Origin of the sequence: Acinetobacter sp. YH12255 (assembly GCF_013417355.1) — a bacterium.
Classification (GTDB): domain Bacteria; phylum Pseudomonadota; class Gammaproteobacteria; order Pseudomonadales; family Moraxellaceae; genus Acinetobacter; species Acinetobacter pseudolwoffii.
In genome coordinates, this window is sequence record NZ_VPEC01000022.1 from 1 (window position 1) to 57,671 (window position 57,671).

Sequence of the window (57,671 nt, forward strand, 5' to 3'; positions counted from 1 at the left end):
AGGTCTTGCTCTACTTTCTTTAAGCTTTCAGTCAAGTATTTCATTGCAAGTTTTTTTAAAATTTAATACCTAAATTGTATATGTTTGACTATATTTGTCAATATAATTATTTACTATCAATCACTCTGCTGATTTAAACAGATTGGTGAATCTGGATTAGCGGAAATCTGAAACCCTTGCATGAATGCTCACTTTGCCAGGCCACGGTGAGCATACATCCTGCCATATTATAATTTTGATAGGCATAGACGCCGATCTCTGGATGTTCACATCTTCCACCATTCTGATCTGGATGAATCTGGGTATTTAACTCATTCAGGTTGATGCGTATGCCCAGTCCTGAGGCCTTTAATACAGCTTCCTTGGTGGTCCAGACCTTAAACCAGTATTCGGAATCATAGTCCAGTGCCTGCCACTGTTTAAGCTCTTCAGGATGAAAGGTATGTTGTGCCATGGCTTCAAATCGAACCTTACGGCTCAGCTCTTCAATATCAATTCCCAAATTTTGGACATTATTGCTCGTTGCCAGAGCATAGAAATTTTGACTATGGCTATGGTTAAAGTTGAAGTCTGGATGAGTGTGGAGATAGGGTTTGCCGAATGTAGTCCGCACAACATCCTGATTGAAGACAGCGGATTCCAAATGACTGGATAAAAACTGATTTCTTAACGCGGCTATCTCAATCTTACGCGCTTGAATCTGTGCCTTACGTTCCAGGAGTTGGTTGCTTTGACTCGCGTCAGACAACGCATGCAGATCAATTCGAATAAGTGAAGTCACAATGGTTTTTCAATCTATATTTACTTTAAATCTATTGTAAGAGAGTTCATCAATCTTTGACCATGAGAATTGCCTTACATTTGAGAATCTAAGAGGGAAAAAAGCCTGCATCAGCAGGCTTTTTATCGAAAACTTAACACAAAAAATTAACGCTTAAATTTCTTTTCGGCTTTCTTGAACTTCTGTACATAACGACGTTTACGCGCTGCAATACGCTCATCCATCACCGTCTTACGCCCTTCAAACGGGTTTTCAGAGGTTTTAAACTCGATTTTAATCGGCGTACCTTCAAGCTTGTATACTTTACGGAACACGTTTTCAAGATAACGACGGTAATCCGCAGGGGTTTTATCGACCTTGTTACCATGGATCACGATGGTTGGTGGATTCTGTCCGCCCATATGCGCATAACGCATTTTAATACGACGACCCTGAACCATAGGCGGTTGGTGGGCATCTGTTGCATCATTTAAAATCTGGGTGATTTTTGCCGGTGATACTTTCAAACGAGATGAATCATAGGCACGGTGAATCGAAGGATAAAGCTCACCCACACCCGTTCCATGCAATGCAGAAATCAAATGCACTTTTGCCCATGGAATGAAATCGAAGCGACGCTCTACATCTAGCTTACATTGCTTGCGATCATATTCAGTCATGTTATCCCATTTGTTGACAGCAATGACCATGGCACGACCGGCTTCAAGCGCATAGCCAATCAGATGCAAATCTTGCTCAACGATACCATCACGTGCATCGACCACAACCACAATCACGTTGGCATCTTTCATCGCCTGTAAAGTTTTAACAATCGAGAATTTCTCAATCATTTCATCCACTTTACCTTTACGACGCACCCCTGCAGTATCAATCAGGGTATATTGACGGCCATCACGCTCGAATGGAATATAAATCGAGTCACGTGTTGTACCCGGCTGGTCAAATGCCACCACACGCTCTTCGCCGAGCAAACGGTTCACCAGCGTAGATTTACCCACGTTTGGACGACCAATAATCGCTAAACGCAGACCAGTGTTTTTATCATGTTCTTCCGGGTTTTCATCTTCCGGTACATCGGCAAGCACGTCTTCCAGCATTTGCTGAACACCACGACCATGGCTAGCAGCAACTTGTAGCGGCTCGCCCATGCCCAGTTTGTAGAATTCAACCAGGGCAGCTTCAGCATGTACGCCATCGACTTTATTGGCCGCCAGAAAGACCTTTTTACCTAAAGTACGCAGTTCACGCGCAATCTGCTCATCGGAAGCCAGCAGTCCGGCACGCGCGTCGACCACAAAAATGATAATATCGGCTTCATGAATGGCAGTTTTAGATTGCTCTGCCATATACGAGTCAATACCGCCTTCATTTTCACCAATACCACCGGTATCAACCACAATGAAAGATTTATTTTGATAGGTTGCATCGCCATATTTACGGTCGCGTGTCAGACCAGCAAAGTCTGCCACCAATGCGTCACGGCTCTTGGTAATCTGATTGAACAGAGTTGATTTTCCGACGTTCGGACGACCAATGAGCGCAATTACGGGTTTCATAGAGTAACCTTTATTCAATAATCAGGCAGTCAAAGTGGCCTGAACATCAGAAAGTATAGGAAGATATAAGGGGAAAAATACCCTAAATAAAAACACGGGGCATTGATTTTTCAATCACCCCGCGTTCACAAAAATACGGTTGCGGCTAGTTTAACATAAGGCTCGTTAAAATTAACGGTTCTGCCAAATGCTTAATGCGCCCTTGCGTGTAGAAACATAAAGCTGGTTGTCGATCACGCGTAAGTTACGCACTTCACCAGAGGTTTTCGAACGACCAGTAATTTGTCCGGTACGCGGGTCAATCAGGTGCAACACACCATCCAGATCACCGACCACCAAATCCGTGCCTAACATCACTGGATTACTGAGCTGACGATTCAGCAATTGATCATTTTCCCAAAGCGGTTGACCCGAGCTAATCTCAAAAGCTTTAATTTTGCCATCAGTTTGCGCCACGAATACGCCATTTCCGACAACTTCTGGACGCTGGATGCTGCTGGCATCTTCACTCCAGATCACTTGCTGTGAAGCCAAGTCCAGCACAGTCACCTGACCTTGATAACTGGTCGTCACCACAAACTGACCTGCAACGACCGGCTCACCGTCGATATCGACCAGACGCTGAATATCAGAACGGCCATCCGACACGGCGACACGACGCTGTAACTTTGGTACGCCACTTAAGGCATCCAGTGCATAAATATACGCATTTGAAGATGCAATCAGCACATTACGCGCATCTAATGGCACAGGAGCCGCCATACCACGCAGGCTGAATTGTACATTAGGCAGGTTATAAGTCCAAACTTGTGCACCGCTTGCCACTTCATGCGCATAGACCATACCGTCATTGCTCACACTAATCACACGACCTGCATGAATCAGTGAAGGCGCCAGTAAAGCACCCGTCAATTGTGCAGTCCATTTTTGCTCACCGGTTTGCTGATCGAGTGCAAACAGTTGGCCCTTCTGGCTACCGACAACAACCAGACCCTCGGCCGCTTCAACGCCAGAACTTAGATTATCTTTGCTGACTTTTTTCTGCCAAAGACGCTGTTTGCCCTTAAATGCAGACACCTCACCTTTTGGATCAATCGCAAAAACCACACCATTGTCTGCATCCAGACGTAAACGCAATGGATCGGCAGCATCTGTCGCAGATACACTGGTGGAAAATACAGGAACCAGTGTTTTGGCTTGGGTCAGTTTTGGAAGTGGGTTCGGTTTTACTTCTGGAACTTTATTTGTTTTACCTGCACAGCCAGCCAGTGCAAGCGTTAAAACAGTCAAGGCACAGGTAATTTTGTATTTTCTATTCATGCAGCTTCTTCCGCTTGTGTTTCTATAATTGGGCGTTCGATTTCTGGATCATCGACCAACACGCCTACGCTTTCGAGCTTAATTTGTAAAATCTGACGTTCTTCTTTACGTTCAATCAAGGCATCCCATGCACTTTGATATACTTTTTTCGCATTTTCAATATCATTTTTGGCAACATAGATATCGCCACGTGCTTCATCGGCAGTTGCTTTAAACGCAGGTTCAGTCACTGCTTCTAAAGTTTTCAATGCAGCATCATATTTTTTCTGTGCCAGTTGCGCATAAGCCAGACGAAGTTTGACCACCTGAACCAGGCCTTTATCATCTACTTTCGAATTTTCAACTTTCTGTAGCGCTTTCTCGGCCGCAGCATAATCTTCTTTGTCATAAGCCAGTTTCGCCATCATCAGCTGGGTCTGAATCGCCTGTGCTGAATCTGGTGCTTCCTTGACAATCTTGTCCGCAGCTTCAGATAACTTGGCAAAACCATCACCTTTCGATGCCTGCGCATCATCCATCAACTGCTGAACCTTGGCAGTGTGCATTTGCGACTCTGCCAGGTTTTTCTTCTGCCAATATTCCCATCCAAAAAAGGCAATCAGCGCAATTAAAATCCCAGTAATCATCGAAGAACCATATTTCTTCGTAAAGGATTTTAAGCTTTCAAACTGTTCATCACCACTCATTGCGCTCATGAGATTACCCTTTTCCTAATGTTTTATCGATTATTTTGAAGAAATTTTAGTACTAAAAAATGCAACGAAGTCCGTAAATGGTACATTCGATTGCTCTGCGGTTGCCAGCTCTTTCACAGTAAACGCCTTAGCTTCTAGTTCACGTTCCCCTAAAATCGCTGCATATAAAGCACCCGCCTGATCGGCCTTTTTCATTTGCGATTTCATTGAACCCTGGGAGCCTACTTTCAGACGAACCTGACTGCCTACTGCTTCAAGCTGATCACGAATCTGTTCAGCAATGACTAAAGCTTCCCCTTGAGCAGCCGGTTCAGCCACCAGGAAGACTTCACAATCACGTGTCGGGGTATTGTCTTCAACCTGTTCAAGCAGAAGCAATAAACGTTCGATACCCATGGCAAAACCAACCGCAGGTACAGACTGATCAGGCTTGCCCTTCAATTGACCAACAAGACCGTCATAACGGCCACCGGCACACACGGTTCCTTGTGAACCTAAATGTGTTGTGGTCCATTCAAACACAGTTTTGTTGTAGTAGTCTAAGCCACGTACCAGTTTTTGGTTGATCACAAAACTCACGCCGGCATCAGTCAGGTACTGTTGTAACTGGGCAAAATGCGCCAGAGTTTCTTCACCCATAAAGTCATGCAGTTTCGGTGCATTTTCTAGGATGCTTTGGGTTTTGGCATCTTTAGAATCCAGAATACGCAGTGGATTTGTGGTCAGACGGCGCTGAGAATCTTCGTCCAGATCGGCTTTATGTGACTCTAAAAATTCAACCAAGGCTGCACGATAGGCTGCACGTTCATCCGATTCGCCTAAAGTATTTAATTCAAGTTGAACCTTGTCCGCTACGCCCATACGTTTCCACAGACGTGCAGTCATCAAAATCAGCTCTGCATCCATGTCCGGAGTCGCCACACCAAAGGTTTCTACACCAAACTGGTGGAACTGACGGTAACGACCTTTCTGTGGTTTTTCATAACGGAACATTGGCCCGATATACCAGACGCGAGGAGTTGCACCACGAAGCAGATTATGCTCCAGCATGGCACGTACACAGCCTGCAGTTCCTTCAGGGCGTAGTGTCAGAGACTCAGGCGGATTACCTTTGTCCAGAAAGGTATACATTTCTTTTTCAACGATATCGGTGGCATCACCGATCGAACGTTTGAACAGATTGGTCTGTTCAACGATAGGCAAACGGATTTGTTGATAGCCATAAGCATCCATCAAACCCGACAGATGCTGTTCAAGACGTCTCCAAGCTGGGCTTTGCGTTGGGAGAATGTCATTAAAACCTTTGATTGCGACGATTGAACTCATGATCTACTCAGAAAAACTTGTACGAATAATTTCTTTAGATTTAGCTTCTTCAAGCTCGGTAACGCGTTGACGAACCATATTTTCGATTTCATCAACCAGTTGATTGGTATCAATTAGATGGCTTTTTTCACCATTACGATACACCAGTGAACGTGGCGCTGCACCTACGACACCGATATCGGCTTCTTTAGCCTCGCCCGGCCCATTTACTTTACAGCCAATCACCGACACATCCATTGGAGTACGAATATCTTCCAGACGTTCTTCAAGCTGCTGCATCACGGAAATCACATTAAATTCCTGACGTGAACAGCTTGGGCAGGCAATAAAATTAATGCCGTTAGAACGCAGACCCAGCGATTTTAGAATATCAAAACCGATTTTAATTTCTTCTTCAGGCTCGGCAGCAAGCGAAATACGCATGGTATCGCCAATGCCTTCCATCAGCAAACCACCCAAGGCGATTGCAGATTTAACCGAACCTGTACGGTAAATACCGGCTTCGGTTACACCCAAATGCAGCGGATTATCAATTTGCTGAGACAGCAAACGATACGCATCCATGGTCAGGAACACATTGGATGCTTTAACTGAAATTTTAAATTCCTGAAAATCCAGACGGTCTAAAATGTCGATATGACGCATCGCAGATTCAAGCAATGCTGCGCCTGTCGGCTCGCCATATTTCTTTTGAATGTCTTTTTCGAGTGAACCGGCATTGACACCAATCCGCATTGAAATATCATTATGACGTGCTGCTGCCACCACTTCACGAATCTTTGCTTCTGAGCCGATATTGCCCGGGTTAATCCGCAAACAGTCTGCACCGAAGTCCGCAACTGCCAAAGCAATTTTATAGTCGAAGTGAATATCCGCCACCAAAGGCACATTCACCTGCTTACGAATTTCACCAAAGGCTGCCGCCGCTTCCATCGTAGGCACAGAAACCCGCATGATGTCTGCACCGGCATCGACACAGCGCTGGATCTGTGCAACCGTGGCTGCCACATCACAGGTTTCAGTATTGGTCATAGACTGGATACTGATTGGTGCATCACCACCCACATAAACTGAACCGACACGAATTTTACGTGTTGGACGACGTTTAATTGGATTTACGATCATGGTTTTGCTCTACTCTTGATCTGTTAAGGTGACAAACGGAATTCTGCTTTTCCGTTTACGGTATAAGGTGACAATGAAATATTTTCATTATTCAGGCTGAGTGATACAGCTGCCGCATCATCAAGACGAATCTGGAATGGCGCTTCACCATTGAGTTGCAAACTCGATGCCTGACGGCCAGTCGCTAAAACGTTACCGGCTGAATCGACGATATGCACAGAGGTCGGACGGTTAAAATCGAGTTTTAGCTGGTCGCCAGACAGTGCGGCGCCTGCATCCAGATTCAGAATCTCGATATTGGAAGCACCGACTCCAGAAACTTCACTGCTATTTTGCGAACTACTGCTCGACCAGTTCTGAACCATGGCAAACAGTGCGCCCAAAATTAGCAGCAAGACCAGCGTAATAAAAATGCGCTTTAACCATTTACGGTTACGGTCACGCTTGGAACCTGGCAATTTCCCCATAATTTTGATGGGGGAATTATTCAGCGCATGATTGGGCAACAAACCCGTATCATTGGTATAAATTTCATCAAAACGCTGAATAATAGTCGACGCATCTACACCCAAAAGTTTGGCATAGATCCGGTAATAGCCTTTGATAAAAGTCGCCTCAGGCAAAGACTTATATTCATCCTGCTCAAGTGCAGTCAGGGTTTTGACCGGAATATTCAGCTCTTTGGCCACATTTTCCAGATCACGTTGCTGATTGAGACGAATCTGGCGCAAGTACTCGCCCGGACGTTGAATATTTCCTAACGCATTTGGAGCTACGCTCGAATGATTCGAAGGTGAATTAGGATTTACTTCCATACGGCCTCAGTACTGTACTGTAATTGCAAATAACGTTGGTATTCCTGGCTTTCAGGAAACAATGCACGTAACTGGTTCACCAATACCTGCATCCCCAACTGATCACCACTGGCACGCGCAGTGCGAATGCCAACCCAGAGCGCACGGGCACCCTGATTTTTCTGTCCCACACCACGCGCAAACTGTTGATACAGTTGTGTCGCTGCCGGGAACTGCTGGTTTAAATAAAAAATTTCTGACAACTCTAACATTGATATATATGAATCGCGATTCGCCTGAAGCGCCTGTTTGAATGATTTTTCAGCATTCACCACATCGCCCATTTTCAGGTAAATACGTCCCATATTTTCCAGCGCACGGAAACGCTGATCATAACCTAAAGTTGCACCGGCAATGTTAAACTGCTCGATCGCATCATTATAGCGTTCTAGCTGATATAAATACGTGCCATAGTTGTTGCGTGCCTGTGCATTTTTCGGATCTGCCGAAATTGCACGCTTGAAATAAGCATCTGCTTTCTCAAGATTGAGCTGACTACCTTCCTGTTGCAATAGCACGCCCATCATCATATTCGCTTGCGAATCACGCGGAGTCGTTTCGAGTGCCTGATCCAGCGCACGTTTGGCTGCATCTAGGTCACCTGTTCTTAAATATTCTGCCGCCAATTGGGTACGGACTTTGGTGGCTTTTTCAGGATCTTTCTGACCCAAATCTGGCGTTTGACATGCAACCAAAGCTAAAGACACACATACTGTTGAAATCAAAGCAATTTTAGATGTTAGATTTCTCAACTGGCGACCTCTTATTATCCTTGTGAACGCATAATCTCATTTGACTGCGCAATTTTCTTTTTCCACTGTTCCGCACGACGGGTACGATCAGCCACTTGACCTACAAGCTGTCCACACGCCGCATCAATATCATCACCGCGTGTCTGACGAATCGTACACACAAAACCGGCATCAGACAAAGTTTTTTGGAAAGAAATAATGCGGTTACGGCTTGAACGCCCATAAGGCGCGTGCGGGAAAGGGTTGAATGGAATCAAATTAATCTTGCTCGGCAAGTTCTTCAGCAGCTTAATCATTTGCTGTGCATGTTCAGGATGATCATTCACACCATCCAGCATCACATATTCAATGGTGACGTGTTTACGTGAACTTTCATTACCATCTTTGGCAATATAACGCTGACACGCCGCAATCAGTTGTTCTAACGGATATTTCTTGTTGATTGGCACCAGTTCATTACGCAGTTCGTCATTTGGTGCGTGCAATGAAATTGCCAGTGCCACATCAATGTCTTTGACCATTTGATCGATTTTCGGCACCACACCTGATGTCGATAAGGTCACACGACGTTTCGACATGCCATAAGCAAAGTCGTCCAGCATAATGCGCATGGAATTAAGTACGGCATCGTAGTTAAGCAGTGGTTCGCCCATGCCCATCATGACCACATTCGTGACTGAACGTTCACGATCTGCCACAGGCACATCTTCCATATAGGAATAGTTCGCCACCCACAACTGACCAATGATTTCTGACTGATCTAAATCGCGCTGAAAACCCTGTTTACCGGTTGAACAGAATGAACAGTCCAGTGCGCAGCCCACTTGAGACGAAATACACAAGGTACGACGTAGGCCGCTACGATGTTCAGCAGGAATCAATACAGTTTCGACAAGAGAGCCGTCACCATCACCGACACGGAAGACCCATTTCCGGGTACCGTCTTTAGAATAATTTTTATGCACCACTTCGGGCGCTTTAATTTCACAAATACGTTCCAGTTTTTCACGCAGTTTGCCCGAGATATTGGTCATCTCGGCAAAATCGGTCACGAAAAATTGGTGAATCCATTTCATTACCTGCCCGGCACGAAACTTCTTCTCCCCCATATCCTCAAAGAATTTCTCCATTTGCGGACGAGACATGCCGAGTAGGTTCACTTTTTCCACAGCATTCTGCTGTGTGGGAGTGGACGGAGATGGTTGCTGTGCAGCTGAAACTGCAGATACAGCGACGACTTCAGTACTCATGTGTATTACCTAAACCATGTCTAAAGATCAAAGGAGAAGCTCAATATGTGAGCAAAGAATTATTCAAAGAATAAAAAAACCAGATAAGTATAATAACACTTATCTGGTTTGAATACTGCGAATTAACGAGTACGTGGAGCAATCTCAGTTTGAGCGAAGAAGTAGTTAACTTCACGGTCAGCTGATGCTACAGAGTCAGAACCGTGAGCAGCATTTTCGTCGATGCTTACAGCGAAATCTGCACGGATTGTACCAGGAGCAGCTTCTTTAGGATTCGTCGCGCCAAGGATGTCACGGTGAGCAAGAACAGCGTTTTCACCTTCAAGAACTGAAACAACCACTGGACCAGAAGTCATGAAAGCAACAAGATCAGCAAAGAAACCACGTTCTTTGTGCTCAGCGTAGAAGCCTTCAGCTTCAGCTTGAGTCAAGTGTTTCATTTTAGTTGCAACGATTTGAAGACCAGCTTTCTCAAAACGAGCAAAGATGTCGCCGATGTGGTTTTTAGCAACTGCGTCTGGTTTTACGATAGATAAAGTACGTTCGATAGCCATGATAGGCTCCTTAAGTCAATTGTTGACATGAAAATTTGGCGCATTATACCGAGATAATGCGCATTTTTCTGCTTTTACACTGTAAAAATATGCTTTTTTCAATCGGGCACTTAACGCGCTTCGTCAATCCATGCCATTTGAATCGCTTCCAGCAGACCTTCTGTGGATTTAGTCGGGTCATCCGTAAACTCAGGCAAGGCACATACCCAGGCGTGTAAATCAGTAAAACGAATCCACTGCGGGTCCACATCTGGATGCGCTTCGTAGAGTTCAATCGCGATATCCAGGGTATCAGTCCAACGTAAACCCATCTCTATTTCTCACCATATTTGCTTTAATGCTGTACTTTAGCAAATTTATAAAAATCTGCGAGCTTTCGCCCCAGTTTTCACTTACTTTTACAACATAATATTGAGATAAGGTGCGCTCAGCACAATGACCACGGCCATCATGCCTCCGATCATTGCCCCAACCGCGACATCACTTGGATAATGCAATCCCAGAATCATGCGCGATAAAGCCACCAGCAGCGTAAAAGGGAGCATCAACAGCAATAATAGCGGTGCAACATAACCCAAGACTGTGGTTGCCATTACCGCATGCAAGGTATGTCCAGACGGAAAACTAAAATGATCAAGCGGCCGCTCACCCAGTCGAATCACCTGGTGCACCTGATAAGGTCTTGGACGTACAGTTTTTGTTTTGAGAATTTTATAAATCAGCGTACCGAACGTTCCACCCAAAATGATATAGAGCATCTGTAGCCCATACTCCAAGCCACGAAGTCCCCATGCAGCAAAACACATCACATACCAAAACACGCCATCCCCCAAACGGCTAATGATTTTAAAAAAAGCAGCGATTCGATTTGAGTGGGAGAGATGATTGAGGTAGACACAGCCTTTTAAATCTATTTCTAAAAATTTGAGTTTGGCATTGTGGATTTTCATCATGTTGCTCCCGCTCTTGTTTTAATTAGGTCATTTATTTTGCCTTGTGATTGAGTACAGAACCTGTTCAAACTGCTCTACAGGATGTTGCCATCCGACCTTCTGTGCACAGTGTGAAGCATACACACCCATTCTTCTAAGTGTGTGATAATCTGGTAACTTTAAGATATTGGCTGTTAAATCTTCTTGCAGACCCAGTGAGCTGAGCCAGCCTGTTCGGTCGTGTTGTACATGTAGATGTGCACAAGCATAATCATAAGCAATAACCGGCAGTCCACTGGCCATCGCCTCCAATACCACATTGCCAAAGGTTTCAACCTGACTCGCAAAGCAAAACACATCGGCACTGGCATAGGCTTCAGCAAGCTGTTGACCACGCAAACTCCCGGTAAACACAATCGAAGCATCATGATTCAACTGCTCTAAGCGCTGTCGGTCTGGACCATCTCCGACCACCACCAGACGCACATCCTGACAATACATATGACGCAATGTGAAATATGCCTGAATCACCACTGGTATTTCTTTTTCAGGCGATAAACGCCCGACATACAACATGACACGGGTCTCTTTGGAAGCTCCCCAGTTCTGGCGTAGGGAATCAGAACGCCATTTAGGTGAAAAGGCTTGTGTATCTACCCCTCGCCCCACCACAACCAGTGGACACGTCACTCCAAATTTGTGGAGTGCTTCGGCAGTTTCACGACTCGGTACACAGGTAATTGCGGTATGGTTATGAAACCATTTGAGATAATGCTGAATAGGTTTAACCAAGAATGCCAAATCAAAAAAACGGCTAAATTCCTGAAATGGAGAGTGAAAGCCGCTTGATACAGGAATTTCAAGGAATCTTGCAGTTTGCTGCGCGGCAAGCCCTAATGGGCCTTCTGTGACGATATGCACTACATCGGGTGCAAAGACTTCTACCGCATGGCGAACTTTTAGAAACTGCGGCCAACCGAACTGTAAGCCTGAATATTTGGGAATACGCTGTGCTTTAACCAAACATTCCCGATAGGGTTGAAATTCAGCACAGATGCCTTTTTGCTCGGGTCGAATCAATAAAATTTTATGCCCCTGTTTTTTCAGCCCTTTGCAGAGTTGTAACAGTGAATGGGCTACACCATTAATTTCAGGTGGCCATGTTTCGGTCACTATGGCAATTTTTAAGCGGGGGCGTACCAAATCTGCAAGCGCAGATGATTTTTGAGGACTTTTCAGACGTTGCTGTTTTAAGTCAAATTGAAAGCCATCAAGGAATGCTTGTTGTTTTGTTAAGGCTTGGCTGTAGGGCTGATTCATGTCGCACCTATCTTACTTATTTATGTTTTAAGCAAAGCATAGGTGTTCTGTGTGACTGTTTGATGAAGTAGCAAAAACTTAATAATGGGTGCTATGCAACCCAAAATAAGCCTTCTGAATTGAATATCATTTTGGCTGTAGAAGCTTTTTGATCTTTAATAGTTAGAATTAATCCTTTGTAGTAATTAGGGTCATTACAATCAATAAATACATCACGCTTAAAAATATCTTTTATCTCAAAAACTAAATTGCTCTCAATAAAATCATTAATATTTATTAGATTATTTTCTGTACTAATCTCAAATCCTAAGCATTTAACTTTCATGCATTTTCCAATAAAAACCCCATAATAACGAGGTCTTTATAGCATAAAATTCAACCAAAAGGAGTATTAATTCTTTTACTTATCAACGATTTTGTCTACTTGAATCCAAGGTACGAAAAAAATAAAGCACTGCTTTATTCTTCTTGAGGCACGTAACACCAAAAATAAAAAACCCACTCAAAATGAGTGGGTCTTCGCATTCAAATCAATTGATTCGAGAAATTAGTTTTTCTCTTTATCAACAATTTTATTTGCTTGAATCCAAGGCATCATCGCGCGAAGTTTGTTACCCGTTACTTCGATACCGTGAGCAGCGTTTTGACGACGACGAGCAGTCATAGATGGGTAGTTCAACGCACCTTCTTGAATGAACATCTTCGCGTATTCACCAGACTGAATACGTTTAAGTGCATTACGCATCGCTTCACGAGACTGCTCGTTAATTACTTCAGTACCCGTTACATATTCGCCATATTCAGCATTGTTCGATACAGAGTAGTTCATGTCCGCGATACCGCCTTCGAACATCAAGTCAACGATCAATTTAAGTTCATGTAGACATTCGAAGTACGCCATTTCAGGCGCATAACCAGCTTCAACCAAAGTTTCGAAGCCCATTTTAACCAGCTCAACTGCACCACCACAAAGAACTGCTTGCTCACCGAAAAGGTCAGTTTCAGTTTCTTCACGGAATGAAGTTTCGATAATACCAGTACGGCCGCCACCTACGCCTGAAGCATAAGAAAGTGCAACGTTACGCGCGTTACCAGATGCATCCTGGTGAATTGCGATTAAGTCAGGAACACCTGAACCACGCTGGTATTCAGAACGTACTGTGTGACCAGGTGCTTTAGGCGCAACCATGATTACGTCAAGGTCAGCACGTGGAACAACTTGGTTGTAAAGAATCGAGAAACCGTGAGCAAACGCTAAAGTAGCACCTTGCTTGATGTTTGGCTCAATCTCGTCACGATAAAGTTGAGATTGGAATTCGTCAGGCGTCAAGATCATGACTACATCCGCTTGCGCTACAGCAGCAGCAACTTCAGCAACTTTAAGACCTGAATTTTCAGCTTTTTTCCAAGAAGTAGAGTTCGCACGTAAACCTACAGTGACATCAACGCCAGAATCTTTCAGGTTAAGCGCATGCGCGTGACCTTGTGAACCGTAACCAATGATCGCTACTTTCTTAGATTGGATGATAGATAAGTCAGTGTCTTTATCGTAAAAAATTTGCATTGCTGTCTCCGCTTAATGCTTGTTTGTCCGTTAAATCAGGCAATGACCCTTGTATTTACATTGCCTGATACCCCCTTCTTATTAGGATGAGGAAATATTTAAATTAGATGGTTAAAACTTTTTCGCCGCGCGCAATACCTGAAACGCCTGAACGCACCACTTCTAAAATGGTGTGTTCTGCAAGTGCATCAATAAACGCATCAACTTTTTCAGTCGTACCTGCGATTTGAATGGTATAAGTCGTTGGTGTTACATCGACAATCTGACCACGGAAAATATCTGCGGTACGCTTAATTTCGTCGCGAGATGAACCCAATGCTTTGACTTTGATCAGCATCAGTTCACGCTCAATGTGCGCACCTTCAGACAGGTCAACCACTTTCACCACTTCAACAAGCTTGTTGAGTTGCTTGGTGATTTGCTCAATCTTGTGATCATCGCCATAAGTGGTCAAAGTCAAACGAGAAAGTGTTGGATCTTCAGTTGGCGCAACGTTTAATGTTTCGATGTTGTAGCCACGCTGTGAGAATAAGCCCACTAAACGGGAAAGCGCACCTGCTTCGTTTTCAACAAGTACAGAGATGATATGTCTCATGCTGTGCGCTCCCCTTTTGCTAACCACATATCTTGCATCGATTGACCTGCAATCAACATCGGATAAACATGCTCAGTACGATCAACCATGACGTTAATAAATACGCACTTGTCGTTAATCGCCATCGCTTCTGCAAGTTTCGACTCAAGCTCATCGGCATGATCAATCTGAATACCGACGTGACCATACGCTTCCATCAACTTGGCAAAGTCAGGCAGTGACTCTACATAAGAGCTAGAATGACGACCTTCGTAATTCATGTCCTGCCATTGTTTCACCATACCTAAAGCACGGTTATTCAGGCACAAGATTTTTACGTTCAAGCCATATTGCTTACAGGTCGAAAGCTCCTGGATACACATCTGAATCGATGCTTCACCCGTAATACACACCACCTGTTGATCCGGGAAAGCAAGCTTCGCAGCCATCGCATAAGGCAAACCTACACCCATAGTGCCTAGGCCACCTGAGTTAATCCATTGACGCGGACGCTTGTATTTGTAATACATCGCACCAAACATTTGATGCTGGCCTACGTCCGAAGTAATGATCGCTTCGCCATTGGTCACTTTATCCAATACCTGAACCACTTGTTGTGGCTTCATCACACCATCAACACCTGCTGCATAACGACCGCCATGCACTTTGCGCCATTCATTAATCTGAGACCACCATGCCGCAATCACTTCAGGATTTGGCTTGGAAACATTGAGCTGTTTCAACTGGTTCAACATTTCAGTCAATACCGGCTCTACCGCACCGACAATTGGAATGTGCGCCATAATGGTTTTTGAAATCGTCGCCGGGTCGATGTCAATATGAATCACTTTGGCATTCGGACAGAATTTTGCCGGATTGTTGGTGACACGGTCATCGAAGCGCGCGCCTACACACAGAATCACATCTGCATTGTGCATGGTCATGTTGGCTTCATAAGTACCGTGCATACCGAGCATACCGATGAACTGTTCATCATCACCCGGGAATGCGCCCAAGCCCATTAAGGTATTGGTTACCGGATAGCCCAATAGATGCGCAAGCTCTGTCAATTGTGCAGATGCATTGCCTTGAACCACACCACCACCCGAATAAATTACTGGGCGCTTAGCATTGACTAATTCTTCAATCGCTTTACGAATTTGACCTGAGTGACCACGAAACGGTGGCTGATACGAACGCATCTTCACTTTTTCCGGGTATTCGTAAGCAAATTTTTCTGCAGGATTGGTCGCATCTTTAGGAATATCGATTACGACAGGGCCTGGACGACCAGATGACGCGATATAGAATGCTTTTTTGATGATTGCAGGAATTTCGCTGGCATGACGCACCTGGAAACTATGCTTCACGATTGGACGTGAAATGCCGACCATATCGGTTTCCTGGAATGCATCTTCACCAATCAGATGACTCGCAACCTGACCTGACAAAATCACCATCGGGATTGAGTCCATATAGGCCGTTGCAATTGGCGTTACCGTATTGGTTGCGCCCGGACCTGAGGTCACCAACACCACACCGGTCTTACCTGTAACGCGTGAGTAAGCATCCGCCATGTGACCGGCAGCTTGTTCGTGACGTACGAGGTAATGATTGATTTTGTCTTGTTGAAATAGCGCATCATAAATATGAAGAACTGCGCCGCCTGGGTATCCAAAAACATGTTCAACGCCTTCGTCCGCTAATGCGCGAACAAGCATTTCACCACCAGATAGAAGTTCCAACGTGATTCACCCTAATATTATGACACTGCACAAATGGGAGGCATTTGCAGTGTTTCATTTGTTAACTGTCTGCACTGTTATAGCACACAAATTTCATAGTTTTCATAGCAATAGGAAAAAAATCTGATCTCTTGGCTGTTCGAGCAATACAAGACCTAAAACATGTTGGGATAAACATATTTTGCTTAGCTTTGTTCAATTTCTCGGCTAGAGAAATCGCCCACTGCATGAAATGACACTTAGTCGAAGGGTGATCGATTAAGGCATATAAAACTATTGCAGCATTCTTGTGTTTTCAGGCTTTAAAGTCAAGTTTAAAAAACAGGCAATATGCGCTTAAAAACACCTGATTTGCTGTTTTTAACAGCGATCTAGAGCAAGGACAGTAATAAAGAATTAATCTAATAATATTTAATCCAATAAAATTCATAAACTTATATATTTAATTTTATAAATTTTTAGTATGTCTTATATAAAAAAAATGAATGAATTTTTAATAAATCCAGTGAAGTTGTTTATCAATAAATTTTGTGTCTGAAAATTTGCTCACCACTTCTACAAAACGAGATGCAGAAGCTGTTCGATCCGTGATCATGAATAGAGCAGATAAAAATTCATTATTTTTACTGTGAAAATCACTACAATAATTGCAGTATTCCATGCCTAGCAAGCCAAGGCCCAAGAACAATGAAAATATCTTTTTTAACCGTCTTCAGTTTGAGTTGCGCAGTTGTTTTGAGCATCTGTAGCACTAGCGCTTCCGCGATCCAGTATCATAAATGGGTCGATGCGAAAGGCGTCACCCACTACACCAAGACGCCACCGCCGAAATCTGCAAAAAAAGCCACCACAGTGGATACGTATGGCTGGAAAAATTCAGCACCGACATCACCTAGAATGGCTGAAACTGAAGTGCAAACCGAGAACACATCGCAAGAAAAACAGCAACAAGCCCCTCAAGTTCCTGCGAATCAGGACCAGCAACAACGTGAAGCCAACGAAGCCTTGCAGCAATCTAAAAATCGTGCAGTCGCTTTATAAGACACCTCCATATAGAACAGCATGTTTTTTCTTCGGGAAATACCGGCGCAAAATTCACTTTTAGGTGCATTTTGCGCTATGCTGTGCAACAGACTTTTTTCACCGTAATTCACTGATACGTTTATGACTACTCACATTGATTCCGAATATCAAGCCAGTGCGATTGAGCCTCAAGTCCAACAGGATTGGGAATCTCGCAAAGCCTTTAAAGTTGCCGACAAAGTAGAAGGTCCACGTCGTTATATTCTCTCGATGTTCCCTTACCCAAGTGGCAAGCTGCATATGGGTCATGTGCGTAACTATACGATTGGTGACGTGATCAGCCGTTTCCATCGCTTAAAAGGTGAAACTGTGCTGCAACCGATGGGTTGGGATGCTTTTGGTCTGCCTGCTGAAAATGCAGCGATTGCACACCAGGTTGCTCCGGCAAAATGGACATTTGAAAATATTGCTTACATGCGCGACCAGTTGAAAAAACTCGGTCTTGCAGTGGATTGGGATCGTGAATTTGCCACCTGTACCCCTGAATACTATCGTTGGGAACAATGGTTATTTGTTCAGCTTTATAAAAAAGGCTTGATTTACCGTAAGCTTTCAACTGTAAACTGGGATCCAGTCGATCAGACAGTTCTTGCCAACGAACAGGTTGAAAATGGTCGCGGCTGGCGTTCAGGTGCACTGGTTGAAAAACGTGATATTCCAATGTACTACTTCCGCATTACTGATTATGCGCAAGAGTTACTTGACGACCTGGACACGCTTAAAGATGGCTGGCCACAACAAGTGTTGACCATGCAGCGTAACTGGATTGGTCGCTCACAAGGGATGGATATTACCTTCCCTTCAGCAAATCCTGAAATCTATGCAGATGGTTTAACAGTCTTCACAACACGTGCCGATACCTTGATGGGTGTAACGTATGTTGCAGTTGCAGCTGAACACCCAATGGCACTGAAAGCGGCTGAAACAAACCCAGAATTGGCTGCATTCATTGAAGAATGCCGTATGGGTTCTGTGGCAGAAGCAGATCTTGCCACTGCCGAGAAAAAAGGCATGGCAACCGGGCTATCTGTGAAGCATCCTGTGACTGGCGAAGAAGTTCCGGTCTGGATCGCCAACTATGTGTTGATGTCTTACGGTTCAGGTGCGGTGATGGCGGTGCCTTCACACGATGAGCGTGACTTCGAATTTGCCAATAAATATGGCTTAAGCATCAAACAAGTCATTGATGCCAAAGGCGCTGACGATAGCGACTTTTCTGCAACAGAATGGCAAGAATGGTACGGTTCGAAAGAAGGCAAACTGGTGAATTCAGGCGAGTTTGACGGTCTAGATTTTCAGGGTGCATACGATGCATTCCTAGCTAAACTAGAAGCAACAGGTCTGGCAAGCTCTAAAGTTCAATTCCGTTTACGTGACTGGGGTGTTTCCCGTCAGCGTTATTGGGGTTGTCCAATTCCAATGATTAACTGTCCATCATGTGGTCAAGTGCCGGTGCCTGAAGAGCAACTTCCTGTTGTACTTCCGACTGACGTGGTTCCAGACGGTTCAGGTAATCCATTGAACAAGATGCCTGAGTTCTATGAAACGTCATGCCCAAGCTGCGGTGGCGACGCGCGTCGTGAAACAGATACGCTAGATACCTTCGTAGAATCATCTTGGTACTATGCACGTTATGCATCGCCTGACTTTACCGATGGCATGGTAAAACCTGAAGCTGCTCAAACATGGCTTCCAGTAAATCAATACATCGGTGGTGTTGAACACGCGATTCTGCACTTACTTTATGCACGCTTCTTCCACAAATTGATGCGTGATGAAGGTGTAGTACAAGGTAATGAACCATTTACCAACCTGTTAACTCAAGGTATGGTTTTGGCAGATACTTATTACCGTGAAGCTGAATCAGGCAAGAAAACCTGGTTTAACCCTGCAGATATCGACCTCGAACGTGATGAAAAAGGGCGTATTCTGTCTGCGAAATACCAAGGTGATGGTCAGGACGTAATTGTTGGTGGTCAGGAAAAAATGTCGAAATCGAAAAATAACGGTATCGACCCGCAATCCATTATCGACCAGTACGGCGCAGATACCGCACGTGTGTTCATGATGTTTGCAGCTCCACCAGATCAATCACTAGAATGGTCTGACGCCGGTGTTGAGGGTGCAAACCGCTTCCTGAAACGTGTATGGCGTTTAGCAACAGGCTTCCTTGAAAAAGGTAACGGTGCATCAAACATCGACAAAGCGGCACTGTCTACGGCTGCACAAGACCTACGTCGTAAAACTCATGAAACCATCCAAAAAGTCGGTGATGACATCGAACGTCGTCATGCATTTAACACTGCAATTGCTGCATTGATGGAACTTCTAAACGCGAACAACAAGTTTGAAGCCCAAGATGACAATGACGTTGCGGTAGCACGTGAGTCGATCACTACACTTCTGACTTTGTTAGCTCCATTTGCACCGCACTTAAGCCAAACTTTATTGGCTGAGTTTGGGATTGAATTGAATTCAACCCTATTCCCTGCTGTGGACGAATCTGCACTGACACGTAATACGCAAACCATTGTGGTACAAGTGAACGGTAAGCTTCGTGGCAAACTTGAAGTTTCTGTGGGTGCATCAAAAGATGACATCTTGGCGCAAGCCAAAGCATTGCCTGAAGTTCAACAATTCCTGACTGGTCCAACCAAGAAAGAAATTGTGGTACCGAATAAATTGGTGAATTTGGTGGTTTAAATCCTGAGGAATTGTTTAAGCACTGCTTTAAACAATTCTGCAAGGGGATGAGGGCGAATAATTCACCTCTCCCTAACCCTCACTTGCGTTCAGTTTTAAAAGCGCTGCTTTAAAACCTCACTCAGGAGAAGGACTTTAAGAAATAATCCCTCCAAACTTCCCTTTGCCAAAGGGAGGCTTAAAAAACACAAAGCCCGTTGCCAGCCAGCGGGCTTTGACTTTACAATCCGGTTCAGGATTTCAAATATTTCCCTGAGGGAAAAAGAGGATACTCATGCATTTAGGCAAACGTTTAGCAGCAATTGTTTTAACTTGTGGTCTAAGTGCAGGCTTAGTCGGCTGTGGCTTTCATCTAAAAGGAACCAATCCGAGTTCTGCACCTGTTGCCTATTCGGTTATGAGCCTTTCTTTACCCCCCAATACTGAAGAATTACAAGAAAAGCTGGCGGTTTATTTAGGTGCTGCGGGCGTACAACTCAGTAATGTACCAGAAGCTTATGTTTTACGTGTTCTCGATTACACGCCGCGCCGCTTAGAATTGAATGGTAAGCTGGTTGAAACCTTGCTGCGTTTAAATGTAACCTTCCGCATTGAAGATGCGCAAGGCAATCCGGTGACCGAACCACGCACTGTGGTGGCAACGCGTACTTATCAATATGACATTGAAACAGTCAACACTGATGACCAGGAACAAAAGTTTTTGAATCAGGTGATTATTGATGATGTGGCACAGCAGATCGCGCGTCAGATTTCATCGAACCGCCTACCCTTGGCCAAACAAAATACCCCAGCGCAACCTGCTCAATAAGAACGCCTTATGAAACTTGACTATCTGCAAGCCCTAAAACGTGTCGATGAAGCTCGCGGTGCCTGGGTCTTGCATGGTCAAGAGCCTTTGCTAGAACAAAACCTGATCGATGCCTTTCGCACACATTGGCAAGCCAAAGACATCGAACGTCAACGTTATGATGTCAGTTCAGTTTCTGAGTGGAAAAATGTCTTTAATGCATTGAACAGTTTGTCATTGTTCTCAACCCAACTGGCAGTTGAAGTGCATGGCAATATCAAACCAGATGCCAGTAGCCTCAAACTGCTGAAAAGCTATTTACAACAAGACAGTGATAATCTGCTATTGGTCGTTATGCCCAAGCAAGATGCGAGCAGCCTCAAATCCAGCTTCTTCCAGACGGTTGAGGCCAATGGTGTCTGCGTTGCGCTTACTGCAAATTATCCACGCGATCGTCAGCAAATTTTGGCAGTTGAAGCAGAGAAACTGGGGATTAAACTGGCCCATGATGCCTGGCAATGGCTGGAACAGCATCATGAGCACAACTTGCTGGCAGCCAAAAACAGCCTGATGCGGGTCAGTGACACCTTTGCTGAAGTTGATGTGATTCAGATTGATCATTTATATGCCTGCTTACAGGATCAATCACGCTATAGCACCTATGATTTGAGTGATGCCCTGCTGCAAGGCAATCTCTCGCAATCGATCAAGATTTTCCAGTATCTGGTCGCTTCAGGTGAACCGATGAGCCTGATCTTATGGAGCCTGAGCAAGGAAATGCGTCTGTTGATGCAATTGTTTGAACAGCCGCAAAATGCCTTGCAAATTGGAATCTGGAAAACCAAAGTCGGGCTATATCAGCAAGCTTTACGCCGTCTCAGCCCCCAACGCTTTTTGAGCTGGCCCCAGCTGTTAATCCGTATTGATGCAGCCATTAAAGGAATGTCCAAAGAGAACCCTGAACATCTCATCTTACAGGCCATTGCTGAAATGTGCGGTCAACGCTTATTTTTAGCGCCGAGTGCTTAACCAAAGAAACGTGCAAACCAGCCCTTGCCTTTTTTGCTTTCCTGAGCACGTAAATAACTCAACATATTATCGCGCACTGCATCGACATAGTCCTGATCATCATGTTGAATATGATTGATCAGCCATTTGGACAATAAACGATATAAATCATTTTCAATCGATTCTCCCTTCTCGAACTTGAGACGATAATCATTGAGTCGTTTCACAAATAATTCATGTATACCGCGATGCGAAGGTAGGTATTGATAACTGACCTGTTCCAGCAGGTTTTCTTCAAAGCTGAAATGTGACTGGGTATAATCGATTAAATCCTCCAAGACCTCTTTGATTCGATCGCGATCTCCTGTGCTTTTTACCTGCTCCAAAGCATTGATATAATCTAAAATTTGACGGTGCTGATTATCGATTACGTCGATTCCAATATTATAGCTTTCATTCCATTCCATCGTTAAACCCTCATCAATGTTGCGAGCAAAGTTGTATTATTTTTGCACAATAAATGTGCATTTTCTTGTTAAGCGGTAAAACCATAATTTTTTTATGGAATTAAATCTTACAAGCTTTATTTATTTAAATCCATATATAAAACATGGGTTTTTAAAATTTTTTTCTACTTAATTTTCAACTGGTTTTTACTATTGGGACTAAAGGGAGGAAAATTAAGCCAGAAATAGCCTTAGAACAAATATCACACAACAAATCTAGTATGTTTGGTCTTATGTCTTTATTGATTCACACTCGATTTTATTTGTGCAGCGCTTTGATTGAAAAAATACTGTTGGGAACAGTGATCATTTTATTTAAGAGTCAGCTGATGATCTTTTAAATAGGATCGATGTTATCTATAGAGGGTCAAATCCTGTTATCAATGTCAGAACAAGCAATTCATGGAGCATTTTAAAATGGTCTGTATGGACGATATTTTCAGAAATCAGCCAATAGAAAATAATTCTCATTATAATTCAAAAAATTCACGATTTATCCCAATTTCGCTTTTATAATCAATCCCTATCTTTGATCCGAATTCGTACTCAATATGCCAAAAATAAAACCGACGAAACTAATTATGGCCGCCGTGATTGCCATTGTGTTAATCGCTGCGGGGTGGTATTTCCTCAAACCTAAAGAACAGCCGCCACAGTATATTACTGCTGAAGTAACACAGGGTGATATTGAAAGTTCTGTACTGGCGACCGGTATTTTAGAAGCCACCAAAATGGTCAGCGTAGGTGCCCAGGTTTCTGGCCAGGTGAGACAAATGTATGTGGAACTCGGTGATCAGGTTAAACAGGGTCAGCTGATTGCACGAATTGATTCTGTTCGTCAGGAAAATGATTTAAAAACTGCTGAAGCCAGCATTAAAAACCAGATGGCACAGCTTGCAGTGAGACAGGCGAATCTGGCCAAAGTTGAAGCTGAATACAATCGTCAGAAAGCCATGTATGCACAGGATGCAACTTCCCGTTCAGAGCTGGAATCTGCATTTGCCAGTTATAAAACGGCTCAGGCCGATATCACGGCAATCAATGCACAGATCGAACAGTCGCGCCTGACCTTGGCAACTGCCAAAGAAGACTTGGGTTATACCCAGATTGTGGCACCGATGGATGGCACGATTGTGGCGATTGTGACCGAAGAAGGTCAAACCGTGAATGCCAATCAAAGTGCACCGACCATTGTGAAACTGGCCAAGCTCGACACCATGACCATCAAAGCTGAAATTTCTGAAGCAGATGTGATGAAAGTGGAAGAAGGCCAAACCGTTTATTTCACCACGCTGGGCAATAACGAGAAAAAGATTTACGCCAAACTACGTCAGGTTGAACCTGCACCCAATTCGATTAATACCGATTCAAATACATCTGGTTCATCGTCAAGTTCTGCGGTGTATTACAACGCTTTATTTGATGTGCCAAATGAAGACGGCAAACTGCGTATTGATATGACGGCGCAGGTTTATATCGTGCTGGATGAAGCTAAAAATGTGCTGACCATTCCAGCCGCTGCGATTCAGAGCTCAAATCGTCCGGCACGTGCCAATCGGGGTGAAGGTTCTCGCGGAGAAGGTTCCCGTAGCGAAGCTAATCCAGCAGCACGTCCTGAAACTGAATCGGCTCAAGGCAACCGCCCTGCCGCTGAACGCCCTGCCCGCCTAAATCTGTCTGACGCTGAAATTGCGCTGATTGAACAAGGCAAAGCACAGCGTGGCATGGTTCGTGTCTTGCAAGCCGATGGTACTGCAAAACCAACCCCTGTATTAATCGGTTTGAATAACCGCGCGACTGCGCAAGTGCTGAAAGGTTTAAAACGTGGTGATCAGGTGGTGATTGCTGATGGTTCTGACACCTCCAATGATGCAGCAAAACGCGGTGGCAATAGCCGTGGCCCAATGAGAATGTAAGCATGAATTCACAACAACAGCCTCTCCTCGAGGTGAAAAATCTGGTTCGTGAATTCCCTGCGGGTGAAAGCACGGTCCAGATTTTAAAAGGGGTAAATCTGGAGATTTATCCGGGTGAACTGGTGGCGATTGTCGGCCAGTCCGGTTCCGGTAAATCAACCCTGATGAACATTCTGGGTTGTCTGGACAAACCGACCACCGGTAGCTACAAGGTCAAAGGCCGTGAAACCCGCGAACTGGAAGCGGATGAACTGGCGCAATTACGCCGTGAATATTTCGGCTTTATTTTCCAGCGTTATCATTTACTGGGTGATTTAAACGCAGCAGGCAATGTGGAAGTTCCTGCGATTTATGCCGGTGCAGATTCATCTGAACGGCATGCGCGAGCCATCAAGATTCTGACTGATCTGGGTCTGGGTGAAAAAACCCAGAACCGTCCAAGTCAGCTCTCTGGTGGTCAGCAGCAACGTGTTTCGATTGCCCGTGCGCTAATGAATGGCGGTGACGTGATTCTGGCCGATGAACCGACAGGTGCATTAGACAAGAACAGCGGTATTGAAGTGATGCGTATTTTGCGTGAACTGAATGCCAAAGGTCATACCATCATTCTGGTCACGCATGATCATAATGTGGCTAAAAATGCGACACGAATTATCGAGATTTCAGACGGTAATATCATTTCCGATCAGCCCAATGTTCCTGAAGTCGAAGAGCATCTGGAAAAACAGCCGCTAATCCGCAGTGAACAAAAGAAGATTTCTTCATGGCGTTCTGCAGTTGACCGTCTGGGTGAGGCCTTCCGTATGGCCTTGCTGGCCATGAATGCACATCGCATGCGGACTTTCCTGACCATGCTCGGAATCATTATCGGGATCGCTTCGGTGGTCTCGGTGGTCGCACTGGGCAATGGCTCACAAAAACAGATTCTGGAAAATATCAGCAGTCTGGGCACCAATACCATTACCGTATTTCAGGGCCGAGGCTTTGGGGACAATTCCAGATCTTCACAGTCCAAAACCCTGATTCCGGCCGATGCCGATGCACTGGCCGAACAGCCGTATGTCGATGGCGTCAGTCCGTCGGTGAATAGCAGTGTCACCGGCCGTTATAAAGAAATTGAAGCTTCAACCACGGTCAACGGCGTCAGTGAAGATTTCTTCTATGTGCGTGGCATGACCTTCCAGTCCGGTCAGCCCTTTGACCGCAGTAGCGTCATGCAACAGGCGCAAGATGTCGTCATTGACACCAATACCAAAAATACCTTCTTTAAGGATGGCACCAATCCGGTGGGTCAGGTGATTTTACTCGGGAGCGTACCGAGCCGGATTATCGGGGTGATCGACGCGCAAAAAGGCATGATGGGCAATAATGACAGCCTGAATGTCTATCTGCCGTATTCCACCGTGATGAGCCGTATGCTGGGGCAATCCAATGTACGTAGCATCATTGTGCGGATTAAGGATGAATACCCAAGTGCGGCGGCTGAAAATGCAATTTTAAACCTGTTGGTACAGCGCCATGGTGCGCAGGATGTGTTTACCCAGAATGCCGACAGTATTCGTGAAACCATTCAGCAGACCACAGCGACTATGACGCTTTTAATTTCGGCGATTGCTGTGATTTCACTGGTGGTCGGCGGGATCGGGGTGATGAATATCATGCTGGTGTCCGTGACTGAACGTACTCAGGAAATTGGTGTGCGTATGGCGGTGGGTGCCCGTCAAAGTGATATTTTGCAGCAATTCCTGATTGAAGCCGTTCTGGTCTGTATCTTGGGTGGTATTTTGGGTGTGCTGCTTTCCCTCGGGATTGGCCAATTAATTACCCATTTTGCCGGCGGTACTTTCCAGATGGCCTATTCAACCACTTCGATTGTAGCGGCCTTTGTCTGCTCAAGCCTGATCGGGATTGTGTTTGGCTTTATCCCGGCACGTAATGCCGCTCGTCTGAATCCAGTCGATGCGCTCTCTCGCGAATAAGGAACCTGATATGCAAATGAATTTAACCAAGCTTGCCAGTGCCCTGTTGCTGGGAAGCTCGCTGACCGGTTGTGCGGCAGTGGTAAAAACACCTTATGAGCAGCCTGCGATTAATATGCCTGGCAATTTTCAAAATAATAAGGTTTTAAGTCAGCAGATCCATGCCGACATTCTGGCAGATCAATGGTGGACCTTATTTAAAGATCCGCAATTGAACAGTCTGGTCGATCAAGTGCTGGCGCAGAATACAGATCTGGCGGTGGCTGGCATCAGTTTACAGCAGGCGCGCATTCAGGCCAGACAGGCACAAAGCCAGCAAGGCGTCCGTGTCGGTGATGCACGAATTTCAACGGGCCAGCGTTTTGATCTGGAGGGTGGCAGCAATGCTTCGACGGGTCTTTCACTGGGCTATCCGGGCTTAAGCTATGAACTGGATCTGTTTGGCAAACTGGCCAATCAGACTGAAGCGGCGCGCTGGGAAGCCTTGGCATCTGCACAGGACTTACAGGCGACAGCGCAGAGCCTGATTGGCACCACGGCACAGCTTTACTGGCAATTGGCTTATTTAAACGAGCGTTATAGCGTGGTACAGCAAAATCTGGCAACGGCGCAAAAAACCTATGATCTGGTGCAGGTACAATATCGTGCCGGTGCGGTGTCCGGTCTGGATTTAACCCAGGCCGAACAGGCGATTCAAAGCCAGCAAGCCACCTTAAGCCAGATTGAGCAGCAACGGGTGGAAACGCGTACCGGCCTCGCAGTATTGCTGCATATGCCAGTACAACAGCTTTCTATTCAGGAGCCAAGCCGTTTACCGAATATTCAATTACCGAGTATTCAGGCCGACTTACCCGCGAGTTTATTGTCCCGTCGTCCCGACCTCCAAGCGACTGAACTACGTTTGCGTAAAGCGCTGGCCAATAAGGATGCCAACAAAGCCAGTTATTATCCTTCAATCAGTCTGACTGGGAATTTGACCACAGGTATTGGCAGCAGTACTTCGCTTTCAAATGCGTTGAAGAATCCGGTGGCGACTTTAGGTGCGGGTCTGACCTTGCCCTTCCTGCAATGGAATGACATGAAACGTGATCTGCAAGTCAATGAGCTGGAATATGAAAAAGCGATTATGCAATATCGCCAGACCATGTATGAAGCCTTTGCCGATGTGGAAAATGCCTTATCGAACCGGACTGAAATCAGTAAGCAAGTCACTTTGCAGCAACGTAATGTCGAACTGGCTGAACGTACCGAACGTCTGACTGAAGTACGTTATCGTAATGGCGCGGTGGCGTTAAAGAACCTGCTGGATGCACAGGAAACCACACGGAATGCACGGCTGTCTTTGGTACAAACCCGACAGAACCAGTACAATGCCTATGTGACTTTAATGCAGGCATTAGGTGGCAGTCCAATCCAGCAATTACCTTAAACAAAGCTTGAACCATAAAAAAACCGCTGCCAGACAGCGGTTTTTTATATTGCGTGATGTCAATAAAAATTACTTCATTTCTAAATAGGCATGCACATTTTTCAATAATTCAGTTGATCGCTCATGCTCGAGCAAACTGCCTTTTTCCAGCCAGTCCCGCGCGACTCCAATATCGCGTTCCACCCCAATTCCCTTGGTATATAAACGTCCCAGATGACTATAAGCATCGGCATTGACCTGCGCTGCCGCCTGACGGTAATACTGTACCGCCTGTTCGATATTTGCCTCAGTGCCTATGCCATTTTCAAACGCTTCCCCCAGCGCATTCAGTGCCACACCATTCTGCTGAGCAGCCGCTTTTTGCAGATAGCTCAAGCCTAAGGCAATATCCTGCGCAATCTGTTGTCCCTTAAGATACTCCAAGCCCAATTCTGCCTGTGCCTGTGCATGTCCCAGTTGTGCAGCCTGATGCAGATAACGATTGGCCTGCTCTGGATGACAGATAAAGACCGGATAAATACCTGACAGAGCCTGATACAGGAACCAGGCTGCTTCCTTGGAGCCTTTCGCAACCGCCTGATTCAGATATTGAATGGCTTTGTCGCGTGTCGGCAATGGATATTCCGCCAGACTATAAAAACGCCCGACCACATAAATTAAATCTGCCTCAGACTGAGCCTCGATCTGCCAGTATTGCTGGGCCACTGCCTGAATCATGCGGGTGGCTTTGGCTGTGTCTTTTACAGTACCGATGCCATTTAAATAACACAGTGCCAGACCCATTTGTGCATAAGCATCATCGGGACTAAGCTGAAATGCTGCCTGATACAGTTCAAATGCCTTTTGCGGCTCATGAGCCACTAGATGCTGTTCAAAATACAGCGCGGCAATCATGCATAAAGCGGGCGGATGCTGAGTATTGGCAGCTTCAGACCAGTAACGAAACGCCATGGTTTCATTTTTATCGACATACCAACCATGAAAATAAGCCAGTCCAATTAAAGTCTTGGAATGCGCATCGGCATGTTCTTTGGACTGCTGCATCAAATGCTGGAACACGCGCTGACGCTGGTCGGTATCGATACGGCCTTGCAGTACGCCAGCATAATAATCATAGAGACCTTTTTGATCACCAAGACTGATACAGCGTTTAATAAATTGCAGGGCTTGAGTCTGGTCTTGGGGCAGCCTCTGTCCACGCGCATAATCATCGGCGATCTGCTGATTGGCAGCCAGATGATCTTGCTGCGCAGCTAAAAACAGATAATGAATTCCCTGAACCAAATCTTGAGCCGCTGAATCTGTTAAATAATACTGCGCCAGTTGATACTGCGAATTGCTATGTCCCTGCCCGGCATTTTGAATGAGTAAGGCCAAGCGCTGCTGTTCAGCGTTCTTATCTTCTGGATTTGTTTCTGTAGTATAAGAAAGTTCAGTGATGCGGTACTGGGCATCCAGATTGCCACGGGCTACGGCATGTCGGTACCAGTACAGCGCCTTTTCCGGGTCAGCCATTTGATAGCGTTGCTCCTCATGAATCTGCCCCAGATAATAAGCCGCGTCATCACTGCCCAGATGAAAGGCTTTATCGAGATAACTGATGGCTGTTTCCGTATTTTGCGCATGTCCCAGACCCTGCAAATGCATCAGCCCCATGCCGACATAAGCCTGTGGAATTTCCTGTTGCTGGGCAAGATTCTGGTAAATCTGATAGGCACGTGCATAATTCGGATGTTCAGGATCTGAACTCAAGCGCGCCGCATGCTTGAGCTGTGCATCAAGCTGCTCAATCCATAGATCATGCTGCACAGCTTTGGCCTGATCACGTTTTACCGGATCCGGACGTTTCCACATCCAAATCCCCAAAGCCCCTATCCCCAAAATCAATACCAGCAAGAACCACATAACTGCTCCAAAACATTATTTTTGTTCTGCAAATGAATCCTTTCATTCTAAACGCCGTCTCAAAAAAAGCACATATCTTGTGCTTTTTATTTTGTAAATCAGGCTTTTGCTCTTTTACTATCCAGCTTCTTCAAGCCTTCTGCCACAGCGACCATGGCAAAGCTTGAAGTCACCACCACGGCAGAGCCATAACCACCACAGCGCAAGCCGGCACTGGCACAGACATCGGCACTCGAGAACGGATTATCGATAGAATAGACACAGGTAATGCCGAATTTTTCTTTAGGTTTTTTACAAATACCTTTGCCGCGTAACTGGGCACGCAATTTGGCCAGCATCGGGTCCTGTTCGGTTTTAGATAAATCGGCCACCCGAATTTTCAGGGGATCCAGTTTACCGCCTGCTCCGCCTGACACAATCAAGGGAATCTTGTTAAAGCGACAATGCAGCATCAAGGCAAATTTGGCCTTCACATCATCAATACAGTCGAGAATTAAATCAGGATTACCTGCTAAAATTTCTTTGATATTTTCCGGCGTCAGATAATCATCAATCAGATTGATCTTGATCCGTGGATTAATGGCATGACAACGCTCGGCCATCACTGCAATTTTTTCATGGCCCAAGGTCGTGCTCATGGCAGGCAATTGACGATTAATATTGGATGCCGCCACCACATCCATATCGACCAAACTCAGCTCGCCCACACCGCTACGTGCCAGCGCTTCTACTGCCCAAGAACCGACACCACCGATGCCAATCACCATCACATGACTTTTTTCATAATGACTGAAGCTGTCTTCTCCATAAATTTTGGCAACACCCGCAAAGCGGCGCTCATATTCATCGTCTTGAAGCAGTTCAGTCATAAGTCATCAATAGCTGTTAAATCACGGCTTATTTTAGCAAAGTCAGCATTTTTTTACTGCTTCTAAAATTTTGATACAAAATCTATCAGCAAAATCAGAAAGATAAATTCAGGAACATTTATAATTGGATAAAATTCATACATAAAACTTTAAATATGGGAGTCAAACACTGTGCTGATCAATGCTCTTTTGGCTCTCAATTTTATACTGATCACTCTACATTTTTATTTTTACAGTAGCCAAAAACAGAAAAACTATGCGCTGAGTATTTTTATTCGTTTGTTGATTTTAGGCCTATTCGGATATGTGATCCTAGATCGCCATGAAACCCAGACCCATCTGATTTTGGTACTGATATCCTGGGTGATATTTGAACTGATTGAGAGTTTATATCAAAAGAAAAAAGCATCAATCTCATAAAAAAAGAGGCTTTCGCCTCTTTTCAATTCATCGGAATTTAGTCTTTATTCATGATAAAGAAATATTGACGATAGTATTTCAGTTCGGCAATTGAATCACGAATGTCATCCATCGCCAGATGCGAAGCATTTTTCTTGAGACCACTCATGATTTCAGGACGCCAGCGTTTTGCCAGCTCTTTCACTGAAGATACATCCAGATTACGGTAGTGGAAATATTGTTCCAGCTCAGGCATCAGGCGATGCAAGAAACGGCGATCCTGACAGATCGAGTTACCACACATCGGGGATGATTTTGGATTGACCCATTTCTTCAGGAATTCAATAGTTTGCTGTTCTGCATCCTGAGCCGTCAGTTTACTGCGACGCACCCGTTCAATCAGACCCGATTGACCATGTTGACGGGTGTTCCACTCATCCATGGCATTTAACAGACGTGCAGGCTGATGCACCGCAAGCACAGGACCTTCTGCCAGAATATTCAAATTGTCATCGGTTACAATCGTCGCAATTTCAATAATTTGGTCATTGTCTGTGTCTAGACCTGTCATTTCAAGGTCAATCCAAATCAGGCGGGTATCAGCGGTGCTGCTCATAAATGTGCAATCTTATTGGGTTTAAAAACAACTATAGTAGCAAATTAATTACATCTTGGGTGTCATTCGGGGGCTGCTTCATGCTATTTTTGCCATCTGATTTACCCGGTTTTTTAGGATATGAATGGCCTTAATACGTAAGCGTCGTCTGACAGAGCAACAACAGCGCCGCATTCAGAAACAACAGAAAACACGTCAAGAAGATCTCGATACCTCCAGTGATCTGGAAGGTTTGGTAGTGCAACACTACGGCCGCCAACTTGAAGTGCAAGCTTTGTCTACTCCTGACATTCACCCTGAAAAACCTGTGGTTGCCGATGGCGAGCCTGAACCTTTCTGGAAAGAAATTGAATTGGGCAGTGTCTGGCGCTGTCATACCCGAACCAATCTGGATTTATTGGTCACGGGTGACCGGGTTAAATGGCAAGCCGATCCGAATACCGGATTGGGGATTATTACGGCGATTCATCCACGTAAATCCTTATTGACCCGTCCTGACCGCTATCACAAGGTTAAACCGGTAGCGGCCAATATTTCACTGATTGTGATTGTGTTTGCACCATTGCCTGAGCCAGCACCGGGCCTGATCGACCGTTATCTGGTGGCCTGTGCCGATGCCGATATTCCTGCGCTTCTAGTGATGAACAAAGCCGATTTGTTAAAAGAGAACGATCCAATTCTGACTCTGCTACAAGAATATCAAGACCTCGGTTATGAAGTAATGCAAACCCAGTCCGATGGTGATCTGACTGTATTGTCCAATCGTCTGGAAAATGAAACGGTGGCTTTTGTCGGTCAATCGGGTGTCGGTAAAAGTACGCTGATCAATGCGATCGTGCCAGATGCAGCCCAGAAAACCAATATTATTTCGGAAAACTCGGCACTCGGTCAGCACACCACCACCTCAACCCGTTTGATCGGTTTTGGTGAAGGTGCTGCCCTGATCGACTCTCCGGGAATTCGTGAATTTGGCCTGTGGCATCTGCCTTTAGATAAGGTACAAATCGGTTTTCCTGAAATTGAAAACCTGCTCGGACACTGTCAGTTCCGGAACTGCACGCATAAGCATGAAAAACAATGTGCTTTACGTCAGGCCGCGAGTGCGGGTGAAATTTTACCGCGCCGACTGGACAGCTATTTGCGTTTAATCGATGAAATCACTGAAGCACAGCAAAAAAATTAATTTTCTTGTGCCTCAACCCTTGAAGCGGTGATTTTGATCACCATATTTATGAGCTATACTCTTGGCAATTTTAAAATTGTAATTAGGTGAATTGTGGAACGTTGGTTCGAGTTTATGGGGAATCACCCCTTCTTATTTGGAACACTCGCGGTATTGGTAGTTTTGTTCTTCATTATCGAAGGTCAACGTAACGGTCGTAAAATTTCTCCGCAGTCGCTGGGAATTTTAGTCAAAGCAAAAAATGCCATGCTGATTGATTTACGGGATGCCAAAGACTTCCGTGAAGGTCATATCAGCGGCAGCCGTAACATTCCATATAGCCAGATTACAAAGCATGTTGAAGAGCTGAAAGCATCTGATCGCCCTTTGGTGTTCATTTGTAACCTTGGACAGGTGGCTGGTACTGCGCTACAACAAGTGGGTCATGCCGATGCATACCGTCTTGATGGCGGCATCAGCAACTGGAAAGCCCAGGGTTTACCTTTGGTGAAAAGCAAATAATCCACGAACAGGAGATTGATCATGGCTGACGTTATTGTTTATTCAACGACTGTGTGTCCTTATTGCGTGCGTGCAAAACAGTTGCTTGAGCGCAAAGGTGTCGCATATAAAGAAATTAATCTATCTCAAGAAGCACCTGAAGTACGTCTTGAATTGATGCAGCGTACCAATCACCGCACTGTGCCACAAATTTTTATTAAGGATCAATTCATCGGTGGTTTCGACCAGCTTTATGCTTTAGAGCGTGAAGGCAAACTTGATGAATTACTGGCTTAATTCTACTAAAATCATCACTTTATATTAAGGATCAAAGAATGAGTGAAGAACAACAAGCTCAACCACAATTGGCATTAGAGCGTATTTACACCAAAGATATTTCTTTTGAGGTTCCTGGGGCACAAGTTTTTACCAAGCAATGGCAACCTGAGCTCAACATCAACCTTTCTTCTTCTGCAGAAAAAATTGATGAGACTCATTTTGAAGTGGCTTTAAAAGTCGTTGTTCAAGCGACCAATGAAGGTGATACTGCTTTTATCGTCGACGTGACTCAAGCCGGTATCTTCTTGGTAGATGGCGTTGAAGAAGAGCGTCTTCCATACATCCTGGGCGCATACTGCCCGAACATTCTGTTCCCGTTCCTGCGTGAAGCAGTGAATGATATGGTGACTAAAGGTAGCTTCCCACAGTTGCTGCTTACCCCAATCAACTTCGATGCTGAATTTGAAGCCAATATGCAACGTGCACAAACTGCCGCTGTAGATGGTCAGGCTTAATCGCTGTCCTGCAAATCTAAAAAAGACCGCTTATGCGGTCTTTTTTATGGCCTTGAGTGAACTCCCCCTTTATCAAAGGGGGAATGAGGGGATTTTGCTCATTTACTCTTTTTTTAAAGAAAGGGTTTAGCAAGATTAAAGAAAAATAATCCCTCCTAACCTTCCTTTAAAAAAGGGAGGAACTCTTCCCCCCCACGGCAGAGAATAGACTTTTATTCCGCATCCGCCATTAAATCAGCGCTCATACCCACGGTATTGAAACCGGCATCGACATACAGGATTTCACCGGTAATGCCATTGGCCCATGGCGAGCACAGGAATAATGCTGCATTGCCGACATCTTCAATCGTTACATTACGTTTTAATGGCGCAACTTTTTCATTTAAGTCGAGCATTTTACGGAATGATTTAATGCCTGAAGCAGCCAGAGTACGGATTGGACCCGCAGAGATGGCATTGACACGAATACCTTCCTGACCCAAGCTCGAAGCTAAATAACGAACACCGGCTTCTAAAGAGGCTTTGGCCATACCCATCACGTTATAGTTCGGCATTACGCGCTCAGAACCTTGATAAGTTAGCGTTAACAGGCAACCTTGACGGACTTGTAGCAAAGGCTTTGCCGCACGTGCCATCGCGATAAAGCTATAGGCACTGATGTCATGTGCAATATTGAAACCTTCGCGGTCTGTGATTTCGGTAAAGTCACCATCCAAAGTATGCGCCGGTGCGAAACCGATAGAATGCACCACGCCGTCCAGACCATCCCAGTGTTTTGCCAGCTCAGCAAATGCATTATCAATATCAGCATCTACCGCCACATCACAAGGAAAAACCAGTTTTGAACCAAACTGTTCAGCAAAGTCATCTACCCGCTTTTTCAGCTTTTCATTTGGATAAGTAAAAGCCAATTCAGCACCTTCACGATGTAATGCCTGAGCAATACCAAAAGCAATGGATAATTTACTCGCAATACCCGCGATCAAGAAGCGCTTACCCGCCAAAAGTCCTTGTGCCATGTGAATCTCACCTAAAAGAATATATATGCATGATGCCAAGTCTGAGGCATTTTAGAAATTGCATAATGCATCTTTTTTTAACAGATACCAAATTACAGCAGATACAGCCGAGCAATAAAAACCGGCATTATTCATCGGCCAAATTCAAAACCTGATGGGTATTCTGCCAGAGTTGCTGTGCCAATTTGGCTTGATCTTGCCCTAAGCTTTGTGCCAAACCTTCCAGTACATAAGGCAAGTTGGCAGGTGTATTGCGGGTACGTTGCTCACCTGACTGTTGACAGCATAACGGCGTCATATCCGGACAATCGGTTTCCAGCACCAGATGTTCTGCACCGACTGCCTGTACCACCTGATGCAGTTTTCTGGCATTCGGATTGGTAATCTGTCCGGTGACTCCCAGTTTAAACCCCAACTTGACAAAAGCCTTGGCTTCCTCAACACCTCCGCCAAAGGCATGTGCGATTCCACCCTGTTTAAACTGATGCTGTTTTAAAATTTGTAAAACTTCTGCATGTGATTTACGGATATGCAGCAAAATCGGCTTATCAAATTGTTGTGCCAGTTCAATTTGTGCAGCGAAAAAATCTTGCTGCTTTTGAAAAATTTCAGGTTGTTTATGCTGCTTTAAAAATGTGTCGAGACCGATTTCACCAATGGCAATGCATTGTTCATTTCTAAGCAGCTGCTCTAAATCATGTAAATGTTCAGCCTGATGCTGTTCAATATAAAACGGATGCAAGCCGGGTGCCAAATGGCTATGCGGTGCATCTTTCAAGCCATTGATAAAACGATGGGTTTTTAACAAATCCTGAAAGCGGTTTTGCAAAAAGCCAATTAGAACCAGATGTTCCACACCTACCGCTTTGGCCGCATAGGCCAGATGTTCCCGATCAGGATCAAAATCGGGAACATCAAAATGGGTATGCGTATCGAACAGTTTTAACTTCATTCGGCTTTAGATGCTAACGCTGGCTGTGCCTCAGAGGCTGCTGTTTCAGCTTGCAGCAGATATTGCGGTTTTAGCACGCCTTGTAGCTGCGCATAAGGAATCATTAAGCGCGGCAAACCCACCACATAAGGTCCGATTTCATATTCGGCATATTGTAAGATCAAACCTTCTTTGGCCAGATAAAAATTATCGGTCAGTATGAACTTCCAGGCCTGTTCATATTCAGCGACATCTTTTGCCAGCTTGGACTCCATGACCCAGACTTTAAAAGCCTCATACGCCTGTGCTTCGAGTTTGGCTTTTTGCTTCTCGGCAATAATGTCATCCAGCTTGACCAGTGTTTGCTGTTCAAGATCAAAATTATAATAGCGCTGTGCAGATGCTCCGTGCGCACCTCCCAGATAATGGCTACTGTTTAGCACCACAGTCGCCAATGGATCACCCGAATTCAGAATCTTGGGCTTAATCATCAGGCTAATGCTATGACTGGCACTCAGTGCTTTGAGCTCCTTGTCCAGATTCAAGAAGGTCTGCATAGAAGGCTGAATTTGCTGCTCAAGCTGCTGTTTTGGTGTAGTGACCGTCGACAAGGCTGTTTTTGGTTCAGAAGCAGCCACTTCGGCTTCACTGGCAGCAGTGGCTTTTGCCGGCTCAATCGCATCGACAGACAGGATATTTTTTAACTGTTGCAAAATCTGCTGATCGATCCATTCATCAATAAAGCGCTGATTACTGTTCAGGCGTTCAATCGAAATTTCCGGACAGTTTTTACCCTCACACTCTGGAATCACCAGCTTGAGTTTTTCGGTATCACCACTAAGTTTCAGGACTTCTGGCTCGGTTTGTACCACTTCAGGAGAAGTCGGCTCTTTCGGCTCATTGCTCTTCGGCTGACATGCACTCAGTAAAACTGCGGATGCCAGTATCGATAGACAAAAAATATTCTTATATTTTGGCATTCATTACCCTTTTCAAAACGTGTAATTAATCCTGAGAGGATTACGACCTTTAGAACATATTCCGATAGACTTCGGCTTTCAAGACCTGTTGTGTTTGTTCTTTTGTTAAATAGATATCCAGTTGTTTGGCATCTTTGCTAATGTCATGACTACGATAATGCAGACCAATCCCTTCCTGATCGAAGAACCACTCAGCCTGCCCCCAATACAGTTTTTTCGGTGCTTGCTGCTGAACCTCGTGATTATTGTCTTTTAACCATTTTTCATAAGCGGTTTGAATGATCTGATCCATTAACAACTGTTGTTTGGGATCGATAATATCCAGTGGAGTCAGCATTTTTTGCTGTTGACGATCGGCTACAAAAAAATAATAGCGCTCATACACACTGATATTTTCCTGTTTACTATCAATACCAATTTGCAGCAAGACATATTGATTACGCTGATAGGGAATGCGGGTATACAGCGATAATTCATAAGCCTGATTGAGCTGGAGTTGAGCCTGCCAGGCATCCGATTTTTTCACATAGGCATTCATCGCCTGTTGTAAACTCATATCCTGTTTTAAGCCAATTTGATCCTGAATTACCTTGGCCTGCTGTTTTTCGATCCAGTGATTCATCCATGGATCAGCCGTATATAAAGTCTGGATATCGACATTAATACAGTTTTTGGTTTCACAAAATGGCAAGGCGATCTTGGCCGGTTGTTCTTGAATATTCAGGTAAGGCAAAATACTGGCACTTTGCTTAACTGGGGTTGTTTTTCCATCCGGCTGGTCAAGTTCCGGTTCTTTTTCGCTTTTATCACAGCCACTCAGGACAAGACTTAAACCAATGACAGCACCGAGGGTGGCTTCCTTGCTGAACTTCATTTTTAAACAATCTATCAGGTTATGAATAGTTTAAATGTAACATAAAACAAAACAGCTTCCGGAGAAGCTGTTTGATATTTTTAGACGATATTTGAATACCTGAAAGTTTAGTGTTCGCGCGTATTATGGAACACGATGTCCGGATAACGTTCTTGCATGAGCTGTAAATTCACTCGGCTTGGCGCAAGATAAGTCAAGTGACCACCGCCATCGACTGACAACTGGTCGTGGGCTTTTTTCTTAAATTCGTTAAATTTTTTCTCGTCATCACAAGACACCCAACGAACAGTATTGATGTTCACGGGTTCGTAAACACAGTCAACTTTATATTCTTCTTTCAAACGATACGCCACCACTTCAAACTGAAGTACGCCCACTGCACCCACGATCAGGTCATTATTATGCTGTGGCATAAATACCTGTGTTGCACCTTCTTCAGACAACTCTTTCAGGCCCTTTTGCAACTGTTTCGATTTCAAAGGATCTTTTAAGCGTACACGGCGGAACATTTCTGGTGCAAAGTGCGGAATACCTGTGAACTGTAGCTTTTCACCTGAAGTAAAGGTATCACCAATCTGAATGGTGCCGTGGTTATGCAGTCCGATAATATCGCCCGGCCACGCTTCTTCCAGATGCTGGCGGTCACCGGCCAGGAAGGTTAAGGCATCACTAATCCGCACATCTTTATCCAGACGTACATGCTTCATTTTCAGGCCTTTTTCATATTTACCTGAACAAATTCGCATGAATGCAATACGGTCACGATGTTTCGGGTCCATATTGGCCTGAATTTTAAAGACAAAACCGCTAAAGCCTTCTTCATCAGCTTCGACAACACGAGCCTGAGTAGGATGGGCCTTCGGCGGCGGTGCATATTGACTGAAGGCATCCAGCACATGGTCAACCCCAAAGTTACCTAAGGCTGTACCGAACAATACCGGCGTTTGACGGCCTGCCAGAAATTCTTCACGATCCAATGGCTCATTGGCCATTTGCACCAGTTCAAGTGATTCTTCAAATGCAGCCCACGCCAGCTCACCAACTTTCTCACGAAGATCCGGATAGTCATAACCATCACGTATTTCGATTGTAGGAATGGTTGAACCAAAACCGGTTTTGTAAATGTAGAATTTTTCTTCGATTAAATTAAATACACCGGCAAAATCACGCCCCGTACCCAATGGCCAGGTGATCGGAACACATTTAATTTTCAGAACGTTTTCGATTTCATCCAGAAGCTCGAGTGGCTCACGGATTTCACGGTCCATTTTGTTAACAAAAGAAATAATCGGTGTATCGCGCATACGACACACGTCCATCAATTTAATGGTCCGGTCTTCCACCCCTTTTGCACCATCAATCACCATTAATGCCGAGTCGACGGCGGTTAAGGTACGATAGGTATCTTCCGAGAAATCTTCATGTCCCGGGGTATCGAGCAGGTTGATCATCTTGTCTTTGAACGGGAACTGCATCACCGAGGTCGTGATCGAGATGCCACGTTCTTTTTCCATTTCCATCCAGTCCGATGTAGCGGCCCGGTCAGACTTACGGCTTTTCACCATACCTGCAACCTGAATCGCCTGCCCCCATAACAGCAGCTTTTCTGTCATGGTGGTTTTACCGGCATCGGGGTGGGAAATAATGGCGAATGTACGTCGCTGAGCGACCTGCGCCGCTAACTCATCTTTAAAACTCATGGAAAATACCTACTGCAGAACCGCAGTGCTCAAGATCAAAAACGATCAATATGAAAATTGGCAATATTGTAGCAGATTTCTAAAGCCAATAAGTATGCCCACGGCTGAAGGAAATGACAGTATTTATAAGATCTATGCTTGTTGATTGCGGTATTTTTCAGCCCAGATTGAGTCGGAAACAATACGGTTATGAAGCTTAAATATGGGAGTTTGTGTCATTCAACTGGCCTGCTGAATAATACTAAATATAGGTTCAATGTACTATTTAATACCGCATTAGTAGCGTATAAAAATTCAAATTAAGACAGAAAATCCTGTGTTGCCAATGACTCGACTGGCATCGGCTTTGCCAGCAAATAACCTTGTAATTGCTGACAACCGAGTCGAGTCAAAATATCTGCTTGCAGCGTGGTTTCTACGCCTTCAGCCGTCACTTTTAAACCCAGTTTAATCACCAGCCGAATAATGCTTTCCAGAATCATTTCTTCTTTAGAGCCGACGCTAAGATCCTGAATAAACTCTTTATCAATTTTCAGTTCATCCACGGGCAGATTTTTTAGATATAAGAAGCTGGAATGTCCGGTTCCAAAATCATCAATCGCCAGCTGGATACCGATATTACGTAATTGTTCAAGGGTACGAATACTGGCATCGATATAATGCATGGCGGTCGATTCAGTAATCTCGATCATCAAGTGCTGCGGATTGATCTTATAGCGTTTAAACAGGTTTTGCAGATTAGCTAATAGATGCTTATGCTCAAACTGCACCGCAGACAAATTCACGGCAATCGGGAAAAAGTCGGTATTATTTTTTTCCCAGAGTTGGATCTGTTTGCAAGCCTGCTCCAGTGCCCAATAGCCCATCTGAATAATAAGCCCAGTTTTCTCAGCGCCATGAATAAACATATTGGGACCCAGTAACCCATGTAATGGATGCTGCCAGCGAATCAGGGCTTCTACCCCACAAATTTTTCGTTCACTGGTAAATTTAGGCTGATAAAACAGTACAAATTGCTGATCTTCAACTGCTTTATACAGATCATTAATCAGCTTGCTCTGGCTCTTGGATTCATGCTGATCAGAAGAAAAATTAAAGACTGAATAGGTATTGCGGCCCTGATATTTAGAACTGAGCATTGCTGCATCGGCATTCACCAGTAAATCTTGCAGATTCTTGCCATGCTCCGGATACATCGCGATTCCGATACTGCCCGAAATATTAATGGTTTTGCCATCAATCAGGAAGCTGTCCTGAATCAGATTTAGAATCTGCTCTGACATTTCTGAAGCTTTGCTGACGGACGTATTTTCCAGCACCATCAGGAACTCATCACCACCAATTCTAAGCAGCTTGGAACGGTCACCCCATAACTGATGAATACGCGCAGTCAGTTGAATCAGCAACTGGTCTCCGACCTGATGACCAAACACATCATTCACCGCCTTAAAACGATCCAGATCAATATATAAAAAGGCAATTTCCTGCTGATGTTGTTGCTTGGAAAACAAGATATCTGCGTATTCAGCCAGGTATAAACGGTTGGGTAATTTGGTGAGATTATCCTGGATATTTTGATTTTCGAGCTCTTTATTGGCCCATCGCAGTTGGCGATTCAGAGATGCCAGACGCAATTCTGAGAGAACCAGACGAATCATGGCAATCAGTAACAGAGCACTGATTAACACAACCGCGAACAACAGATCATAAGTCGCATGTGAAGATTCTGTGATTGGCGTAATCTCTGTTCTCTCAAAGTTGGCCCTAAGACTACTTGTATAGTGCATGGCTGAGACCCCGAGACTCATCACCACGATCACGAGAGCCACTCGGGAAAATGACCAGATGCTTTGGATCATTAACCAGAGGGTAAAAATAGAAGCCGTAAAGACACTTAAATAAGAGAGCAACATCCAGCTGAAATCAAAATGATAGACATGACTTAAATGAATTGCTGTCATCCCAATGAAATGGATCGACCAGATCAATAGCCCCAGTAATGCGGCCGTTGCAAATAGCATGAGTGTTGCAAATTTTCTTCGCGACTCACGCCACCATATTTTTTGAATCGGCATCAAAAAATAGCCAGCGACGAAAGCAAAGAGAGTTGATCCGATGACCAGACTGATATCATGCTGAATAGGGATCATATAAAATGTTCCGTATTGGTCATCATTGTTATTATTCCCCTCACGTGTATTTCTATTTCCACCTGGTCAAGTTTAAAGCCGTCAGAATCGTAAAGTTGACAAGCAATGCACATGTGTCGCTGTGCAAAGCCTCTGGTTTTAAATAAAATTAGAATTTATATTTTTTTAATTCAGGGTCGAGAACAGATTCTGAAATCATGATGAACATCAGCATAAAATATGACTTCTATCTTATGAGTCTTGAAAATTTTAGCAAATGTTTAAATCTATTTTTCCAGTTTATTTATTCAACCACCGTCACAATTTTTTTCTTTTTATTTAGACAGCTAGCAATTCATGTGAAAAATTTATTCTGATTTTTAAATAGCCGGATATCATAAAAAAATAGCCTGTCGAAACAGGCTATTTTTTTAGATCCTTAGATACTTAAATGGACATGCTTAAAAGTTACTGTTTGGCCTGTAACTTGGCATAATCCAGCAACACATGTGCAGCTTCGATCACAAAGGCTTCTTCTTCAGGAAGCGCCGGACGCTCTTTGGCTTTCATTTTGGCACGGGTTTCAATCAGTGCATCCATTGAAGCCTGATAAGTTTCCCAGTTCGGATAAGGTTTAAGACCTGTAGCCATACGGCGGGTATTTTCTGCCTCCAGCGTTTTTTGCTCCATGGCAATCAACTCTGCTTTACGCTGTTGCAAGTCCAGTACCTGACGCTTTTCTTCCTCGGCTTTTTTCATCACCGCCTTACGCTGTTCCAGATACTTGAACTGAGAATCCAGCACGACCCGTTGCTGAGAAAGTTTAGCCAATTCAGGTACATATTTCTGTACTGCACCTTCACGTTTAAACGGTGCGGTTGGAATGGTATCCCACTGCAAGGCATTTTTAGCCTTACGCTCACCAAACTCTTCATTATAAATATCGACCAGTTTAATGTCTGGCACAACCCCTTTATTCTGGGTACTACCACCAGTCACCCGGTAGAATTTACGCTGTGTCAGTGTCGCCTGACCATGGGCCAAGCTATCCAGTTGCACCTGCGCCGTACCCTTACCAGTGGTGGTACTGCCGATCACAATCCCACGTTCATAATCCTGAATCGCTGCGGAGTAAATTTCGCTGGCCGAGGCAGAGGCCAGATTGATCATTACTGCCAAAGGACCCGCATAGGTTTGTGCACCGCCATCATCATCTTCAAAGACGCTAACATTGCCATTACCATCACGAATCTGCACCACTGGGCCAGATTTAATCACCTGCCCCAACATACGTGCCACTTCTTCTAGTGAGCCACCCGGGTTATTACGCAAATCGACAATAATCCCGGCAACATTTTTGGCCGCCAGTTCTTTTAAAGCCTTATTGGTATCTTCAGAGACTGAACGATAATCTGTACCGGCACGACGTGCACGATAGTTCAGGTAGAACGACGGGATTTCAATCACACCATATTGATATTTCTTGCCATCGCGCTGAATGTCGACGACACGCGTACGCACACCGGCATCTTCTTCCTGAATCACATCACGGGTAATGGTCACGTTACGTGCCTGCCCCATGGTCGCGCCTGCACCGAGTAAACGTAGAGTGACTTTAGTGCCACGCTTGCCGCGAATCAGACCGACAATTTCATTGCTTGGCCAGCCAATCACATCGACCATCTGTTCGCCATCCTGGGCTACACCAATGATACGATCACCCGATTTCACCTGACCGGATTTACTCGCAGGACCACCTTCGACAATGGTTTCAATCTTGGTGTAATCTTCATTGCCACGTTCAGGACGAATCGAGACCCCAACCCCTTCGAGCTGCAAAGTGGTCTGACGATTCAGCTCCATCGCATCTACAGGCGGGAAATAATTACTATGCGGATCATAGGTCAGCATCATCGCATTCAAGGTCTTGTCGAGCACATCATCACTCTTGATCCGGCTGACACGTTCCAGCTGACGGGTATAACGCTTGGTCAAGGTTTGTGCAGGCGTCAGATCTTCAGGACCGGTAAGGTCTTGTCCATTGGCCAGTTCTGGATTGGCCTTCAGTGCTTTCTGTTTGGCCTGTTCTTCTTCTTTACTGATGGTTAGATTGATCAGCTGGGACACCAGCATTTTTGACCAGTGCGCGCGCTGTTCAGCCTCAGTTTTAAAGAATGGTGCTTTTTCACGATCCGTTTCGATATAGACATTTGGCTGATTCAGGTTCTGTGGTTTTTTCAGCTCATCCAGCATATAAGTATAGAACTGAGTCAGGCGCTGACGATATTGCGCATGGATTTCATAAGAACCCGACAAATTGCCAGCTTTCAGGTGAGCACCGAAATTGGCCCCATAACGTTTCTTGTAATTTTCAACTTCTGGTGCCAGAAATAAGCTATGTTCCGGATCCAGACTATCGATATAGAAATCGAAAATACGCTGCGAAGTCTGGGCATCCAGACGCATATTCAAATAGTGCTGACGGTCCACCAGCGTCGCCAGTTGACGTGATACCAATGCCTGTTCCTGAGATGGCTGAATGGCTTTGCTGACCACTTCTGCACTATTGGCTGCAATCGCATCATTCACGACATGGGTAAAAAAGAAGCCACCTGTCGCAATCGCAACGGCGCAAGCTATCGTTTGAAATTTCATAAATAATTCGTACTTCCTTGGCCTAGAGACCAATGTGACTGTGTTGCTTTTCGACCAGAATTTAAAGTATTCAGCATCTTAAACAACTTAATATGTTTATGTCGTGTAGTTTTATCATATTCTGTGCTGACAAAGTGTAGCAAATCATTGCAGAAATCAGGTATTGTTTCCCGGAAAAATTCTAAAACGGATTCCGCATATGATTGGCGCATTGATGCTCGACATCGCAGGCACAACCCTGACTCAAGAAGATATTGAACTATTCGGTGCGCCGCAAGTCGGTGGAGTCATTTTATTTGGACGTAACATCGAATCTGCGGCTCAAGTCCGTGCCTTAACCGATCACATGCGCCAGATTCGTCCTGATATTTTGATTGCAGTCGATCAGGAAGGTGGACGTGTGCAGCGCTTAAGACAGGGCTTTACCCTGCTCCCTGCGATGGGGAAATTTGGCGAACTGTATGCTCATGATTCGCAGCGTGCTTTAGATTTGGCCGAAAAATGCGGCTGGCTGATGGCGATTGAAGTACTGGCTGTCGGGATTGATTTCAGTTTTGCGCCGGTGCTGGATTTAAACGACATCAGTGATGTGATTGGTGACCGAAGCTTTGCCAGAAATATTTCAGATATTATTCCACTGGCCAGCGCATTTTTAAAAGGGATGAAACGTGCCGGCATGGCCTCAACCGGTAAACATTTCCCGGGTCATGGTTCAGTCAAAGCGGATTCACATGTTGCCGCAGCCATTGATATGCGCAGCTATGAAGACATTCAGCAAAAAGACATGCAGACCTTTATCCAGTTACAGCCGCAACTCGATGCTTTAATGCCAGCGCATGTGATTTATAGTCAGGTAGATCCCAATCCGGCCGGATTCTCGGAATTCTGGATTCAGAAAGTTTTGCGTCAGCAACTCGGTTTTGACGGCGTTCTGTTCTCGGATGATTTAAGCATGCAGGCCGCCTGTGTGGCAGGCGGTGCCGATGCCCGAATTCAGGCCGCACTGAAAGCCGGGTGTGATATGGGGCTGGTCTGTAATGATCGTGCAGCACAATGTATTGCACTGGAAGGCATTGCCGACCTGCCGTTGCCAAATCAGGAACGTTTAGAACGTATGCGCGGTCAAATTCCAGCGATTCAAATTGGCACTGAACTGGATCTGGGTGATGAATGGCGCAAGATTCGTGATGAAATACTGGTATTCAAGCAGCAGACTAGCTGAAACTTTTTAAATCCAATCAAGATGATAAAGGAACACGACAAAGTGTTCCTTTTTTATTATGATGTTAAAAGGCGTTACTTCTGTAGCACCCAACTAAAATAACAATAAGGTCAGAACCCTATGCCAAAATCACTTTCGCAGCATCGCCATATTTCTTTTACAGCACATTATACCGGCTATATCTGGTATCAAATGGGAATCTCACATCCGGTCTTTGCCACGACTAAAGGCAAGTTTCTGGCCACACTGCTACATCCACTCGAAGTATGGGCAGAACGCTCTGTGGGTGGCAGTATGCGTACCACACTCAAGCAGCGTCATCAGATGATTGATGAACATCTGTGTCAGTTGATCGAGCAACATCCACAACTTCAGATTCTTGAAATTGCCTGCGGTTTGTCTCCACGTAGCTGGAATTTCAGGCAAAAATTTCCCGAGATTGATTATCGCGAACTGGATCTTCCCGACATGGCCAGAATCAAGACCCAAGCCTTGCAGCAGATTGATCAGCAGGCTCCCGAAGTGCTCACTGCAGATATTTTTAGTGAAGAGTTGGACTGTATCTTTCAGATGTTTGATCCCGACCAACCTTTGGTGGTAATTAATGAGGGGCTGATTAATTACTTTGATCAACGCATGTTGCGTATTCTGTTGCAAGGTATTGCAGAGAATGCACGACATTTTCCAGCCTTGCATTACCTTAGCGACATTTACCCGGAACCCGTCAAAAATAAATTGGCGAATTTTATTTGGAGCTGTAGCCGTCTGCTTAAATTCATGTCACGCAGTGCATTTACCTTTCATTTTAAAACCCCCCAAGAATTACAGCACTTTTTTCAAGATGCCGGTTTCAATCAGGTTGAGGTACAACAACCGCAACGTTATTTTGCCGAGCCTCGTCAGCAAAATCTGACACCGGAGCAGGATGAACATCTCGGTGATCTGGTCTGGATGATTCATGCAGTGAAAAAAAACAGCGTTAAATGACGCTGTTTTTTTATTAAGCCCCGATTAAATCACTGCATCGAAAGCGTCTTCTTGCTGAAGGATTTTCTGTTGTTGCACAAAAGCCAATAAACGTTCTGCCACTTCAAAACTGCCATGTTTAAACAGGGCTCGCACTTGAGTCTCATCCTGTTCAAAGATCAGACATTCGATCTTGAACTCGCCGTTTTCATCTTCCAGATGCAAGGCCAGATCACGCGGATAAGCTGCGGCACACTCTGTCTGTCCTGCGTCCAACTCCAGCAATACTCCAAAGAAATTCATGTCGATAATTTCTACATTCAACAGCAGATCCGAATGACGATGACTCAAATAACGTTGTGGCTGTTGCACACAAATCCGTTCTTCACCGCGCCGTTCAATCTGCTGCATCTGTTCACGGCTAAACGGAATAATTCCCGGCAACTGCTCGACTGCTTCATCACGCAAGAAGGTGGCAAACAGATGCATAGTTTCTTTCCTGCGCTGCAACTGAGGCACATGGTCAGCACCGGCAATTTGTACATACTGCATATTTGGACATTGCAGGGCAAAATTGGCATTCTCATGTGGCAAGGTAAAACTGTCATATTGACCACAGGCCACCAGAACCTTGCACTGTGGAATCGGCACGTGGGTCAGACGCAATAGACGGTTGCAGTTAATATCATAACGCTCTTGTTCGGTCACCGTGAATTCTGACATCTGCTTGAAGAATAAGCGCTTTGCTGTTGGTGACATGCGGGTTTCTTTGAGACGGGCATGATTGACCAGATATAAAATGACCGCCTGACCAAATTCATCCATGCGCTGTTCTTTCATCAGATGCAAGGATTCTTCCAATAGCATGCGCCAGCTTTTGCGGGTTTTCTGCATTACGCCCATCAGGATCATCCGATCCACCAGTTCAGGGCGCTGGTCTGCCAGACAGGAGGCGACTACTGAGCCTAAGGACATGCCTAAAATTGAAACTTGAGGAAGTTGCATCTGCTCCAGCCATTGCCCCAGCATGGCAGCAAGGTCTTCAAGCTCCAGAGTTCCAGCCGACAGACCAGTATCCACATTGCTGATCTGCTGGTTGGCTCCCATCGAAGGCAAGTCAATCAGAATGATCGGGCCGGCAGCGAAGAGCTGTTCGACACAATATTTATAGGAATTAAAATTCTGGAAGGCGCCCCCAATGATCACCATCGGCCTGAGATGCAAGGTATCCGGACGGGCAATCGCCATATATTCGATTTTCCAGCCATCCATCCAGGTGCTTCGTGCTGGCTGCTTAAAACTGTGCTTATCATAAAGATCAAAAAAACCATAATGGCTTTGCGAATCCAATACATGGGCATCCATGTGGATAATGGAATTCATTTTCCTTTTCCTCCGTCCTTGCCTTATTTTTATTGTGAAAGTCATGATTAACAGATCTTATGCTTCAGACACATTCCGATGAGCCTGAACACGCATCCTGCTCTTTAATAATTATATATGACTTCAATGTCGCTTATTTCATTCTATACAGAGCGGCTTTTCACAAGCAACCGCTTCAGCGACCACTTATCTGCTTTTAAACAGAAAACAATTTCAAAATGTTTAGAAGTCCGCGAAAACGGATGATTTTTAACAGATGGGCTTCATTGTCCGGCAGCAGACTGTTAATATCGAAGTGAAATTTCTAAGTGATCAAAGCGCTATGCAAGAGTCTATTGAACAATATATGCAAACAGTAGGACAGCAGGCACGCCAGGCTTCTCGCATTTTGGCTCGTGCGTCCACCCAAACCAAAAACAACGCACTATCGGCTATTTATACGGCTTTGGAAAATAGCCAGCCGGCTATTTTGGCTGCCAACCAGAAAGATATGACCAAAGCGCATAATAACAATCTGGACAGTGCCCTGCTTGATCGCTTAGAACTCAACCCCGCACGCTTTAAAGGTATGTTAGAAGGCCTGAAAGATGTGATTGGCCTGAAAGATCCGATTGGTGAAATTAGCGATATGGCTTATCGCCCATCTGGCATTCAACTGGGCAAGATGCGTGTACCTTTGGGTGTGGTCGGCATGATTTATGAATCACGTCCCAACGTGACCCTGGAAGCGGCTTCACTGGCGCTGAAATCAGGCAATGCGATTATTTTACGTGGCGGTTCAGAAGCACTGGAATCCAATCAGGCGATTGCCGCGGCAATTCAACATGCGCTGAAAATTTCCGGCCTGCCAGAATCAGCAGTACAAGTGATCAATACCGTTGATCGTGCTGCAGTCGGCCAGCTCATTACCATGACCGAATATGTCGATGTGATTGTACCTCGTGGCGGCAAGAGCCTGATCGAGCGCATTACTGAAGAAGCTCGTGTCCCGGTGATCAAACATTTGGATGGTAATTGCCATATCTATGTGGAAGCACAGGCGGATCTGTTAAAAGCCTTACCCATTGCTTTAAATGCCAAAACCCATCGCTATGGCGTATGTAATGCCATGGAAACTTTGCTAGTCGATGAAAAAGTCGCTGAAGAGTTCTTGCCCCGCATCGCAGAACTTTATCAGGAGAAAAAAGTAGAGCTCCGTGGTTGCAAAGAAACCCAGCGCATTCTTGCTGATGCAGTGATTGCGGCCACTGAAGAAGACTGGTATACCGAATATCTGGGCCCAATTCTGGCCATCAAAGTGGTTTCTGGCATAGAAGAAGCGATTGAACATATTAATCAGTATGGCTCACATCATACCGATTCGATCATTACTGAAAATTACAGTCTGGCACGTGAATTTTTGGCCGGTGTCGATTCGAGTTCGGTGATGATCAATGCCTCGACCCGCTTTGCTGATGGTTTTGAATATGGCTTAGGCGCGGAAATCGGAATTTCAACCGATAAAATTCATGCCCGTGGTCCGGTTGGTCTTGAAGGCCTGACCTCACAAAAATGGATCGTATTTGGTGATGGTCAGATTCGCCAATAACTATTTCAGATGATCACTTTAAAAATCAGCTTTGTTCGCAAGGCTGATTTTTTATGGATATAAAAATTAAAACCGAAATGGATCAGAACCTTTGGGTCATTTTATTGATGAATCTCTGTATAGAATTGTATGTATAAGTCATATTTGCTGTTTTAGGCACTAAACTGAAAGCAATCTGTTCCAGTACGACATTGAAAATAGAATTTGGCAGCTTTATTGATTATATTTTCAGCATCATTTTATTTATAAATGAAAACTATGAACTGATAAATTTTAGTTATTATTGTCAGTCTGGTCGATAATGCTTAAGTCTAATCTGCTAAAGTCTATCTAGGACAGAAAAAAAACAAATGTTAAAACATCAATATTGATTCAGCTTAGTGCTTTTTTGCTGATCACTGGATCAAGTCAATGGACGAGAATTTTAATTAAAAATCGGGTAATCAATCGTGTCTAAATCAGTATTAGTTATTAATTGTGGCTCTTCTTCAATCAAGTTTGCATTACTTCTTGAGGAACAGAACTTCCGTATTCATGGTTTAGCTGAGAATTTAGGCACAGAGAATGCTCGTATCAAAGGCGTGACTGTCGGTAACGAACCGGTCGATATCCATATTCCTTTTGCCGACCATAAAAAAGCCCTTGAAGTTGGTTTGGAGCGTCTGGCTAACTATCGCCCAGATGCGATTGGTCACCGTGTGGTACATGGTGGCAGCCTGACCAAAGCAGAATTGATCAATGATGAAATTATTGAAAAGATTCGTGAAGCAACGCCGCTTGCGCCCTTACACAATCCGGCACATCTGATTGGCATTGAAGCCACCAAACGCTTGTTCCCAGACTTACCGCAAATAGCAGTATTTGATACCGCATTCCATCAAAGCATGCCAGCACATGCATATCGCTATGCCCTGCCAAAATTCTTATATACAGCCCATGGTGTGCGTCGTTATGGTTTCCACGGCACCAGCCATGCTTATGTTTCAGACCGTGGTTCTGAACTGGCAGGTAGCCTGAAACAAGGCGGCTGGTTAACAGCACATCTCGGTAATGGCAGCTCGACCTGTGCCGTGTGGAATGGGAAAAGTGTAGATACGTCAATGGGCTTAACCCCGCTTGAAGGTATTGTCATGGGCACCCGCAGTGGCGATGTCGACCCAAGCCTGCACAGCTTCCTGGCAAAAAATCTGGGTTGGGATATCTATAAAATTGACAAGATGCTGAATAGCCAGAGCGGTCTGTTAGGTCTGTCTGATTTGTCGAATGACATGCGTACCCTGATTGAAGCATCGGAACAAGGCAATGAAGATGCTGCATTGGCGATTGAAGTATTCTGCTACCGTCTAGCCAAATCTCTGGCAGCACTGAGCTGTGGTCTGCCACGTATTGATGGCTTGTTCTTCACTGGCGGTATTGGCGAAAATTCTGCCTATATCCGTGAAAAAACCATGACTTATCTGCCCCACTTCGGCTTCAACCTGGATAAAAGTGCCAATAATGACCTGAAACGTGGCACTGAAGGCCGTATCGATTCAGGTACAGGTCCACAAATCTGGGTAGTGCCAACAGACGAAGAAGGTCGTATCGCTCAAGAAGTACATAGCGTTGTAGAACTTGAAGTGGAGCAAAAAAACGCAAAAAAGTCTGAAGCTGAGGTAGCGCTTGCATAAGCAAGCAGGGCCACTTTTTAACTGATTTTTATTATTGTGTGACTGACGTAACTTATGAAAACGATTCTATTGGTTCCCACTGGGGAAGGCGTAGGCTTAACTTCTGCATGTTTAGGCCTGATTTATGCACTGGAATGCCAAGGGGTTAAAGCTGGCTTTCTCAAACCTTTTGCTCAGGAATTGAATGAAGTCGAAGACCGTACTACGGCTTTGTATCGTCATATTTCTCAAAGTGAAACTGTTGAACCAATCCGTTATAGCAAAGTCTTGCAGCAGATTAATCTGGGTGAACAGGATGAACTGCTGGAAGAAGCGGTACGTCTGCATCGTCAAATTGCCAGACAGCATGACCTGATTATTGTCGAAGGTCTATTGCCAAATGCTCAGGACAGTTTTGCCGATGATCTGAATGCCTCGCTGGCGCAGGCTTTGGATGCCAAAGTGATTGTGGTCAGCAATGCCAATATCCAGCAGCCAGGTCAGACTGCCGATAAAGTTGAAAACCAGATTCGCAACTTTGGTGGCGCCAGTTCAACCCGCCTGTCTGGCATCCTGTTGATGCGAACCAAAGGTCTGCCTGAAGAATCTGCACAGATTCCTGTAACGCTTGATCCGGATTTACGTCTTGCAGAAGAAACCACACAATTTATTCGTGCCATCCAGCAAACCCATCCACATATTGGTTCAGAAAAGTTACCTGTAATTGGACTGGTGCCTTTCAGTAAAACTTTAAGTGTGCCGCGTATATCTGATCTGGCGGCACATATTCAGGCCTACTGGATTAATGAAGGCGAAGCGAAACAGCGCCGTGTCCAGCACAGCAGCCTGATTTCGGCCAATATTGAACATGAATTGCATAAGTTTGTAGCAGGTGAATTGATCATCAGTGCATCTGACCGGATTGATGTGTTATTGGCAAGCAGTCTGGCCAGCAGCAATGGTATTCCTTTGGCTGGCTTGGTGCTAACTGAACATCATCAGCCAAATGATCACGTATTGGAATTTTGCCAGACCGCCATCAAACAAGGTTTACCAATTTTACATACACCGCTTAGCACCTTTGAAACCGCACAAAAACTGACAAATCTCAGCAATGAAATTCCAGTAGATGATACGGAACGTGCAGATCAGGTCACGCGCTTTGTTTCGAGTCACATCAATCCGGAATGGCTCGGTCAGATGTTGAATGGTTCTTATAAGCCACGTCTATCGCCTTCAGCCTTCCGGCATGAACTGGTACAAAAATCGATTGCGGCCAAAAAACGTATTGTATTACCTGAAGGTGATGAACCACGTACGATACAAGCTGCAGCAATCTGTCAGTCGCGTGGCATTGCACAATGTATTTTATTGGCCAATCCCGAATCTGTTTTAGAAGTGGCAAAAGCTCGTGGTATCGAATTGCCTGAAGATCTGGAAATTCTGGATCCGGATCTGATTCGTGACAACTATATCGACAAGATGGTCGAGCTACGTAAAGGCAAACTCAACGAACTGCAAGCGCGTGAACAGTTGCAAGACACTGTGGTGCTCGGCACCATGATGCTGGCGCTGGATCAGGTTGATGGTCTGGTCTCTGGCGCGGTACATACCACGGCCAATACCGTACGTCCTGCCTTTCAGCTGATCAAGACTGCACCCGATTATTCACTGGTTTCTTCTGTGTTCTTTATGTTGCTGCCAGATGAAGTCTATGTTTATGGCGACTGTGCGATTAATCCTGATCCAGATGCAGAGCAGCTGGCCGAGATTGCGATTCAATCGGCAGATTCTGCCAAAGCCTTTGGCATTGACCCGCGGATTGCAATGATTTCTTACTCTACCGGAACTTCAGGTATGGGTGCCGATGTCGAGAAAGTGGCTGAAGCAACACGAATCGCCAAAGAACGTCGTCCTGACCTGCTAATTGATGGGCCATTACAATATGATGCTGCCTCGGTTGAAAGTGTTGGCCGTCAAAAAGCACCAGATTCACAAGTGGCCGGACGTGCCAATGTCTTTATTTTCCCGGATTTAAATACGGGTAATACGACTTATAAAGCTGTGCAACGTGCTGCCAATGTAGTCAGTGTTGGGCCAATGCTGCAAGGCTTGAACAAACCGGTGAATGACCTGTCTCGTGGTGCTTTGGTCGATGATATTGTATTTACCATCGCCTTAACCGCGATTCAGACAGAACAGCAGGCTCAATAAATTTAATAGCTCCGCACTCACCACCCTCTCGCAAGATGGGGTGGTTTTTTTAATCATTTTTGTTCTAAAGTCGGACATTCTATAATCTGTCGATTACGTTTCTAAAAATAAAAAATGCTCTCAAAGAGCATCAAATCAGCACTGATCTTAAATGGAATCGCATCTACTTACACTTACTGAAAGTTGAAAATCTGCTCACATTTTTAGCGCTCACGCAAATCGATGAAATGCGTTATATGACCGGCTTGAAATGGCATTTTACACTTGAAGATATGCAGGCACATATTCAGCGCTGTTTGGCTGATCCAACCCGTTATGACTTTGCGATTTGTTTAAACCATCATGATGAAATGATCGGTAAACTTTGAATTCTAGAAATCAATCTTGTGCTCAACATGCCGAATTTTGTATTGCCATCTCAACGATCACTTGGACAGCTCAAGGCTATGGCAGTGAAGCGCTCAAGTTGGTCAAAGAGTTTTTCTTTAAGCCATTACAACTCAAAAGTTTAGGCTTGATAGTCTTTGGACATAATTTAGGTGGAAGTCGTGCCTAGGAAAAATATGGTTTTCAAACGCTAAAAATCATACAAAATGGTTTTGAATATGAAGGGAAATTTTCAGATAAAATCATTATACAGGCTCAAAATCCATTTCTGGCAGAATGCAAAACCAAATAAAAAAGAATCAACTACGCATAATAAATGCCAGTCTTTCGAACTGGCATTTTCAACGATTACTAATAAAGTCTGTGACATAAAAAATTAAGCTGAGACAGCCCTGCTTTTCAGTCCACTGACTTTAATTTTTTATAAGGTGGTCCACTCTTTACGCACATCTTCTGCTGTTTTATTGAGCACTACGCTATCGTCTTTGATTTCGCTTACCCAACTCAAGGGAATCAGATGATGCTCATTATTTTCATCATCACTTCTTGTTAATTTAATTGAATCCTGACCTTCTAAATGGTCTACCTTCCCGACTTGAGTACCACATGAAGCAATGACTGAAGCATGTTCTTTAATATCACTTGCATTAAAATTGTTCATTCTACTTGCCTGTTTCTAGAAGTTGAGAGAAACAGTCTAAGCAATAAAAAATGCCACATGTGTAAGGGTTTTCAGGCTTTGAGTTTTTCTGGGTTAAAAATGTAAATGGTCAACATGGCTTGAGTAAGCTATAGGAGAGATGCTTTTTAAATTTGAGTTTTCAAATATTTTTATAACTGGATTTGAAGATTTGAAGATTTGAAGATTTGAAGATTTGAAGATTTGAAGATTTGAAGATTTGAAGATTTGAAGATTTGAAGATTTGAAGATTTGAAGATTTGAAGATTTGAAGATTTGAAGATTTGAAGATAGGTTAATTTTTTATGTCTTAAAATAAAAAAGAAGATAAAGCTTAGGCTTGATCTTCTTTCTGACCGTACATCCAAGTTGCAGCGATATATACACAAAAACCACTTGCCATTAAAATACCTGTAACCATTGTTAAGATCTCCCGTTTCAATAGCTGCATTATGTAAAAGTTTTATGACAGTTATATGACAATCTGGTTTTTTATTAAATTTAAAATAATTAATAAAATTCAATCGCTTAATACGGAATAAGCAAAATTATGCGTATTTTTTATCTGAAATATGACACTAAATATGACCGATTACTGTCATATTTGACCCGCTGAGCTGCTCAAGTCGTCCTTCAGATTGCTTAAACTATAAACTTTCGGCCAATGCTCGCCCAAAATGCCCACAACCCGATTCTTTTGTCTTATAATTTAGCCCGCTAGCTATCAGCCCGCTCAAGAGATATTTGTATGACAACTATTATCAAGCAAGATGACTTAATCACATCGGTTAAAGATGCGCTTCAGTTCATTTCTTACTATCACCCACAAGACTTTATCCAAGCGATGAGCCGTGCGTATGATCGTGAAGAGAACAAAGCTGCTAAAGATGCGATCGCGCAAATCTTAATTAACTCACGCATGTGTGCAGAAGGCCACCGCCCAATCTGTCAAGATACCGGTATCGTCAACGTATTTGTTGAAGTGGGCATGGATGTTAAATTCGATTTAACCATGGGCCTGGATGATGCAATCAATGAAGGCGTACGTCAGGGTTATTTAGAAAACTCCAACGTGCTTCGTGCATCAGTTCTGGCCGATCCTGCTTTTGGTCGTAAGAATACCAAAGACAACACTCCTGCCGTGATTTACCACAAGCTTGTGCCTGGTAATAAAGTAGATATCACTGTAGCAGCCAAAGGTGGCGGTTCAGAAAATAAATCTAAACTCGCAATGTTGAACCCATCTGATTCAATCGTAGATTGGGTACTGAAAACTGTTCCAACGATGGGTGCAGGCTGGTGTCCACCAGGTATGCTCGGGATTGGGATCGGTGGTACTGCTGAAAAAGCCATGATGCTTGCCAAAGAAGCATTGATGGAAGAGATCAACATGGACGAATTACTTCGTCGTGGTCCACAATCTAAACTTGAAGAACTTCGTATCGAAATCTTCGAAAAAGTGAATGCTTTGGGTATTGGCGCACAAGGTCTTGGCGGTTTAACCACTGTTCTTGATATTAAAATCAAAGATTATCCATGTCATGCTGCGGGTAAGCCAGTCGGTATGATCCCGAACTGTGCTGCGACTCGTCATGCACACTTCACACTTGATGGTACGGGTGTTGCCAACATCATCGCACCAAAACTTGAAGACTATCCTGAAGTCACTTGGGATTCTTCATCTTCTAAACGTGTTGACCTCGATACAATTACTCAAGAAGAAATGAATGCTTGGAAACCAGGTGATACATTACTTCTAAACGGTACGATTTATACTGGTCGCGACGCTGCACATAAACGTATGGTCGACATGCTTAACAATGGCGAAGAACTTCCGGTTGATCTGAAAGGTAAGTTTATCTACTACGTCGGTCCAGTCGATCCAGTCGGTGATGAAGTTGTAGGCCCTGCTGGTCCAACAACGGCTACGCGTATGGATAAATTCACACGTCAAGTCCTTGAAGCAACTGGCATGTTCGGCATGATCGGTAAAGCAGACCGTGGTCCTGCTGCCGTTGAAGCCATTAAAGACAACCAGGCAACTTACCTGATGGCTGTCGGTGGTGCTGCTTACTTGGTATCGAAAGCGATCCGTGAAGCTGAAGTGGTGGCTTTTGCTGACTTGGGTATGGAAGCAATTTACAAGTTTGTCGTGAAAGATATGCCGGTTTCTGTCGCAGTTGATGTGAATGGTACATCTATTCACGCCACTGCACCTAAAATCTGGCAAGCAAAAATTGGTAAGATTCCAGTCGTGGACGCTGCTGCAGGCTAATTTTGACTGCAATAAAAAAGCACCCTCTATCGGTAATGCCAGTCAGTTAAGGAATTGACTGGCATTTTCTTTTTCAAATTCATGATTATATCTGATAGATAGAAAAGTCATCCGCAACTGTTTGAGGCATGAGGTGTATTGCACCGCAAGATTTAAAAATGATTGTTTCTGCGACAAACTTACTAGGGTCTGTTGACATTTCAAGTATAGAATTTACCCGATAAAGGTAGCCAAATAAATATACAAGCTAATGCAACTGCCCCCTCATAGCTACACTTTAGCTTATCATATCGTGTTGCTATTCCTCTGAACTGCTTTAACCTACAAAATGCATTCTCAACTAAGTGTCTGATTTTATATAAATACCAATCCATATGATCATTATTTGACTGAGTATTTGATTTTCTTGGAATATTCGCTTTAGTTTTTTTCGCAGATATTTGTTCTCTTAATGATTCAGAGTCATATCCTTTGTCTGCACAACATACTTCCGTTTCACTCAAATCAAGTTTTTCAATCATTTTGGGAGCAATCTTGACATCATGTATCGTTCCATCGGAGATAATAATTTCGATTGGATTGCCATCCGCATCAACAGCTAAGTGTATTTTAGAACTATTTCCACCAATGCTTTTAGAAATATCCTGATCTTTTATTCCAGCAGAATGTTGGTGTGCCCGAACATGACTACCATCAATAAAAACCCATTCCATATCAGTACTTGAAGAAATTAATTTAAATATTTTCATTAGCTTATCATTTTTACACCAACGATTATATTTTTTAAAGATTGAGTTATACGAACCAAATTCTTTAGGCAAATCACGCCATGGGCAGCCTGTTCTTATTCTATAAAGTATTGCTTCGACAAAATTTCTCAAATTAGATTTGAAATAGATATCAAAATTTCGGAAAATAGAAAGTAACTTAGACTAGTGTTGATCATTCAGCATTGTACGAGGCATAGCGAGAAGTAAATTTGGTTTGGCGATTAAATTTTACTTTCTCGCTATTT

50 protein-coding genes are annotated in these 57,671 nt (G+C 44.4%); 19 read left to right on the plus strand and 31 right to left on the minus strand.

Annotation, left to right across the window (positions count from 1 at the left end; translation table 11 throughout):
• Positions 1 to 133 precede the first annotated feature (133 nt).
• From FTV30_RS10245 to FTV30_RS10325, 17 genes are all read right to left on the minus strand, one after another.
• Positions 134 to 781 carry a 4'-phosphopantetheinyl transferase superfamily protein gene (locus FTV30_RS10245; protein ID WP_159138483.1) on the minus strand — a complete coding sequence of 216 codons (648 nt, stop codon included), beginning with the start codon at positions 779 to 781 and terminating at the stop codon, positions 134 to 136.
• A gap of 146 nt (positions 782 to 927) precedes the next feature.
• Positions 928 to 2,337, minus strand: a complete 1,410-nt coding sequence (gene der, locus FTV30_RS10250) for a ribosome biogenesis GTPase Der (protein ID WP_005095683.1) — start codon at positions 2,335 to 2,337, stop codon at positions 928 to 930.
• Positions 2,338 to 2,508: 171 nt separating this feature from the next.
• On the minus strand, positions 2,509 to 3,657 hold the full coding sequence (bamB, locus tag FTV30_RS10255; RefSeq protein ID WP_005095682.1) for an outer membrane protein assembly factor BamB: 1,149 nt from the start codon (positions 3,655 to 3,657) through the stop codon (positions 2,509 to 2,511).
• Entirely contained in the window at positions 3,654 to 4,352 is a 699-nt protein-coding gene (locus FTV30_RS10260) for a tetratricopeptide repeat protein (protein WP_180001542.1), read from the minus strand. Before FTV30_RS10260 ends, bamB begins: the two co-directional genes overlap by 4 nt.
• A gap of 30 nt (positions 4,353 to 4,382) precedes the next feature.
• Positions 4,383 to 5,678 carry a histidine--tRNA ligase gene (gene hisS, locus FTV30_RS10265; protein ID WP_180001543.1) on the minus strand — a complete coding sequence of 432 codons (1,296 nt, stop codon included), beginning with the start codon at positions 5,676 to 5,678 and terminating at the stop codon, positions 4,383 to 4,385.
• A 3-nt stretch (positions 5,679 to 5,681) separates the two neighbouring features.
• Positions 5,682 to 6,803 (minus strand): flavodoxin-dependent (E)-4-hydroxy-3-methylbut-2-enyl-diphosphate synthase, encoded by a 1,122-nt coding sequence (gene ispG / locus FTV30_RS10270; RefSeq protein WP_005172685.1) that lies wholly within the window; start codon positions 6,801 to 6,803, stop codon positions 5,682 to 5,684.
• Between the two features lie 23 nt (positions 6,804 to 6,826).
• Complete coding sequence (locus FTV30_RS10275) at positions 6,827 to 7,618, minus strand: DUF4115 domain-containing protein (RefSeq protein ID WP_180001544.1); 792 nt, start codon at positions 7,616 to 7,618, stop codon at positions 6,827 to 6,829.
• Positions 7,609 to 8,409: a type IV pilus biogenesis/stability protein PilW gene (gene pilW, locus FTV30_RS10280; RefSeq protein WP_005172689.1), complete on the minus strand. Its 801-nt coding sequence runs from the start codon at positions 8,407 to 8,409 to the stop codon at positions 7,609 to 7,611. The genes FTV30_RS10275 and pilW overlap by 10 nt, the downstream gene beginning before the upstream one ends.
• 14 nt (positions 8,410 to 8,423) lie before the next feature.
• A complete protein-coding gene (gene rlmN / locus FTV30_RS10285) occupies positions 8,424 to 9,659 on the minus strand; it encodes a 23S rRNA (adenine(2503)-C(2))-methyltransferase RlmN (RefSeq protein ID WP_005095669.1) in 1,236 nt (411 codons plus the stop codon).
• A 122-nt stretch (positions 9,660 to 9,781) separates the two neighbouring features.
• Positions 9,782 to 10,213: a nucleoside-diphosphate kinase gene (ndk, locus tag FTV30_RS10290; protein WP_004647460.1), complete on the minus strand. Its 432-nt coding sequence runs from the start codon at positions 10,211 to 10,213 to the stop codon at positions 9,782 to 9,784.
• A 110-nt stretch (positions 10,214 to 10,323) separates the two neighbouring features.
• Complete coding sequence (gene iscX, locus FTV30_RS10295) at positions 10,324 to 10,524, minus strand: Fe-S cluster assembly protein IscX (RefSeq protein WP_100329232.1); 201 nt, start codon at positions 10,522 to 10,524, stop codon at positions 10,324 to 10,326.
• Between the two features lie 87 nt (positions 10,525 to 10,611).
• Positions 10,612 to 11,163, minus strand: a complete 552-nt coding sequence (locus tag FTV30_RS10300) for a phosphatase PAP2 family protein (RefSeq protein WP_005095663.1) — start codon at positions 11,161 to 11,163, stop codon at positions 10,612 to 10,614.
• A gap of 30 nt (positions 11,164 to 11,193) precedes the next feature.
• The gene (locus FTV30_RS10305) at positions 11,194 to 12,465 is read right to left on the minus strand and encodes a glycosyltransferase family 1 protein (RefSeq protein ID WP_180001545.1); all 1,272 of its coding nucleotides are present in this window, start codon (positions 12,463 to 12,465) and stop codon (positions 11,194 to 11,196) included.
• A 91-nt stretch (positions 12,466 to 12,556) separates the two neighbouring features.
• Positions 12,557 to 12,790 carry a hypothetical protein gene (locus tag FTV30_RS10310; RefSeq protein ID WP_074384026.1) on the minus strand — a complete coding sequence of 78 codons (234 nt, stop codon included), beginning with the start codon at positions 12,788 to 12,790 and terminating at the stop codon, positions 12,557 to 12,559.
• Between the two features lie 222 nt (positions 12,791 to 13,012).
• Positions 13,013 to 14,029, minus strand: coding sequence for a ketol-acid reductoisomerase (ilvC, locus tag FTV30_RS10315; protein ID WP_005172704.1), 1,017 nt, complete (start codon positions 14,027 to 14,029; stop codon positions 13,013 to 13,015).
• 103 nt (positions 14,030 to 14,132) lie between these two features.
• On the minus strand, positions 14,133 to 14,624 hold the full coding sequence (gene ilvN, locus FTV30_RS10320) for an acetolactate synthase small subunit (RefSeq protein ID WP_004813125.1): 492 nt from the start codon (positions 14,622 to 14,624) through the stop codon (positions 14,133 to 14,135).
• The gene (locus tag FTV30_RS10325) at positions 14,621 to 16,348 is read right to left on the minus strand and encodes an acetolactate synthase 3 large subunit (RefSeq protein WP_034608751.1); all 1,728 of its coding nucleotides are present in this window, start codon (positions 16,346 to 16,348) and stop codon (positions 14,621 to 14,623) included. The genes ilvN and FTV30_RS10325 overlap by 4 nt, the downstream gene beginning before the upstream one ends.
• 687 nt (positions 16,349 to 17,035) lie before the next feature.
• Between FTV30_RS10325 and FTV30_RS10330 the strand changes: the two genes are divergently transcribed.
• The 4 genes from FTV30_RS10330 to holA all read left to right on the plus strand — a co-directional run bounded on the left by FTV30_RS10330 (position 17,036) and on the right by holA (position 21,950).
• Positions 17,036 to 17,389 carry a DUF4124 domain-containing protein gene (locus tag FTV30_RS10330; RefSeq protein ID WP_180001546.1) on the plus strand — a complete coding sequence of 118 codons (354 nt, stop codon included), beginning with the start codon at positions 17,036 to 17,038 and terminating at the stop codon, positions 17,387 to 17,389.
• A 123-nt stretch (positions 17,390 to 17,512) separates the two neighbouring features.
• A complete protein-coding gene (gene leuS, locus FTV30_RS10335; RefSeq protein WP_180001547.1) occupies positions 17,513 to 20,134 on the plus strand; it encodes a leucine--tRNA ligase in 2,622 nt (873 codons plus the stop codon).
• A 274-nt stretch (positions 20,135 to 20,408) separates the two neighbouring features.
• Positions 20,409 to 20,942 carry a hypothetical protein gene (locus FTV30_RS10340; RefSeq protein ID WP_180001548.1) on the plus strand — a complete coding sequence of 178 codons (534 nt, stop codon included), beginning with the start codon at positions 20,409 to 20,411 and terminating at the stop codon, positions 20,940 to 20,942.
• A gap of 9 nt (positions 20,943 to 20,951) precedes the next feature.
• Positions 20,952 to 21,950 (plus strand): DNA polymerase III subunit delta, encoded by a 999-nt coding sequence (holA, locus tag FTV30_RS10345; RefSeq protein ID WP_074384021.1) that lies wholly within the window; start codon positions 20,952 to 20,954, stop codon positions 21,948 to 21,950.
• Here the strand turns inward: holA and FTV30_RS10350 are convergent.
• On the minus strand, positions 21,947 to 22,396 hold the full coding sequence (locus FTV30_RS10350) for a bacteriohemerythrin (protein ID WP_005172715.1): 450 nt from the start codon (positions 22,394 to 22,396) through the stop codon (positions 21,947 to 21,949). The genes holA and FTV30_RS10350 overlap by 4 nt on opposite strands.
• 590 nt (positions 22,397 to 22,986) lie before the next feature.
• On the opposite strand from FTV30_RS10350, the gene FTV30_RS10355 reads away from it, so the two are divergent.
• From FTV30_RS10355 to FTV30_RS10365, 3 genes are read left to right on the plus strand one after another with little or no spacing between them, the layout of a single operon-like run.
• Positions 22,987 to 24,351: a MacA family efflux pump subunit gene (locus tag FTV30_RS10355; protein WP_180001549.1), complete on the plus strand. Its 1,365-nt coding sequence runs from the start codon at positions 22,987 to 22,989 to the stop codon at positions 24,349 to 24,351.
• A gap of 2 nt (positions 24,352 to 24,353) precedes the next feature.
• Complete coding sequence (locus FTV30_RS10360) at positions 24,354 to 26,330, plus strand: MacB family efflux pump subunit (protein WP_180001550.1); 1,977 nt, start codon at positions 24,354 to 24,356, stop codon at positions 26,328 to 26,330.
• A gap of 10 nt (positions 26,331 to 26,340) precedes the next feature.
• Complete coding sequence (locus FTV30_RS10365) at positions 26,341 to 27,759, plus strand: efflux transporter outer membrane subunit (protein ID WP_159516231.1); 1,419 nt, start codon at positions 26,341 to 26,343, stop codon at positions 27,757 to 27,759.
• 69 nt (positions 27,760 to 27,828) lie between these two features.
• Here FTV30_RS10365 and FTV30_RS10370 read toward each other — a convergent pair whose 3' ends face one another.
• From FTV30_RS10370 to orn, 3 genes are all read right to left on the minus strand, one after another.
• On the minus strand, positions 27,829 to 29,664 hold the full coding sequence (locus FTV30_RS10370) for a tetratricopeptide repeat protein (RefSeq protein ID WP_180001551.1): 1,836 nt from the start codon (positions 29,662 to 29,664) through the stop codon (positions 27,829 to 27,831).
• A gap of 98 nt (positions 29,665 to 29,762) precedes the next feature.
• Positions 29,763 to 30,533, minus strand: coding sequence for a ThiF family adenylyltransferase (locus tag FTV30_RS10375; RefSeq protein ID WP_005172727.1), 771 nt, complete (start codon positions 30,531 to 30,533; stop codon positions 29,763 to 29,765).
• Between the two features lie 457 nt (positions 30,534 to 30,990).
• Positions 30,991 to 31,548, minus strand: a complete 558-nt coding sequence (gene orn / locus FTV30_RS10380) for an oligoribonuclease (protein ID WP_004278381.1) — start codon at positions 31,546 to 31,548, stop codon at positions 30,991 to 30,993.
• Positions 31,549 to 31,672: 124 nt separating this feature from the next.
• Between orn and rsgA the strand changes: the two genes are divergently transcribed.
• From rsgA to secB, 4 genes are all read left to right on the plus strand, one after another.
• Positions 31,673 to 32,731 carry a ribosome small subunit-dependent GTPase A gene (gene rsgA, locus FTV30_RS10385; RefSeq protein ID WP_005095621.1) on the plus strand — a complete coding sequence of 353 codons (1,059 nt, stop codon included), beginning with the start codon at positions 31,673 to 31,675 and terminating at the stop codon, positions 32,729 to 32,731.
• A 93-nt stretch (positions 32,732 to 32,824) separates the two neighbouring features.
• The gene (locus FTV30_RS10390) at positions 32,825 to 33,232 is read left to right on the plus strand and encodes a rhodanese-like domain-containing protein (protein ID WP_005095619.1); all 408 of its coding nucleotides are present in this window, start codon (positions 32,825 to 32,827) and stop codon (positions 33,230 to 33,232) included.
• Between the two features lie 18 nt (positions 33,233 to 33,250).
• On the plus strand, positions 33,251 to 33,508 hold the full coding sequence (gene grxC, locus FTV30_RS10395) for a glutaredoxin 3 (protein ID WP_100329331.1): 258 nt from the start codon (positions 33,251 to 33,253) through the stop codon (positions 33,506 to 33,508).
• A 38-nt stretch (positions 33,509 to 33,546) separates the two neighbouring features.
• Positions 33,547 to 34,005 (plus strand): protein-export chaperone SecB, encoded by a 459-nt coding sequence (secB, locus tag FTV30_RS10400; RefSeq protein WP_004278389.1) that lies wholly within the window; start codon positions 33,547 to 33,549, stop codon positions 34,003 to 34,005.
• 212 nt (positions 34,006 to 34,217) lie between these two features.
• On the opposite strand, the gene FTV30_RS10405 is transcribed toward secB, so the two are convergent.
• From FTV30_RS10405 to FTV30_RS10435, 7 genes are all read right to left on the minus strand, one after another.
• Positions 34,218 to 35,024: an enoyl-ACP reductase gene (locus FTV30_RS10405; protein ID WP_005095616.1), complete on the minus strand. Its 807-nt coding sequence runs from the start codon at positions 35,022 to 35,024 to the stop codon at positions 34,218 to 34,220.
• Between the two features lie 127 nt (positions 35,025 to 35,151).
• On the minus strand, positions 35,152 to 35,976 hold the full coding sequence (locus tag FTV30_RS10410) for a TatD family hydrolase (protein ID WP_180001552.1): 825 nt from the start codon (positions 35,974 to 35,976) through the stop codon (positions 35,152 to 35,154).
• Positions 35,973 to 36,935, minus strand: a complete 963-nt coding sequence (locus FTV30_RS10415) for an RsiV family protein (RefSeq protein ID WP_180001553.1) — start codon at positions 36,933 to 36,935, stop codon at positions 35,973 to 35,975. The genes FTV30_RS10410 and FTV30_RS10415 overlap by 4 nt, the downstream gene beginning before the upstream one ends.
• Positions 36,936 to 36,984: 49 nt before the next feature.
• Positions 36,985 to 37,809, minus strand: coding sequence for a hypothetical protein (locus tag FTV30_RS10420; protein ID WP_180001554.1), 825 nt, complete (start codon positions 37,807 to 37,809; stop codon positions 36,985 to 36,987).
• A gap of 107 nt (positions 37,810 to 37,916) precedes the next feature.
• On the minus strand, positions 37,917 to 39,509 hold the full coding sequence (locus FTV30_RS10425) for a peptide chain release factor 3 (protein ID WP_005095608.1): 1,593 nt from the start codon (positions 39,507 to 39,509) through the stop codon (positions 37,917 to 37,919).
• A gap of 299 nt (positions 39,510 to 39,808) precedes the next feature.
• Positions 39,809 to 41,659, minus strand: coding sequence for a bifunctional diguanylate cyclase/phosphodiesterase (locus FTV30_RS10430; protein WP_180001555.1), 1,851 nt, complete (start codon positions 41,657 to 41,659; stop codon positions 39,809 to 39,811).
• 447 nt (positions 41,660 to 42,106) lie between these two features.
• The gene (locus FTV30_RS10435) at positions 42,107 to 44,293 is read right to left on the minus strand and encodes a carboxy terminal-processing peptidase (protein WP_100329248.1); all 2,187 of its coding nucleotides are present in this window, start codon (positions 44,291 to 44,293) and stop codon (positions 42,107 to 42,109) included.
• Positions 44,294 to 44,492: 199 nt separating this feature from the next.
• On the opposite strand from FTV30_RS10435, the gene nagZ reads away from it, so the two are divergent.
• Together nagZ and FTV30_RS10445 are read left to right on the plus strand one after the other, a co-directional pair.
• Positions 44,493 to 45,515: a beta-N-acetylhexosaminidase gene (gene nagZ, locus FTV30_RS10440; protein ID WP_005172743.1), complete on the plus strand. Its 1,023-nt coding sequence runs from the start codon at positions 44,493 to 44,495 to the stop codon at positions 45,513 to 45,515.
• A gap of 120 nt (positions 45,516 to 45,635) precedes the next feature.
• The gene (locus FTV30_RS10445) at positions 45,636 to 46,502 is read left to right on the plus strand and encodes a class I SAM-dependent methyltransferase (RefSeq protein WP_005172745.1); all 867 of its coding nucleotides are present in this window, start codon (positions 45,636 to 45,638) and stop codon (positions 46,500 to 46,502) included.
• A 24-nt stretch (positions 46,503 to 46,526) separates the two neighbouring features.
• On the opposite strand, the gene FTV30_RS10450 is transcribed toward FTV30_RS10445, so the two are convergent.
• On the minus strand, positions 46,527 to 47,864 hold the full coding sequence (locus FTV30_RS10450) for an alpha/beta fold hydrolase (RefSeq protein WP_005172747.1): 1,338 nt from the start codon (positions 47,862 to 47,864) through the stop codon (positions 46,527 to 46,529).
• A 322-nt stretch (positions 47,865 to 48,186) separates the two neighbouring features.
• Between FTV30_RS10450 and FTV30_RS10455 the strand changes: the two genes are divergently transcribed.
• The 5 genes from FTV30_RS10455 (at position 48,187) to FTV30_RS10475 (ending at position 53,871) form a co-directional block, all read left to right on the plus strand.
• Entirely contained in the window at positions 48,187 to 49,452 is a 1,266-nt protein-coding gene (locus FTV30_RS10455) for a glutamate-5-semialdehyde dehydrogenase (protein ID WP_034609142.1), read from the plus strand.
• A 449-nt stretch (positions 49,453 to 49,901) separates the two neighbouring features.
• A complete protein-coding gene (locus FTV30_RS10460; RefSeq protein WP_005172750.1) occupies positions 49,902 to 51,122 on the plus strand; it encodes an acetate/propionate family kinase in 1,221 nt (406 codons plus the stop codon).
• A gap of 54 nt (positions 51,123 to 51,176) precedes the next feature.
• Complete coding sequence (pta, locus tag FTV30_RS10465; protein WP_180001556.1) at positions 51,177 to 53,315, plus strand: phosphate acetyltransferase; 2,139 nt, start codon at positions 51,177 to 51,179, stop codon at positions 53,313 to 53,315.
• Between the two features lie 227 nt (positions 53,316 to 53,542).
• Positions 53,543 to 53,683 carry a hypothetical protein gene (locus FTV30_RS10470; RefSeq protein ID WP_157799602.1) on the plus strand — a complete coding sequence of 47 codons (141 nt, stop codon included), beginning with the start codon at positions 53,543 to 53,545 and terminating at the stop codon, positions 53,681 to 53,683.
• Positions 53,680 to 53,871, plus strand: a complete 192-nt coding sequence (locus FTV30_RS10475; RefSeq protein WP_180001557.1) for a hypothetical protein — start codon at positions 53,680 to 53,682, stop codon at positions 53,869 to 53,871. The genes FTV30_RS10470 and FTV30_RS10475 overlap by 4 nt, the downstream gene beginning before the upstream one ends.
• A 252-nt stretch (positions 53,872 to 54,123) precedes the next feature.
• On the opposite strand, the gene FTV30_RS10480 is transcribed toward FTV30_RS10475, so the two are convergent.
• Positions 54,124 to 54,363: a DUF2171 domain-containing protein gene (locus FTV30_RS10480; RefSeq protein ID WP_005095591.1), complete on the minus strand. Its 240-nt coding sequence runs from the start codon at positions 54,361 to 54,363 to the stop codon at positions 54,124 to 54,126.
• Between the two features lie 766 nt (positions 54,364 to 55,129).
• Here FTV30_RS10480 and FTV30_RS10485 point away from each other — a divergent pair.
• On the plus strand, positions 55,130 to 56,656 hold the full coding sequence (locus FTV30_RS10485; protein ID WP_074384007.1) for a fumarate hydratase: 1,527 nt from the start codon (positions 55,130 to 55,132) through the stop codon (positions 56,654 to 56,656).
• A 200-nt stretch (positions 56,657 to 56,856) separates the two neighbouring features.
• Here FTV30_RS10485 and FTV30_RS10490 read toward each other — a convergent pair whose 3' ends face one another.
• On the minus strand, positions 56,857 to 57,573 hold the full coding sequence (locus tag FTV30_RS10490; RefSeq protein WP_373683715.1) for an IS5 family transposase: 717 nt from the start codon (positions 57,571 to 57,573) through the stop codon (positions 56,857 to 56,859).
• Between the last annotated feature and the right edge of the window lie 98 nt (positions 57,574 to 57,671).

Coding starts and splice junctions, on each gene's coding strand:
- orn (WP_004278381.1), bottom strand. CDS start 31,548: ATGAGCAGCACCGCTGATACCCGCCTGATTTGGATTGACCTTGAAATG.
- FTV30_RS10275 (WP_180001544.1), bottom strand. CDS start 7,618: ATGGAAGTAAATCCTAATTCACCTTCGAATCATTCGAGCGTAGCTCCA.
- FTV30_RS10365 (WP_159516231.1), top strand. CDS start 26,341: ATGCAAATGAATTTAACCAAGCTTGCCAGTGCCCTGTTGCTGGGAAGC.
- FTV30_RS10470 (WP_157799602.1), top strand. CDS start 53,543: ATGCGTTATATGACCGGCTTGAAATGGCATTTTACACTTGAAGATATG.
- secB (WP_004278389.1), top strand. CDS start 33,547: ATGAGTGAAGAACAACAAGCTCAACCACAATTGGCATTAGAGCGTATT.
- FTV30_RS10360 (WP_180001550.1), top strand. CDS start 24,354: ATGAATTCACAACAACAGCCTCTCCTCGAGGTGAAAAATCTGGTTCGT.
- FTV30_RS10300 (WP_005095663.1), bottom strand. CDS start 11,163: ATGAAAATCCACAATGCCAAACTCAAATTTTTAGAAATAGATTTAAAA.
- leuS (WP_180001547.1), top strand. CDS start 17,513: ATGACTACTCACATTGATTCCGAATATCAAGCCAGTGCGATTGAGCCT.
- FTV30_RS10430 (WP_180001555.1), bottom strand. CDS start 41,659: ATGATCCCTATTCAGCATGATATCAGTCTGGTCATCGGATCAACTCTC.
- rsgA (WP_005095621.1), top strand. CDS start 31,673: ATGGCCTTAATACGTAAGCGTCGTCTGACAGAGCAACAACAGCGCCGC.
- ilvC (WP_005172704.1), bottom strand. CDS start 14,029: ATGCAAATTTTTTACGATAAAGACACTGACTTATCTATCATCCAATCT.
- FTV30_RS10310 (WP_074384026.1), bottom strand. CDS start 12,790: ATGAAAGTTAAATGCTTAGGATTTGAGATTAGTACAGAAAATAATCTA.
- FTV30_RS10435 (WP_100329248.1), bottom strand. CDS start 44,293: ATGAAATTTCAAACGATAGCTTGCGCCGTTGCGATTGCGACAGGTGGC.
- ispG (WP_005172685.1), bottom strand. CDS start 6,803: ATGATCGTAAATCCAATTAAACGTCGTCCAACACGTAAAATTCGTGTC.
- FTV30_RS10450 (WP_005172747.1), bottom strand. CDS start 47,864: ATGAATTCCATTATCCACATGGATGCCCATGTATTGGATTCGCAAAGC.
- holA (WP_074384021.1), top strand. CDS start 20,952: ATGAAACTTGACTATCTGCAAGCCCTAAAACGTGTCGATGAAGCTCGC.
- hisS (WP_180001543.1), bottom strand. CDS start 5,678: ATGAGTTCAATCGTCGCAATCAAAGGTTTTAATGACATTCTCCCAACG.
- FTV30_RS10340 (WP_180001548.1), top strand. CDS start 20,409: ATGCATTTAGGCAAACGTTTAGCAGCAATTGTTTTAACTTGTGGTCTA.
- FTV30_RS10375 (WP_005172727.1), bottom strand. CDS start 30,533: ATGACTGAACTGCTTCAAGACGATGAATATGAGCGCCGCTTTGCGGGT.
- FTV30_RS10260 (WP_180001542.1), bottom strand. CDS start 4,352: ATGAGCGCAATGAGTGGTGATGAACAGTTTGAAAGCTTAAAATCCTTT.
- FTV30_RS10415 (WP_180001553.1), bottom strand. CDS start 36,935: ATGCCAAAATATAAGAATATTTTTTGTCTATCGATACTGGCATCCGCA.
- FTV30_RS10330 (WP_180001546.1), top strand. CDS start 17,036: ATGAAAATATCTTTTTTAACCGTCTTCAGTTTGAGTTGCGCAGTTGTT.
- der (WP_005095683.1), bottom strand. CDS start 2,337: ATGAAACCCGTAATTGCGCTCATTGGTCGTCCGAACGTCGGAAAATCA.
- FTV30_RS10350 (WP_005172715.1), bottom strand. CDS start 22,396: ATGGAATGGAATGAAAGCTATAATATTGGAATCGACGTAATCGATAAT.
- FTV30_RS10370 (WP_180001551.1), bottom strand. CDS start 29,664: ATGTGGTTCTTGCTGGTATTGATTTTGGGGATAGGGGCTTTGGGGATT.
- FTV30_RS10485 (WP_074384007.1), top strand. CDS start 55,130: ATGACAACTATTATCAAGCAAGATGACTTAATCACATCGGTTAAAGAT.
- FTV30_RS10410 (WP_180001552.1), bottom strand. CDS start 35,976: ATGAAGTTAAAACTGTTCGATACGCATACCCATTTTGATGTTCCCGAT.
- FTV30_RS10420 (WP_180001554.1), bottom strand. CDS start 37,809: ATGAAGTTCAGCAAGGAAGCCACCCTCGGTGCTGTCATTGGTTTAAGT.
- nagZ (WP_005172743.1), top strand. CDS start 44,493: ATGATTGGCGCATTGATGCTCGACATCGCAGGCACAACCCTGACTCAA.
- FTV30_RS10425 (WP_005095608.1), bottom strand. CDS start 39,509: ATGAGTTTTAAAGATGAGTTAGCGGCGCAGGTCGCTCAGCGACGTACA.
- FTV30_RS10405 (WP_005095616.1), bottom strand. CDS start 35,024: ATGGCACAAGGACTTTTGGCGGGTAAGCGCTTCTTGATCGCGGGTATT.
- pta (WP_180001556.1), top strand. CDS start 51,177: ATGAAAACGATTCTATTGGTTCCCACTGGGGAAGGCGTAGGCTTAACT.
- bamB (WP_005095682.1), bottom strand. CDS start 3,657: ATGAATAGAAAATACAAAATTACCTGTGCCTTGACTGTTTTAACGCTT.
- iscX (WP_100329232.1), bottom strand. CDS start 10,524: ATGGGTTTACGTTGGACTGATACCCTGGATATCGCGATTGAACTCTAC.
- ilvN (WP_004813125.1), bottom strand. CDS start 14,624: ATGAGACATATCATCTCTGTACTTGTTGAAAACGAAGCAGGTGCGCTT.
- FTV30_RS10480 (WP_005095591.1), bottom strand. CDS start 54,363: ATGAACAATTTTAATGCAAGTGATATTAAAGAACATGCTTCAGTCATT.
- FTV30_RS10305 (WP_180001545.1), bottom strand. CDS start 12,465: ATGAATCAGCCCTACAGCCAAGCCTTAACAAAACAACAAGCATTCCTT.
- rlmN (WP_005095669.1), bottom strand. CDS start 9,659: ATGAGTACTGAAGTCGTCGCTGTATCTGCAGTTTCAGCTGCACAGCAA.
- FTV30_RS10355 (WP_180001549.1), top strand. CDS start 22,987: ATGCCAAAAATAAAACCGACGAAACTAATTATGGCCGCCGTGATTGCC.
- FTV30_RS10455 (WP_034609142.1), top strand. CDS start 48,187: ATGCAAGAGTCTATTGAACAATATATGCAAACAGTAGGACAGCAGGCA.
- FTV30_RS10445 (WP_005172745.1), top strand. CDS start 45,636: ATGCCAAAATCACTTTCGCAGCATCGCCATATTTCTTTTACAGCACAT.
- ndk (WP_004647460.1), bottom strand. CDS start 10,213: ATGGCTATCGAACGTACTTTATCTATCGTAAAACCAGACGCAGTTGCT.